Origin of the sequence: Streptomyces millisiae (assembly GCF_031845425.1) — a bacterium.
Classification (GTDB): Bacteria; Actinomycetota; Actinomycetes; order Streptomycetales; family Streptomycetaceae; genus Streptomyces; species Streptomyces millisiae.
This window is the reverse complement of the sequence record NZ_JAVREM010000003.1, coordinates 171,679-227,537: the sequence shown is the minus strand read 5'-3', so window position 1 is coordinate 227,537 and position 55,859 is coordinate 171,679. Positions and strand designations below refer to the sequence as shown.

At 73.3% G+C, this 55,859-nt stretch carries 51 protein-coding genes (2 of these 51 only partly in view); 32 read left to right on the top strand and 19 right to left on the bottom strand.

Annotation, left to right across the window (positions count from 1 at the left end; genetic code table 11):
• On the bottom strand, positions 1–662 hold the 5' portion of the coding sequence (locus tag RNC47_RS05100) for an AraC family transcriptional regulator (protein ID WP_311595866.1). It extends 253 nt beyond the left edge of the window; only the first 662 of its 915 coding nucleotides appear in the window; the start codon lies at positions 660–662; its stop codon lies off the left edge, out of view.
• Positions 663–786: 124 nt separating this feature from the next.
• On the opposite strand from RNC47_RS05100, the gene RNC47_RS05095 reads away from it, so the two are divergent.
• Positions 787–1,752: an MBL fold metallo-hydrolase gene (locus RNC47_RS05095; protein WP_311596099.1), complete on the top strand. Its 966-nt coding sequence runs from the start codon at positions 787–789 to the stop codon at positions 1,750–1,752.
• On the opposite strand, the gene RNC47_RS05090 is transcribed toward RNC47_RS05095, so the two are convergent.
• From RNC47_RS05090 to manD, 4 genes are read right to left on the bottom strand one after another with little or no spacing between them, the layout of a single operon-like run.
• A complete protein-coding gene (locus RNC47_RS05090) occupies positions 1,685–2,716 on the bottom strand; it encodes an L-idonate 5-dehydrogenase (protein ID WP_311595865.1) in 1,032 nt (343 codons plus the stop codon). The genes RNC47_RS05095 and RNC47_RS05090 overlap by 68 nt on opposite strands.
• Positions 2,713–4,098 carry an MFS transporter gene (locus RNC47_RS05085; protein ID WP_311595863.1) on the bottom strand — a complete coding sequence of 462 codons (1,386 nt, stop codon included), beginning with the start codon at positions 4,096–4,098 and terminating at the stop codon, positions 2,713–2,715. Before RNC47_RS05085 ends, RNC47_RS05090 begins: the two co-directional genes overlap by 4 nt.
• A gap of 57 nt (positions 4,099–4,155) precedes the next feature.
• A complete protein-coding gene (locus RNC47_RS05080) occupies positions 4,156–5,616 on the bottom strand; it encodes a mannitol dehydrogenase family protein (RefSeq protein ID WP_311595861.1) in 1,461 nt (486 codons plus the stop codon).
• Entirely contained in the window at positions 5,613–6,821 is a 1,209-nt protein-coding gene (gene manD / locus RNC47_RS05075) for a D-mannonate dehydratase ManD (protein WP_311595859.1), read from the bottom strand. Before manD ends, RNC47_RS05080 begins: the two co-directional genes overlap by 4 nt.
• Positions 6,822–6,914: 93 nt before the next feature.
• Between manD and RNC47_RS05070 the strand changes: the two genes are divergently transcribed.
• A complete protein-coding gene (locus RNC47_RS05070; protein WP_311595857.1) occupies positions 6,915–7,625 on the top strand; it encodes a GntR family transcriptional regulator in 711 nt (236 codons plus the stop codon).
• 69 nt (positions 7,626–7,694) lie between these two features.
• On the opposite strand, the gene RNC47_RS05065 is transcribed toward RNC47_RS05070, so the two are convergent.
• Positions 7,695–9,410: an ABC transporter substrate-binding protein gene (locus RNC47_RS05065; RefSeq protein ID WP_311595855.1), complete on the bottom strand. Its 1,716-nt coding sequence runs from the start codon at positions 9,408–9,410 to the stop codon at positions 7,695–7,697.
• Positions 9,411–9,541: 131 nt separating this feature from the next.
• Here RNC47_RS05065 and RNC47_RS05060 point away from each other — a divergent pair, with 131 nt between their 5' ends.
• Complete coding sequence (locus RNC47_RS05060) at positions 9,542–11,086, top strand: glycoside hydrolase family 43 protein (RefSeq protein ID WP_311595853.1); 1,545 nt, start codon at positions 9,542–9,544, stop codon at positions 11,084–11,086.
• 67 nt (positions 11,087–11,153) lie between these two features.
• On the opposite strand, the gene RNC47_RS05055 is transcribed toward RNC47_RS05060, so the two are convergent.
• Complete coding sequence (locus RNC47_RS05055) at positions 11,154–12,359, bottom strand: right-handed parallel beta-helix repeat-containing protein (RefSeq protein ID WP_311595851.1); 1,206 nt, start codon at positions 12,357–12,359, stop codon at positions 11,154–11,156.
• 197 nt (positions 12,360–12,556) lie between these two features.
• Here RNC47_RS05055 and RNC47_RS05050 point away from each other — a divergent pair, with 197 nt between their 5' ends.
• The 9 genes from RNC47_RS05050 to RNC47_RS05010 all read left to right on the top strand — a co-directional run bounded on the left by RNC47_RS05050 (position 12,557) and on the right by RNC47_RS05010 (position 22,722).
• Positions 12,557–13,228 carry a GntR family transcriptional regulator gene (locus tag RNC47_RS05050; RefSeq protein ID WP_311595849.1) on the top strand — a complete coding sequence of 224 codons (672 nt, stop codon included), beginning with the start codon at positions 12,557–12,559 and terminating at the stop codon, positions 13,226–13,228.
• A gap of 51 nt (positions 13,229–13,279) precedes the next feature.
• On the top strand, positions 13,280–14,086 hold the full coding sequence (locus RNC47_RS05045; RefSeq protein WP_311595847.1) for a DeoR/GlpR family DNA-binding transcription regulator: 807 nt from the start codon (positions 13,280–13,282) through the stop codon (positions 14,084–14,086).
• Between the two features lie 191 nt (positions 14,087–14,277).
• Complete coding sequence (locus tag RNC47_RS05040; RefSeq protein ID WP_311595845.1) at positions 14,278–15,801, top strand: FGGY-family carbohydrate kinase; 1,524 nt, start codon at positions 14,278–14,280, stop codon at positions 15,799–15,801.
• Entirely contained in the window at positions 15,794–17,260 is a 1,467-nt protein-coding gene (locus RNC47_RS05035; protein WP_311595843.1) for an FGGY-family carbohydrate kinase, read from the top strand. Before RNC47_RS05040 ends, RNC47_RS05035 begins: the two co-directional genes overlap by 8 nt.
• Before the next feature lie 47 nt (positions 17,261–17,307).
• Positions 17,308–18,378, top strand: a complete 1,071-nt coding sequence (locus RNC47_RS05030) for an NAD(P)-dependent oxidoreductase (RefSeq protein WP_311595841.1) — start codon at positions 17,308–17,310, stop codon at positions 18,376–18,378.
• Positions 18,379–18,937: 559 nt separating this feature from the next.
• On the top strand, positions 18,938–19,555 hold the full coding sequence (locus tag RNC47_RS05025) for a histidine phosphatase family protein (RefSeq protein WP_311595840.1): 618 nt from the start codon (positions 18,938–18,940) through the stop codon (positions 19,553–19,555).
• 49 nt (positions 19,556–19,604) lie between these two features.
• Entirely contained in the window at positions 19,605–20,675 is a 1,071-nt protein-coding gene (locus RNC47_RS05020; RefSeq protein ID WP_311595839.1) for an ABC transporter substrate-binding protein, read from the top strand.
• A 12-nt stretch (positions 20,676–20,687) separates the two neighbouring features.
• Positions 20,688–21,476, top strand: coding sequence for an ATP-binding cassette domain-containing protein (locus RNC47_RS05015; RefSeq protein WP_311595838.1), 789 nt, complete (start codon positions 20,688–20,690; stop codon positions 21,474–21,476).
• Complete coding sequence (locus RNC47_RS05010; RefSeq protein ID WP_311595836.1) at positions 21,469–22,722, top strand: sugar ABC transporter permease; 1,254 nt, start codon at positions 21,469–21,471, stop codon at positions 22,720–22,722. The genes RNC47_RS05015 and RNC47_RS05010 overlap by 8 nt, the downstream gene beginning before the upstream one ends.
• A 22-nt stretch (positions 22,723–22,744) precedes the next feature.
• Here RNC47_RS05010 and RNC47_RS05005 read toward each other — a convergent pair whose 3' ends face one another.
• Both RNC47_RS05005 and RNC47_RS05000 read right to left on the bottom strand, forming a co-directional pair.
• Entirely contained in the window at positions 22,745–23,521 is a 777-nt protein-coding gene (locus tag RNC47_RS05005) for an RICIN domain-containing protein (RefSeq protein ID WP_311595835.1), read from the bottom strand.
• 205 nt (positions 23,522–23,726) lie between these two features.
• On the bottom strand, positions 23,727–24,317 hold the full coding sequence (locus tag RNC47_RS05000; RefSeq protein ID WP_311596097.1) for a TerD family protein: 591 nt from the start codon (positions 24,315–24,317) through the stop codon (positions 23,727–23,729).
• A 284-nt stretch (positions 24,318–24,601) separates the two neighbouring features.
• Between RNC47_RS05000 and hppD the strand changes: the two genes are divergently transcribed.
• The 7 genes from hppD (at position 24,602) to RNC47_RS04965 (ending at position 33,807) form a co-directional block, all read left to right on the top strand.
• Positions 24,602–25,747: a 4-hydroxyphenylpyruvate dioxygenase gene (hppD, locus tag RNC47_RS04995; protein WP_311596095.1), complete on the top strand. Its 1,146-nt coding sequence runs from the start codon at positions 24,602–24,604 to the stop codon at positions 25,745–25,747.
• 50 nt (positions 25,748–25,797) lie between these two features.
• Positions 25,798–27,000, top strand: a complete 1,203-nt coding sequence (gene fahA / locus RNC47_RS04990; RefSeq protein ID WP_311595832.1) for a fumarylacetoacetase — start codon at positions 25,798–25,800, stop codon at positions 26,998–27,000.
• Between the two features lie 64 nt (positions 27,001–27,064).
• A complete protein-coding gene (locus RNC47_RS04985) occupies positions 27,065–28,342 on the top strand; it encodes an APC family permease (RefSeq protein ID WP_311595830.1) in 1,278 nt (425 codons plus the stop codon).
• Positions 28,343–28,563: 221 nt separating this feature from the next.
• Positions 28,564–29,904 carry an ABC transporter substrate-binding protein gene (locus tag RNC47_RS04980; RefSeq protein ID WP_311595828.1) on the top strand — a complete coding sequence of 447 codons (1,341 nt, stop codon included), beginning with the start codon at positions 28,564–28,566 and terminating at the stop codon, positions 29,902–29,904.
• Positions 29,901–30,848 (top strand): carbohydrate ABC transporter permease, encoded by a 948-nt coding sequence (locus tag RNC47_RS04975; protein WP_311595826.1) that lies wholly within the window; start codon positions 29,901–29,903, stop codon positions 30,846–30,848. The genes RNC47_RS04980 and RNC47_RS04975 overlap by 4 nt, the downstream gene beginning before the upstream one ends.
• Positions 30,845–31,711 (top strand): carbohydrate ABC transporter permease, encoded by an 867-nt coding sequence (locus RNC47_RS04970; protein WP_311595825.1) that lies wholly within the window; start codon positions 30,845–30,847, stop codon positions 31,709–31,711. Before RNC47_RS04975 ends, RNC47_RS04970 begins: the two co-directional genes overlap by 4 nt.
• Before the next feature lie 35 nt (positions 31,712–31,746).
• On the top strand, positions 31,747–33,807 hold the full coding sequence (locus RNC47_RS04965; RefSeq protein WP_311595823.1) for a beta-galactosidase: 2,061 nt from the start codon (positions 31,747–31,749) through the stop codon (positions 33,805–33,807).
• A 17-nt stretch (positions 33,808–33,824) separates the two neighbouring features.
• On the opposite strand, the gene RNC47_RS04960 is transcribed toward RNC47_RS04965, so the two are convergent.
• Positions 33,825–34,610, bottom strand: coding sequence for a glucosamine-6-phosphate deaminase (locus tag RNC47_RS04960; protein WP_311595821.1), 786 nt, complete (start codon positions 34,608–34,610; stop codon positions 33,825–33,827).
• A 28-nt stretch (positions 34,611–34,638) separates the two neighbouring features.
• Positions 34,639–35,538, bottom strand: coding sequence for a MurR/RpiR family transcriptional regulator (locus RNC47_RS04955; protein WP_311595819.1), 900 nt, complete (start codon positions 35,536–35,538; stop codon positions 34,639–34,641).
• 218 nt (positions 35,539–35,756) lie between these two features.
• On the opposite strand from RNC47_RS04955, the gene RNC47_RS04950 reads away from it, so the two are divergent.
• From RNC47_RS04950 to RNC47_RS04915, 8 genes are all read left to right on the top strand, one after another.
• Complete coding sequence (locus RNC47_RS04950; RefSeq protein WP_311595818.1) at positions 35,757–37,307, top strand: ABC transporter substrate-binding protein; 1,551 nt, start codon at positions 35,757–35,759, stop codon at positions 37,305–37,307.
• Positions 37,308–37,341: 34 nt separating this feature from the next.
• Positions 37,342–38,313 (top strand): ABC transporter permease, encoded by a 972-nt coding sequence (locus RNC47_RS04945; RefSeq protein ID WP_311595817.1) that lies wholly within the window; start codon positions 37,342–37,344, stop codon positions 38,311–38,313.
• A complete protein-coding gene (locus tag RNC47_RS04940; protein ID WP_311595815.1) occupies positions 38,310–39,203 on the top strand; it encodes an ABC transporter permease in 894 nt (297 codons plus the stop codon). Before RNC47_RS04945 ends, RNC47_RS04940 begins: the two co-directional genes overlap by 4 nt.
• Positions 39,200–40,369: an anhydro-N-acetylmuramic acid kinase gene (locus RNC47_RS04935; protein ID WP_311595814.1), complete on the top strand. Its 1,170-nt coding sequence runs from the start codon at positions 39,200–39,202 to the stop codon at positions 40,367–40,369. Before RNC47_RS04940 ends, RNC47_RS04935 begins: the two co-directional genes overlap by 4 nt.
• Positions 40,366–40,869, top strand: coding sequence for a GNAT family N-acetyltransferase (locus RNC47_RS04930; RefSeq protein WP_311595813.1), 504 nt, complete (start codon positions 40,366–40,368; stop codon positions 40,867–40,869). Before RNC47_RS04935 ends, RNC47_RS04930 begins: the two co-directional genes overlap by 4 nt.
• Positions 40,866–42,029 carry a serine hydrolase domain-containing protein gene (locus tag RNC47_RS04925; protein ID WP_311595812.1) on the top strand — a complete coding sequence of 388 codons (1,164 nt, stop codon included), beginning with the start codon at positions 40,866–40,868 and terminating at the stop codon, positions 42,027–42,029. Before RNC47_RS04930 ends, RNC47_RS04925 begins: the two co-directional genes overlap by 4 nt.
• 2 nt (positions 42,030–42,031) lie before the next feature.
• Entirely contained in the window at positions 42,032–43,660 is a 1,629-nt protein-coding gene (locus tag RNC47_RS04920; RefSeq protein WP_311595810.1) for an ABC transporter ATP-binding protein, read from the top strand.
• A gap of 95 nt (positions 43,661–43,755) precedes the next feature.
• Positions 43,756–44,043, top strand: a complete 288-nt coding sequence (locus RNC47_RS04915) for a DUF2087 domain-containing protein (protein WP_311595809.1) — start codon at positions 43,756–43,758, stop codon at positions 44,041–44,043.
• An 18-nt stretch (positions 44,044–44,061) separates the two neighbouring features.
• Here the strand turns inward: RNC47_RS04915 and RNC47_RS04910 are convergent, their stop codons facing one another.
• The 5 genes from RNC47_RS04910 to RNC47_RS04890 form a co-directional block, all read right to left on the bottom strand.
• Complete coding sequence (locus RNC47_RS04910) at positions 44,062–44,916, bottom strand: carbohydrate ABC transporter permease (protein ID WP_311595807.1); 855 nt, start codon at positions 44,914–44,916, stop codon at positions 44,062–44,064.
• Complete coding sequence (locus RNC47_RS04905) at positions 44,913–45,866, bottom strand: carbohydrate ABC transporter permease (RefSeq protein ID WP_311595806.1); 954 nt, start codon at positions 45,864–45,866, stop codon at positions 44,913–44,915. The genes RNC47_RS04910 and RNC47_RS04905 overlap by 4 nt, the downstream gene beginning before the upstream one ends.
• Positions 45,866–47,176, bottom strand: a complete 1,311-nt coding sequence (locus RNC47_RS04900) for an ABC transporter substrate-binding protein (protein ID WP_311595804.1) — start codon at positions 47,174–47,176, stop codon at positions 45,866–45,868. Before RNC47_RS04900 ends, RNC47_RS04905 begins: the two co-directional genes overlap by 1 nt.
• Positions 47,177–47,324: 148 nt before the next feature.
• Positions 47,325–48,617: an FxsB family cyclophane-forming radical SAM/SPASM peptide maturase gene (locus RNC47_RS04895; RefSeq protein ID WP_311595803.1), complete on the bottom strand. Its 1,293-nt coding sequence runs from the start codon at positions 48,615–48,617 to the stop codon at positions 47,325–47,327.
• An 83-nt stretch (positions 48,618–48,700) separates the two neighbouring features.
• Positions 48,701–48,937 (bottom strand): hypothetical protein, encoded by a 237-nt coding sequence (locus RNC47_RS04890; RefSeq protein WP_311595801.1) that lies wholly within the window; start codon positions 48,935–48,937, stop codon positions 48,701–48,703.
• A gap of 314 nt (positions 48,938–49,251) precedes the next feature.
• Between RNC47_RS04890 and RNC47_RS04885 the strand changes: the two genes are divergently transcribed.
• The 3 genes from RNC47_RS04885 (at position 49,252) to RNC47_RS04875 (ending at position 52,419) form a co-directional block, all read left to right on the top strand.
• Positions 49,252–50,457: a glycoside hydrolase family 6 protein gene (locus RNC47_RS04885; RefSeq protein WP_311595799.1), complete on the top strand. Its 1,206-nt coding sequence runs from the start codon at positions 49,252–49,254 to the stop codon at positions 50,455–50,457.
• A gap of 296 nt (positions 50,458–50,753) precedes the next feature.
• Complete coding sequence (locus tag RNC47_RS04880) at positions 50,754–51,662, top strand: lysozyme (RefSeq protein WP_311595797.1); 909 nt, start codon at positions 50,754–50,756, stop codon at positions 51,660–51,662.
• Positions 51,663–51,732: 70 nt separating this feature from the next.
• On the top strand, positions 51,733–52,419 hold the full coding sequence (locus RNC47_RS04875; protein WP_311596094.1) for a peptidoglycan recognition protein family protein: 687 nt from the start codon (positions 51,733–51,735) through the stop codon (positions 52,417–52,419).
• A gap of 40 nt (positions 52,420–52,459) precedes the next feature.
• Here RNC47_RS04875 and RNC47_RS04870 read toward each other — a convergent pair whose 3' ends face one another.
• Together RNC47_RS04870 and RNC47_RS04865 are read right to left on the bottom strand one after the other, a co-directional pair.
• A complete protein-coding gene (locus tag RNC47_RS04870) occupies positions 52,460–52,717 on the bottom strand; it encodes a DUF397 domain-containing protein (RefSeq protein WP_311595796.1) in 258 nt (85 codons plus the stop codon).
• The gene (locus RNC47_RS04865; protein WP_311595795.1) at positions 52,714–53,556 is read right to left on the bottom strand and encodes a helix-turn-helix domain-containing protein; all 843 of its coding nucleotides are present in this window, start codon (positions 53,554–53,556) and stop codon (positions 52,714–52,716) included. The genes RNC47_RS04870 and RNC47_RS04865 overlap by 4 nt, the downstream gene beginning before the upstream one ends.
• A 166-nt stretch (positions 53,557–53,722) precedes the next feature.
• Between RNC47_RS04865 and RNC47_RS04860 the strand changes: the two genes are divergently transcribed.
• Complete coding sequence (locus RNC47_RS04860; RefSeq protein WP_311595794.1) at positions 53,723–54,124, top strand: ATP-binding protein; 402 nt, start codon at positions 53,723–53,725, stop codon at positions 54,122–54,124.
• Here RNC47_RS04860 and RNC47_RS04855 read toward each other — a convergent pair.
• Positions 54,114–54,320: a hypothetical protein gene (locus RNC47_RS04855; protein WP_311595793.1), complete on the bottom strand. Its 207-nt coding sequence runs from the start codon at positions 54,318–54,320 to the stop codon at positions 54,114–54,116. The genes RNC47_RS04860 and RNC47_RS04855 overlap by 11 nt on opposite strands.
• Before the next feature lie 274 nt (positions 54,321–54,594).
• Here RNC47_RS04855 and RNC47_RS04850 point away from each other — a divergent pair, with 274 nt between their 5' ends.
• A protein-coding gene (locus tag RNC47_RS04850; RefSeq protein WP_311595791.1) for a DUF6531 domain-containing protein crosses the window boundary here: on the top strand, positions 54,595–55,859 show its beginning. 3,223 nt of this gene lie beyond the right edge of the window; 1,265 of the gene's 4,488 nt are visible here — the first part of the coding sequence; it begins with the start codon at positions 54,595–54,597; its stop codon lies beyond the right edge, outside the window.

Sequence of the window (55,859 nt, the reverse complement as noted above, 5' to 3'; positions counted from 1 at the left end):
CGGGAGACGCCGGCCTCCGCCGCCAGGCGGTCGGTGCTCCAGGGGGCACCCGGGTTGGTGTGCAGGGCTCGCAGGGCGGCGGCCGTGACCGGGTCGCCGAGGGCGCCGGGCCAGGCTCCGCCGGTGGTCTCGGCCATCCAGGAGCGGATCATGTAGACGAGGAGCAGGTCGAGCAGGTTCGGGAGGGCGACGCAGGAGCCGGGCCGCCGCTCGTCCAGTTCGCCGGCGAGCAGGTCGATCGCGGCGCGGAGTTCGCGGTGGCCGCCCACTCGGTTGGGCAGGTGGACGACCTCGGGCAGTTCCGTCATGAGCGGGTGCATGCGGCTGCAGTCGAGCCAGTACCTGCCGCAGAGCAGCTCCGTCTCGCCGCGGGCACTCGGCTCCGCGATCCAGTGCTCGAACGGCACCGCCCGCTCCGCGTCGGCCGGGGAGTCGGCGAGTACGTGGCCGGTGCCGTGTGGCAGCAGCACCGCGTCCCCCACGCCGAGCGGCACCGGGGTGCCGCCGTCGGGGAGCAGCCAGCAGTGGCCCTTCAGGACGACGTGGAAGCCCGCGCCGTCGTACGGGTCGAGGCGCACGCCCCAGCTCCCGCTCGTCCGCACCCGGTGGGACCAGGGGTGCCCCAGATGCGCGACGGAGATCGCGTCGCTCACCACGTCCATCGGGACAGGATATCGCCCGTCTATCGGATGAGGCGGATTCGTATCTTGTTGAGCCGGACACGCATTGAGACGCTCGTGGGGCCTTCCTAGGGTCGGGCGGGTGACGAACGAGAGTGTGCGGCGCATGGTGTTGGGGGATGTCGAGGTCATCCGGGTGGTCGAGTGGCACCGGCCGTTCGCGCCGACCTCCGGCATGTTCCCGGGAGCCACCGCCGGCGTCTGGAAGGACAACGAGGACTGGCTGGCGCCCGACCACTGGGAGCCGGACGGCGATGTGGCGGTGCTGGCCCTGCAGACATGGGTGCTGCGCAGTGGTGGGCGGACCGTCCTGGTCGACACGGGAGCGGGAAACGGGCGCGAGCGCCCTGGCATGCCGCCGTTCCACCGGTGTGAGGGCGACTTCCTCGGCCTGCTGGCGAGGGCCGGCGTGCTCCCGGAGGATGTCGACGTGGTGGTCAACACCCACCTCCACGTCGACCACGTCGGCTGGAACACCAGGGCGGCGGACGGGGAGTGGGTGCCGACGTTCCCCAACGCCCGGTACCTGATTCCGGCCGCCGATGACTTCCACTACGGTCCGGGGAACGCCTACGGCGACAACCCACGGGGGGTCGAGCGCCTGGTCTACGAGGACAGCGTGGCGCCCGTCCACCGGGCCGGGCAGGCCGTGCTGTGGGACGGTCGCCACCGCGTCGACGAGAACCTCGTCCTGGAGTCCGCGCCCGGCCACACGCCCGGCTCGGCCGTGCTGCGGCTCGCGTCCGGGAGCGACCGGGCGGTCTTCGTCGGGGATCTGCTGCACAGCCCGGTGCAGATCATCGAGCCCTGCTGCAACAGCAACGCCTGCCTGGCCCCGGAGCAGGCCGTGGCCAGTCGGCGTCGGATTCTCGCGCGGGCCGCCGACGAGCGGGAGTTGCTCGTCCCCGCGCACTTCGGTGGCGCGGGTGCCGTGGAGGTCCGGCGGGCGGGCGACGGGTTCTCCCTCGGACCGTGGGCGGCGGCCGGCCGGGCGGCGGGGCCGGTCACCGACGGCCGTCCAGGCGCAGCAGCACCTTCCCGAAGCCGGCCGCCGGGTCCGCGGCGACGGTGAGGGCCGTGGCCGCGTCCGCCATGGCGAAGCGGTGGCTGACGACCGGGGAGACGTCGAGTCCGTCCCGCATGGCGCGCAGCGCGTCGTCGATCTCCTCGACGAAGCGGTAGGAGCCGATCCAGGTGATCTCCCTGGTGACCAGCTCGCCGAGGGCGGCCGGCGCCGGGGTGCCCGGCAGGTTGCCGACCTGGACCAGGGTGCCGCCGCGCGCGGTGGCGCGCAGGACGGCGCCGAGCGCGGCGGGCGCGCCCGACGCCTCGAACACCACCTCGACGTCCTCGGGGAGGGGTTCGCGCGAGACGTCACGGGTCTCGTCGGCGCCCATGGCGCGGGCGACGGCGAGCCGGGGGGCGGCGAGGTCGGCGGCGACGACGGTGCCGGCGCCGTGGTGGCGGGCGGCGGCGACGACCAGGGCGCCGATCGGTCCGGCGCCGTTGACCAGGACGGTCCTGCCGCACAGCTCGCCGGCCCGCCGCACGGCGTGGATGGCCACGGCCAACGGCTCGGCGAGCGCGCCCTGTTCGGTGCGGACGCCGTCGGGCAGCGGCCGGGCCTGGTGGGCGCGGACCACCCGGTACTCGCTGAACCCGCCGTCGGTGTGCGGTTCGAAGGCGGCCGAGCCGAAGTACCGGACCCTGGCGTGCAGGTTGGTGCGGCCGGCGATCCGGTCGGGCAGCGGCTGGTCGCCGACGGGCTCGGCCGGGTGCACGGTGACCGGCCGGCCGGGGGCGAGCCCGGTGACGCCGGGGCCGAGGGCGGCGATCCGGCCGGCGACCTCGTGGCCGAGCACCATGGGGTGGCTGAGCCGGGCGGTGCCGGAGGCGCCGTGCCTGAAGTACGACACGTCGGAGCCGCAGATCCCACCCCACTCCATGGCGACCAGTACCTCGCCGGGTCCCGGTACCGGGTCCGGTCGTTCGTCGATCCGCAGGTCCCCGGGACCGTGCACGACCACGGCTCTCATACGGCGTCCTCCAGTCGGACGAGGTCACGGCCCCGGGTCTCCGGCGCCAGGAGGGCGGAGACCAGGGTGATGAGCGAGTAGACGACGAGCATTCCGGCGATGGGCCACCAGCTGTCGGTGACGGCGGTGAGCGTGGCGGCGAGCACCGGGCCGATGGCGGTGGCGAGCACGCCGCCGATCTCCTTGGCGACGGCGAGCTGGGTGAACCGGGTGCGGGAGCCGAAGAGTTCGGCCATGGTGACGCTCTCCAGCGAGAACAGGCCGAGCACGCCGAGGTTGAGGGCGACGATCATGCCGAGCATCACCGCGGCGGCGCCGCCGTGGGCGATGAGCAGCAGCAGGGGGAAGGCCAGCGCGGTGGTGAGCAGGGTCAGCGCGATGTACAGGGGGCGGCGGCCGAAGCGGTCGCCGAGCACGCCGATCACCGGCACGGTGAGGAAGCCGAGCAGCGATCCGTAGAGGATGGCGTCGGTGGGCACGGAGCGCTCGAAGTCGAGGTTGGTGGCGATGTAGCCGACCAGGAAGGTCTGGACGAGTCCCGAGTTGCCCGCCTGGCCGAAGCGCAGGCCGAGGGCGAGGAAGAACGCCTTGCCCTTGCGCTGCCGCAGGCCGGCCTCCAGGGTGCCGGTCTCCTCGCGGCGGGCCGTGTCCTCCAGTTCGCCGCGGGTCATGGCGACGCCGTCCACGACGTCGGGGCGCTCCTCGAAGACCGGGCTCTCCTTGAGGCTGCGGCGCAGCCAGACGGCGAAGACCAGCAGCAGGAAGCTGAGCAGGAACGGCAGGCGCCAGCCCCAGGAGAGCAGTTGCTCCTCGCTGAGGACGGCCAGCAGGATGGCCCAGAGCCCGGACGCGGCCAGGGTGCCGGAGTTGGTGCCGAGCGAGACGAGCGAGGCGATGAGGCCGCGGCGGCGGGTCGGCGCGTACTCGGCGAGCATCACGGTGGCGCCGGCGATCTCGGCGCCGGCGCCGAAGCCCTGGACGAGGCGGAGCGCGACCAGCAGCACGGGCGCGAGGATGCCGATGGAGGCGTAGGTGGGCAGGGCGCCGATGAGCGTGGTGGAGACGCCCATCATGACGATGGTGATGACGAGGACCTTCTTGCGGCCTATCCGGTCGCCCATGCGGCCGAAGTAGACGGCGCCGGCGAGGCGGGCGACGTAGCCGACGCCGTAGGTGGCCATGGCGGCGATGAGGCCGATGGCGGGGCTGACGTCGGGGAAGAAGATCTTGTTGAAGACGATGGCCGCCGCCAGCGAGTAGAGCTGGAAGTCCATGAACTCCATGGCGGTGCCGAGCCAGCCGGAGACGGCGGCTCTGGTGAGGTCCTTGGTGGTCCGCCGCACGGGCCCGGTGGGCTCCGTGGTGGTGGTGCTGGTGGTCATCGGGAACTCCGTTGTTCTGTGGCGCTTGCGGGGAGGGGGACGGGGGCGGTCGGGGCGTCAGAGCTCGACGCGTCCGGCGGCGAGCGCGGGCAGCCGGGCCGCGACGGCCGTGGTGAGCGCGGTGTCCTCGGCGAGGTCGGGCGCGCCGATGGTCCGCAGCAGCGCGGCCACGGTGTCGGCGGCCGGCGCGGCGGGGCGCCAGCAGTCGGCGAGGGCGGTGGCGGCCGGGTCGGCGGCCGGCTCGGGCGGGCGGGTGGCGTGCGCCCAGCCGGCGAGTGCCAGTTCGAGGACGGGGGTCGGGGTGCCGGTGGCACGCAGTCGGCGCAGCACGGGCAGCCAGCGCTCCGGCAGCTTGAGTGAGCCGTCGGAGCCGATCTGGCCGAGCCGGTGGCCGACCGCCGGGTTGCGGAAGCGGGTCACCAGGTCGGCGGCGTAGGCCGCGGGGTCCGGGCCTTCGGGGGGCAGGGTGGGGGCCACCTCGGCGCACAGGGCGAGGACCAGGGGTTCTCCCCAGTCGGTGGCCATGGCCTCGTCGATGGTGGTGTGGCCCGCGGCGAGGCCGAGGTAGGCGAGCGCGGAGTGCGAGCCGTTGAGCAGCCGCAGCTTGGTGAGCTGGTGGGGCGCGGGGTCGGGGACGAGGAGGGCGCCGCCGGCCTCCCAGCGGGGGCGGGCGGCGGCGAAGGTGTCCTGGAGGACCCAGGCCAGGTAGGGCTCGCCGGCCACGGCCGCCTCGTCGCGCACGCCGAGCGCGGCGGCCGCGGCGGCGCGGTCGGCGGCGGTGGTGGCGGGCACGATGCGGTCCACGACGGTGGCGGGGAAGGTGACGGCCTCGGCGAGCCGGTCCAGCACGGTCGTGCGGTCGGGCCAGCGGGAGGCGGCGACGAAGTCCCTGACGACGGCGGCGAGCACGGCGCCGTTGTCGGCCATGTTGTCGCAGGAGACGACGGTGATCGGGGCGGCTCCGGCGCGCATCCGGGCGGCGAGTCCGGCGGCGAGCCGGCCGACGACGGTGGTGAGCCGGCCGGTGTCCGGGGCGGCGAGGTCGGCGGCGACGGCGGGGTCCGTGGTGTCGAGCGCGGGGGGCCGGGCGGGGTCGGTGGCGCGGTGGTATCCCCCCTCGGTGACGGTGAGGGTGACGACGGTGACCTCGGGGTCGGCGAGCAGCGCGTCGAGGCGCGCGGCGTCGGGCCGCATGGCGAGCGCCTCGGTGAGCGCGCCGACGACCCGGGGGCCGGCCCCTTCGGGGTGCAGTTCGGTCACCGAGTAGAGGTGGTCCTGGGCGCGCAGGGCGCGCACGGTGTCGAGGGAGCGTGGGGCGACGGCGGCGATGCCCCAGGGCTCGCCGGTGTCCGCGGCGGCCCGCTCGGTGTAGAGGGCCTGGTGGGCGCGGTGGAAGGCGCCGAGCCCGAGGTGGACGACGCGGGTGCGCAGGGCGGCCGGGTCGACGAGGGGGCGGCGTTCCGGCGGGAGCCGGCGCAGGGCGGCGCGGCCGAGCCGGGGCGGTGCGGTGCCGGTCACCAGTCGTGCACCGAGCCGTCGAGGCGCCGCGCGACGGGCAGGTACCGGGCCTGGTAGGGGAAGCGCTCGGCGGCCCTCTCGTCGTACTCGACGCCGAGCCCCGGCTCCTCGGCCGGGTGCAGCATGCCGTCGGCGAAGGTGACGCCGCCGTGGAAGACCTCGGCGGTCTCGGGGGCGTGGCCCATGTACTCCTGGATGCCGAAGTTGGGCACGGCCAGGTCGAGGTGGACGTTGGCGGCGAGGCTGACCGGGGAGAGGTCTGTGGCGCCGTGTGAGCCGGTGCGCACCTGGTAGAGCGCGGCGAGGTCGAAGATGCGGCGCAGGTGGGTGATGCCGCCGGCGTGCACGACGGTGGTGCGCACGTAGTCGACGAGCTGTTCGGTGATGAGGTGCTGGACGTCCCAGACGGAGGTCAGCGCCTCGCCCACGGCGATGGGCGTGGTGGTGTGCTGCCGGATGAGTCGGAACGCCTCCTGGTTCTCGGCGGGGGTCGGGTCCTCCATCCAGAACAGCCGGCAGTCCTCGACGCGCTTGCCGAACTGGGCGGCCTCCAGCGGGGTCAGCCGGTGGTGGACGTCGTGCAGCAGGTGGAAGCCGAAGCCGAACCGGTCGCGGACCGCCTCCAGGTAGGTGGGGGCGAAGCTGAGGTAGGACGGGGTGTCCCAGGGCTGCTCCTCGGGCAGCGCGGTGGCGGCCGGCTCGTAGATGGCGCCCTTGCGGACGCCGTAGGTGCCGCCGACGTCGGGCACGGCGGCCTGGGCGCGCACCGCGCGGTAGCCGAGGTCGAGGTAGCGCTGGACGTCGTCGAGGAGGGCGGGCACGTCGGTGCCGCTGGCGTGCGAGTAGGCCAGGACGCCGTCCCGTGACCGGCCGCCGAGCAGCTGGTAGACGGGCAGTCCGGCGGTCTTGCCCTTGATGTCCCACAGGGCGGTGTCCACGGCGGAGATGGCGGTCATGGTGACGGGGCCGCGCCGCCAGTAGGCGCCCCGGTAGAGGTACTGCCAGATGTCCTCGACGCGGGCCGGGTCGCGGCCGACGAGCAGCGGGACGAGGTGGTCGCGCAGGTAGCTGGCGACGGCGAGTTCGCGCCCGTTGAGGGTGGCGTCGCCGAGTCCGGTGACCCCGTCCGAGGTGGTGATGCGCAGGGTCACGAAGGTGCGCCCCGGGGAGGCGACGAAGACCTCGGCGCGTTCGATCGTACTCACGGCGGCCCTTCTCCTTGCCGGTCGGACAGTGCATGTATACAAGCACCTGTCGCGAAGTGTGGCAATGGTTGTCCTGCCGATACGATGGGGCCCATGGCTCAGACGAACGGGCGGCGGACCTCGCGACGCACCATCTACACCAGGCTGCGCCAGATGGTCCTGACCCTGGAGCTGCCGCCGGGCGCCGCCCTCTCGGAGAACGAGCTGGCGGCCGCGCTCGGGGTGAGCAGGACCCCGGTCCGCGAGAGCCTGATCCTGCTCGCGCAGGAGGGCCTGGTGCAGGTCTTCCCGAAGATCGGGTCCTTCGTCTCCCGCGTCGACCCGACGCAGGTCGCCGACGCGCAGTTCCTGCGGGAGGCGGTCGAGCTGGCCTCGCTCGACGACCTGCCGGAGCCGCTGGACCAGGCGCTGGTCGAGGAGCTGCGCGAGAACGTGGCGCGGCAGCGTCAACCGGGTCTCGGCATCGAGGAGTTCTTCGAGCTGGACGAGGCCTTCCACCAGGGGCTGCTGCGGCTGAGCGGGCACGGCAGCGCCTGGACCACGGTCGCGGCCGCCAAGGGCCACCTGGACCGGGCCAGGCGGTTGGGGCTGCAGGCGACGGCGCCGGCCGTCTTCACCGAGCAGCACGGCGAGATCCTGCGGGCGGTGCTGGCCGGCGACACGGCGCTGGCCCGCACCGCGATGCGTACCCACCTGCGCGCCGTGTTCAGCGACATCGAGAGCATCCGGGCGCACTCCCCGGAGCTGTTCGCCACCGACCCCGCCTCGGTGCCGGTGCGCCGCAACGTCGTCGTCTGGGAGTAGCCGCCGCGTGACACGCCACGGCCCGGCGCCCCGCCGGGATCGGGCGGGGGCCGGGCCGGGCGGCGGGGGTCACTCCCCGGTGGGCGTCAGGTTCATGTACATCTGCGACTGGTCGGGACGGCTCCAGACCGCCGGGAAGGCGTAGAGGTCCTCCTGGCTCGGCCAGCCGTCGAACTTCGCCGCGTGGAACTCGGTGGTGGTGCCGCCGGTGAGGATCGGGATGTACGGCATGTCCTGCTCGATGCGCTGCTGGATCGCGTCGTAGTGCGGCATTCGCGCCGCCGTGTCCTCCGGGTTCAGCTGGGTCAGCGCCGCCACGGCCGCGTCGACCTCGGCGTTGGAGTAGCGCGAGTAGTTGGTGTCGGCACGCTCCCCCACCTCGGCGGTGTTCTCCGTGCCGAAGAAGTAGCTGTAGATGTAGAACGGGTCGGGCGCGGGCCCCGGGTAGAGCGAGTCGATCACCAGCTCGAAGTCGCCGCGGGACCGGGCGTCGGACATCTCGTTCCAGGAGACCTGGGCGACCGTCAGCTCGATGCCGGCCGGCAGCAGCTGCTCCCGCAGCGTCTCGAGCGCGGTGATGTAGTCGGTCCAGCCGGTGACCACGGTCACGGTCAGGGCGAGCGGCTCGCCGTCCCTGGCGTAGACCCCGTCACCCTCGCGCGCGTAGCCGGCGTCGGTGAGGATCTCGTCGACCCGCGCCAGATCGGGCTCCATCGGCACGGTCTCGTTCTCCAGCGCGTCCGAGACATAGGCCGCGTCGCGCTCGGGCAGCGCGAAGCCGGGCGACATCGCGCTCGCCGTGTTCTGGAAGGCCAACTGGTTGAGCTGGGTGCGGTCCATCGCGTAGTAGAGCGCCTGGCGGACGGCCGGGTCGGTCTGCGGCCCGGTGCAGCCGAGGTCCGCGTTGGCGCAGGTGTCGAGGACCATCTGGTTCATGGGCACGGTGATGGCCGAGTAGCCCGGGTAGTCCTGCTCGACATTGGCGATGTCGGGGACCGGGCCGCTGTAGACGTCGATCTGGCCGGCCGCCAGCGCGTCCGTGGTGGCCTGGTTGCCGGCCAGCGCGCGGTACTGGACGTGGGCCAGCTCCGGTTCGCCGCCCCAGTAGTCGGGGTTGGCGTCCAGCGTGAACGCCTGCCCCTTGAAGTCGCCGAGCGTGTAGGGCCCGGTGCCGACCGGCTCCGCGATGGTGTCCGTGTTGGGGTCCTCGATGCCGCTCCAGATGTGCTCGGGCACGATCCAGGTCTTGCCCAGCAGCTGCGGTCCCTCCATGTAGGAGGGTCCCTCGAAGGTGACGACGACGTGGGTCGGGTCGACGACCTCGGTGGTGCCGTGGAAGCCCACCGTGTTGGGCACGGCGTCGGAGGCGATCATGTCGAAGGTGAACTTGACGTCCTCGGCGTCGAACGCCTCGCCGTCCGACCAGGTGGCGCCCTCGCGCAGGGTGATGGACAGCTCGGTGCCGTCCTCGTTCCAAGCGTACTCGGTGCCCAACACGGGCACCGGCTCGGCCCCACTGGCGACGTTGAAGTAGAAGAGCGACTCGAAGATGGTGCCGGGGCCCTCGATCAGGGTCGGCGAGTACGGGTTGAAGTTCCGGATGTAGTCGCCGGTCTGCCCGGCCACCACCAGGGTGTCGGCGGGCGTCGCGCCCCCTCCCCCGCCGCCGTTCCCGCCACCACCGCAACCGGCCACGAGCAGCGCCAGCGCCGTGACGCCGACGGCCAGGGCCGGGACCCGGCGCCGGGGGGCGCGTCGTGACTCGTTCGTTCTGTTCTCTTCCATCGCCTGCCTCATCCTCGGGGCACGGGCTGTCGCCCTGGGAAGGCGAGTGTTAGGCCGGTGAATTAACGAAGTCAATCCCTCGGAAGCGATCAACTCTTGCGCGGGCGATCACCGTTGACGATCGTGGTGCGGTGAGCAGCTTCCAGAACCCGGTCATCGGCGGGTTCCATCCCGACCCGAGCCTGTGCCGCGTGGGCGAGGACTACTACCTCGTCTGTTCGAGCTTCGAGTACTTCCCCGGGGTCCCCCTCTTCCACAGCCGCGACCTGGTGCACTGGCGCCAGCTCGGCAACGTCCTGGACCGCCCGTCGCAGCTGCGGCTGCCGCCCGAGACCGCCGCGTCCGGCGGGATCTACGCGCCCACGCTCCGCCACCACGACGGGCGGTTCTGGATGATCACCACGCTGGTGGCCGGCGGGGGCACCTTCCTGGTCACCGCCGAGCGGCCCGAGGGCCCGTGGTCGGAGCCGGTCTGGGTCGACGTGCCCGGCATCGACCCCGACATCGTCTGGGACGAGGACGGCTCCTGCTGGTGCGCCTACTCGGACGGCGGGATCAGGCTGGCACGGATCGCCCCGGACACCGGCGCGGTGCTCGACGGGCCCTTCGCACTCTGGTCGGGCACCGGGCTGCAGTACCCCGAGGCGCCACACCTGTACCGGATCGGCGACTGGTGGTACCTGCTGATCGCCGAGGGCGGCACCGAGCGCGGGCACGCCGTCTCCGTCGCCCGCGCCCGCTCGCCCCGCGGCCCGTTCGAGCCCGCCCCGGCCAACCCGATCCTGTCGCACTCCGCCACCGACCGGCCGATCCAGTCCACCGGCCACGCCGACCTGGTCACGACGCCAGACGGCGCCTGGTGGATGGCGTTGCTGGCCACCCGGCCACGGGGCCACACCCCCAACTTCCACGTGCTGGGCCGGGAGACCTTCCTGACGCCGGTGCGCTGGGTGGACGGCTGGCCGGTCGTCGGCCCGGTCGAGGAGCGGCACCCGGCCCCCTCCGCACTGCGTCCGCCGGAGCCCGAGCCCGTCAGGGACGACTTCGACGCGCCCGGACTCGCGCCGGTCTGGGTCTCGCCGCGTGAGCGCCGCGCCGGCTCCTGGTCGACGACCGACCGCCCCGGCTGGCTCCGGCTCACCGCCACCGGGGAGACGCTCGACCGCCCCGGGTACACCTTCGTCGGCCGGCGCCAGCAGCACCCGGAGTGCCGGATCAGCGCCCACCTCGACCCCGGCGCGGCCCGGGCCGGCCTCTCCGTGCGGCTCGACGAGGCCCACCACTACGACCTGGAGGTCGCCGACGGCGAGGCGCGGGTCGTCGCCCGCATCGGCCCGCTCAGCCAGTGCGTGGCCCGCCACCCGGTGCCACCCGGGCCGCTCACCCTCGTCGTGGACGTCCGCACCCACGACGTGCTGCCGCCCACCGTCACCGCAGCCGAGCAGCTGACCGGCGAACCGCTCGGGGTGCGGGCCACGGGCCCCGACACCCTCGGCTTCTCGATGCTGCCCGGCGGGGCCACCGAGCCGGTGCGGCTCGCCGAGCTCGACGGGCGCTATCTCTCCACCGAGGTCGCCACCGGCTTCACCGGGCGGGTCGTCGGCATGTACGCCACCCGGGGCAGCGCGGACTTCGACTGGTTCGACTACGAGCCGGCGCCGGGCCGCGCGGAGTGAAGGACCGCCCCGGCCGGCACCCTCGGGTACCGGCCGGGGCGGTGCGGTGTGGTGTCGTGCGGTGCGGTCAGAACCGGGCGCCGACGCTCGCGCCGTTGGACGGGCGCAGGAAGGTGGACGACGGGATCGCGCCGTTCGACTGGCGCGGCCCGGTGATGGTGGCCGGGTCGGTGCTGACGAAGGACCAGCTGCCGCCGAGGTTCCAGGAATTGCCGCTGCCCCCCGAGTTGGAGCCGAGCGACACGTTGGTGCCGTTGGACACCGCGAGGTTGGCGGTCAGGGTGCTGCTCGACCGGCTGAAGTTGAAACCGGTGCCGCCGTTGCGCCAGGCCGTGGAGCGCTCGATCACCAGCCGGCCCGGGTTGCCGTTGTCGATGAAGCCGCCGACCGCGTTGTCCCAGGCGATGCTGTTGCGGGTGACGTGCGCCGCCGGCAGGTCCTCGTCGCCGCCGCCGAGCTTGAAGCCGTTGCCGTCCCCCGTGTAGTCGGGCAGGTTCCAGCGGTTGAAGCCGTTGCCCCAGGCCAGGCTGGACTCGATGGTGATCGGGGAGAGGAACTCCCAGGCGTCGAAACCGTCGTCCGAGTTGTTCCACAGCCGGGCGCCGCGCACCACGTTGCCGCTGCCCGAGCCCTCCTTGATGGCCAGGCCGTCCGCGCTCTCGCCGTTGTTGCGCGGGTCGCGGTTGCCGTAGCTGTCCAGGTTGACGATCTGGTTGTTGCTGGACGCGCCCTGGATGTGCAGCCCGCTCTCGTAGTTGTTCCGGGTGACGAGGCGCTCGAAGAGGTTGTTGTTGGTGTCGAGACCGAATATGCCGTAGGGGCCGTTGATGATCTCCAGGCCGATCAGCCGCCAGTAGTCGCCCTCGATGTGGACGGCGCCGCGCTCCGGGCGCGGGATGCTGCCGTCGACGGGGGCGGGGGTGTGCGGCATGTTCTCGCCGTCGATGACGGCCCGTTCGCCGTTGTACGTGGTGAGGGTGAAGGGCTGGCTCGCGGTGCCGTTCTTGTTCAGCTGGATGTTGGTGCTCGGCGCGTAGGTGCCGGCCCTGAGGTAGATGGTGTCGCCGGCCACGGCCAGGTCGACCGCGCGCTGCACCGTCCGCAGGGGCGCGGCGAGCGTGCCGGCGTTGCTGTCGTTGCCGCTCGGCGACACGTAGAGGGCGGTGGCCTGGACGCCGGGGTCGTCGCCGGCGGCGGCCGCGGCGGTGCCGGGCAGGGCCGCCGCGGCACCCGCCAGCAGGGCGACGGACGCGATCAGGGCTCTCAGTCTCATGCTTCATCTCCGTGGTCGACATGGGCCGTGCTGAAAGCGCTTTCCACGAGCGAGGCGGATGCTAACGGCGGGCCATGCACACGTCAACGCCCTTCGTGCCGCCGGAAGTTGGAGAGCGGTTGCCGACGCCGGGGGTCACGGCGCCGGTTCGGCACGGGATACTGGCTGGTCGGGGAACGCGAATTCGAGGGGCAGTGATGGAGTCACCCGGGTCGGCCGAGGGCCACCGCCAACCGATGAGCAAGGCCGACTACGTCTACGAGGTACTACGCGACGAGATCCGCAACGCCCGCGTCCCCGGCGGCACCCAACTCAAAGCCGCCCACCTCGCCGAACGCCTCGGCGTCTCCATCACACCCGTCCGCGAAGCCCTCCGCCGCCTCGAAAAAGACCGCCTCGTCAGCTACCAAAGCCACCGCGGCGCCACCGTCATCGACCTCACCGACGAAGCACTCATCGAGTTCTACCAAGTCCGCGCCGTCATCGAAGGCCTCGGCGCCCGCCTCGCCGCCACCCGCATCACACCCCAACAACTGGCCCAACTCCGCGCGCTGCACGAACGCATGGTCACCGACGCCGCCAACGGCCGACTGACCGGACTCGGCGAACAGAGCCGCCGACTCCACCTCACCATCGCCGACATCGGCGGCCCCGCCTTCCTCGGCCGCCACGCCCACGCCATCCGCGACAGCTACCCCGTCCCCGCCACCGCCTCCCTCTGGCTCGACCCCCAACAGGCCAACACCCACCTCGCCGAACACCAACGACTCCTCGACGCACTCGAAGCCCACGACCCCGACACCGCAGAACGCGTCATGATCGACCACGTCCGCGCCAGCGGCACCTACCGCGCCCAGGGCTCGGGCTGAACCGCCGCCCATGGCATTCCCGGACGGTGCGGGGCGTGCCAAGCTGTGGGCGTGGCGACCGATCCCATCGCCGGCGAAGGAGCCAGGCGTAATCCGGAGTTGCGGCGGGTGGCCATGCGCCGGCAGGTGTCGGAGGCCGGGTTCGTGCGGGTGGCCGAGTTGGCCAGCCGGTACGGCGTGAGCATCATGACGGTGCACCGGGACCTGGACGAGCTGGCGCGGCGCGGCTTCCTGCACAAGGTGCGCGGCGGCGCCACCTGCGCGCCGACCACCACCTTCCACGGCGACCTGGAGCACCGGATGCGGGCCCAGGTGGAGGCCAAGGAGGCGATCGCCAGGGAGGTGCTGGCGAGCGAGGTGCGGCCGGGCCAGGTGATCGCCCTGGACGACAGCACGACGTCCCTGATGCTGGCCAGGCTGCTGCCGGAGCGGGCGCCGTTGACCGTGGTGACGCACTTCCTGCCGGTGTTGCGGGCGCTGGCCGCGCGGCCCGGCATCGAGTTGGTGGGTCTCGGCGGGCGTTACGACGCGGCGTACGACTCGTTCCTCGGCCAGGCCACGGCCCGGGCGGCCGCCGGGCACTGTCCCGACGTGCTGTTCCTCTCCACGACCGCGGTGGCCCAGGGGGTCTGCCGGATCCAGTCGCGGAACACCATGGTCACCAGGCGGGCGTTGATCGCCTCGGCGGCCCGCAGCGTGGCGCTGATCGACCACAGCAAGTTCGACCGCAGGGCGCCCTACCGGCTGGCGGCGGTGGGCGAGTTGGACCGGGTGGTGGTGGACGCCGGCACCCCCGAGGCGACGGTGCGCGAGCTGCGCGCCAGGGGCGGCCGGATCGACGTGGTGGACGTCGACTGAGGGGCGGGGGCGGGTGTGAAGTTCACCGCTCCAAACCTCCGCCCGGGTCCGGGTTTCCCCGCGCTGAGCTGGGCCTTCGCCCGAACCACCCGGTCTCGTCGGCACGCTGGATGTTAAGAGTTGCGAACTCCCGCGAGCGGCGCGTGTAATACGCCTCACTTCTGGCACGGCCGGAAAGAGGTGGTGCGGCAATGGCGCTGGACGATGCTCCTTTCGACGGTCCCTTCGACGGTCCTTTCGCGGTCTGCGTGGACGCGGGCACGACGGTCATCAAGGCCGTGGTGTTCGACGCGGCCGGGCGCGAGGTGGCGGTGTGCCGCCGGGAGACGGTGGTCGACCATCCGCGGCGCGACCGCGCCGAGCAGGACATGGACGCGGTGTGGCGGGCGGTCGCCGGCGCCGTCCACGAGGCCGTGGCCGCCGCGCCGGGTCGGGTGCGGCTGGTGGCGCTCACCGCGCAGGGCGACGGCGCCTGGCTCGTGGACCGCCACGGGCGGCCGGTGCGGCCCGCGGTGCTGTGGAACGACGCCCGCGCCGCCGACGTGGTGCGGGAGTGGCGCGCGGCCGGGGTGCTGGCCCGCGCCTACCGGAGGAACGGCTCGCTGACCAACGCCGGGCTGCCCAACGCCATCCTGCGGCAGCTCGCCGTGGCGGAGCCGGACGCGCTGGTGACCGCGCACGCGGTGCTCACCTGCGGCGGCTGGCTGTTCCTGCGGCTGACCGGGGTGCTGGGCATCGAGGTGTCCGAGGCGTCGGCGCCCTGGCTGGACATCAAGGCCCGGGCCTACTCGGACGAGCTGCTCGCCACCTACGCGCTGGCCGAACACCGCCGGCTGCTGCCGCCGTTGCTCTCCGGCGCCGAGCAGGTCGGCGAGCTGACCGGCGAGGCGGCGGCCGAACTCGGCCTGCCCGCCGGCACGCCGGTGGTGCTGGCCCCCTACGACGTGGTGGCCACGGCGCTCGGCACCGGCACCACCGCCGCCGGGCAGGCCACCTGCGTGCTGGGCACCACGCTCTGCACCGAGGTGCTGGTCGACGCCCCCGACACGGCGGGCGAACCGTCGGGGCTGACCCTCGCGTTCGGGCCGCGGCGGCCGGTGCTGCGGGCGTTCCCCACGCTGGCCGGCACCGGCGTGCTGGACTGGACCGCCGACCTGCTGGGCCTGCGCGACCTCGGCGAACTGTCCGCGCTGGCCGCCAGGTCGGCGCCCGGCGCCGACGGACTCCGGCTGCTGCCGTACCTGTCGCCCGCCGGGGAGCGGGCGCCGTTCCTCGACCCGGCGGCCAGCGGTCTGGTCACCGGGCTGCTGTTCGCGCACCGCCGCGAGCACCTGGCCCGCGCGGTGTTCGAGGGTCTCGCGCACGTCATCAGGGACTGTCTTGAGGCGGCGCCGCACCGGCCGGTGGAGCTGGCGCTGTGCGGCGGCGGCGCGGCCAGCGAACTGTGGTGCCAGCTGATAGCGGACGTGACCGGCGTGCCGGTGGTCACCACCGAGGACAGCCAGGTGGGTGCCAAGGGCGCGCTGCTGTTCGCGCTCACCGCGCTCGGCGACCACCAGGACCTCGGCGCCGCCGCGGCCGCGCTGGTCAGGCGCGGCCGGCGGCTGGTGCCCGCGGCGGGCACGCGGGAGTTCCACGACCGGGAGCACGCCGAGTTCCTGGCCACCAGGGCGCTGGTCGCCGCCCGCTGGAAGGGGTGGCGGGCCGATGTCTGAGCCGGTGTGGATCGGGGTCGACCTCGGCACGCAGAGCGTCCGGGCGCTGGCCGTCGACGACGCGGGCCACACCGTGGCCGGCGCGGCCCGACCGCTGCGCGGCCACCGCGTGGGGTCACGCCACGAGCAGGACCCGGATGCCTGGTGGACGCTGGCCGCCGACGCGCTGGCCGAGCTGACGGCGGGCCTGGGCGGCCGGCCGGTGGGGGCCGTCGCGGTCTGCGCCACCTCGGGCACCGTGCTGCTGACCGGTCGGGACGGCGTGCCGTTCACTCCGGGGTTGATGTACGACGACGCGCGCGCCGGCACGCTGGCCGCGGCGGCCCAGGAGGCGGGGGCCGAGCTGTGGGCGCGGCTCGGGTACCGGATGCAGCCGTCCTGGGCGTTGCCCAAGCTGCTGTGGTGGCGGGACCGGGGGCTGCTGGCCGACGGGGTGCGGCTCGCCCACCAGCCGGACGTGGTGACGGCGGCGCTGGTCGGCCACCCGGTGGCGAGCGACTCCAGCCATGCGCTGAAGACCGGCTACGACCTGCTCGGGGAGCGCTGGCCGGCCGAGGTGCTCGGGGCGCTCGACGTCGACCCGGCGGTGCTGCCCGAGGTGGTGCGCCCGGGCACGGTGCTCGGCGAGGTCGGCCAGGTGGCGGCGGCGCGCACCGGGCTCCCGGCCGGCACCCCGGTGGTGGCGGGCATGACGGACGGCTGCGCCGCGCAGCTGGCCGCCGGCGCGCTGGGCGTCGGCGAGTGGAACTCGGTGCTCGGCACCACCCTGACGCTCAAGGGGGTGAGCACCGCGCCGCCGCGCGATCCGGGCGGCGCGGTGTACTCGCACCGGGCGCCGCACGGCGACCTGTGGCTGCCGGGCGGCGCGTCGAGCACCGGGGCCGGGGCGGTGCGGGCGCTCTTCCCCGGCGCGGACCTGGACGCGTTGACGGCCCGGGCGGCGCGGGTGCGCTCGGTGCCGACGTGCTATCCGCTGGTCGGTCCCGGCGAGCGGTTCCCCTTCGTGGCACCGGACGCGCGCGGTTTCCTGGGCGACGGGCCGCTCGCGGTCTCCGACGACCAGGACACGGCCTTCGCGGCGGTGTGCCTGGGGGTCGCGCATCTGGAGCGGCTGGCGTTCGAGGTGCTGGCCGGCGCGGGGGCCGACGTGGGCGGGCCGGTGTCGTTCACCGGCGGCGCCACCCGCAACGCGTGGTGGAACCAGCTGCGGTGCGACGTGCTGGGCGTCCCGGTGCGGCTGCCGGCCAACCCCGAGCCGGCGCTCGGCATGGCGGTGCTGGCGGCCGGCGCGCTGGGCGGCGACGTGCCGGGCGCGGCCCGGCGCCTGGTCAGGGTGCGGCACACCCTGGAGCCCGACCCGGCGCGGACCGCGACGCTCACCCCCGGCTACCACGCGCTGGTCGCGGAGTTCGCACGGCGCGGCTGGATCGATGCGCGGTTCGCCCCCGGTGGCGGGTAACCCACAGGACGAGTCAGGCACCGCAGACGAGTCAGGGAGGCAGCGACGTGTCGGAACCCATCCCGGTCCTGGTCGCCGGGGACCACTTCGTGCTCAACCGGCTGCTGGTCGAGGCGTTGCACGACGCCGGCGGCCCGGCGGCGTGGCGGGTGCGGGAGCTGGAACTGCCGTGGCCGCACGTGCCGTTCGGGCCGGTGGCCGAGGTGCGGGAGGCGTCGGGGTCCGAGGAGCAGCTGATCGAGGCGCTGGCCGGGGTCCGGGTGTGCCTGACCCAGATGGCGCCGCTGACCCGGCGGGTGCTGGAGGCCTGCCCCGACCTGGAGCTGTTCGCGGTCTGCCGGGGCGGCCCGGTGAACGCCAACCTGGCGGCGGCCGCCGAGCACGGCGTCACGGTCACCTTCGCGCCGGGCCGCAACGCGGCGTCGACCGCCGAGCACACGGTGGCGCTGATGCTGGCGGCGATGCGCCGGATCCCGCCGGCGCACGAGTCCATGCTGGCCGGCCGGTGGGAGGGCGGCGGCTACGCGTACGAGGCGGCCGGCCTCGAACTCGCCGGCAGCACGGTGGGGTTGGTCGGCGCCGGCGCGGTCGGCGGCCGGGTGGCCGCGGTACTGGTGGCGCTCGGGGCGCGGGTCCTGGTGGCCGACCCCTACGCCGATCCGGCGGCGCTGCCGGCCGGGGTGCGGCTGGTCGGACTCCCGGAGCTGCTCGCCTCGTCCACGGTGGTCTCGCTGCACGCCAGGCTCACCCCGGAGACGGCCGGACTGATCGGCGCCGCCGAACTGGCCGCGATGCCGCGCGGCTCGGTGCTGGTCAACTGCGCGCGCGGCGGGCTGCTCGACTACGCGGCGTTGGCGGCGGCGCTGCGCGAGGGACACCTGTTCGCCGCGGGCCTGGACGTCTACGACGCGGAGCCGCTGCCGCCCGACCACCCGCTGCACGGCGCGCCCGGTCTTGTCATGACCCCGCACCTGGCGGGCGCCAGCCGGGCGGTGGCCGAACGCGCCGCGCGGATGGTCGCCGCGGAGGCGCTGCGCTGGCTCAACGGCGAACCGCCGCTGCACGCGGCGGCGCTGCCGCGTTCGTCCGACCCGGGCCGCGCGGGAGCCGACCGATGAGCGCCGCCGGCCGCCGGCCGGCGGTGAAGCCGCTGACGGGGCGCGCCGTGCCGCACGCGGCGTACCGCCGCGCTCGACCGGCACTGCTCGGCACACGCCGGTGGGCCGACGGATGCGCGCCGCCGGACCGCGCGGTCACCCCGCGGGGCCACATGCCACCCACGCGCCGAACGCGGAGCGGCGCGGCGACCGCGCGGCGTGCGGCGAACGCCGGCGGGCCACCGCCCCGGCTCCGAGCGATACGCGGCGAAGTCGCGAACGCGTGCCCGGCGCCGCTCGGCCCAGGAGGGTGGGCGGGCACCGCCCCGCCACGGCCGGCGGGGCGCGGCGCGGACGACGGCGGACAGCCGCCGCTCGGGGGACGCACCACCCGGCTCACGGTCGACGCCCGCCGGCCCGGCCACCGCGCGGCCCCGCGCCCGGCGGGCAACGCGGCCGCGAGCGGCCCGCCGCCGCTGGCGTGGCGCCCCGCGGTAGGCAGCGGCCGGCGGTTGTTCGTGGTTCGGCCGCGCGGCAAGCGTGTGGTTCGGCCGCGCGGCAAGCGGCAGGCGGTGGTCCCGTGAGCGCGCGGTTGTTGTTGATGCGGCACGCGGAGACCGTCTGGCACCGGGACAACCGGTACGCCGGCGCGCGCAGCGATCCGGATCTGAGCGAGGCGGGGTGGCGGCAGGTGGCGGCGTTGGCGAACGCGGCGCCGGCCGAGGGCGTCACCGCGGTGGTCAGTTCGCCACTGCGGCGCGCGCTGCGCACCGCCCGCCCCGCGGCCGACGCGCTCGGTCTTCCGGTGCGGGTGATGTCCGGGCTGCGCGAGGTCGACTTCGGCGCCCTGGAGGGCCGCACCAGGGCCGAGGCCGACCCGGCGCTGGTGCGCGCGTTCGTCGCCGATCCGGTGGCGCACCCGTTCCCCGGCGCCGAGCCGCCGGAGCTCGCCGCGCGCCGGGCCACGGCCGCGCTGCGCGAGATCGGCGCGCGGCACCCGGAGGACACGGTCCTCGTGGTCGCGCACAGCACGGTGCTGCGGCTCGCGCTGTGCGCGCTGCTCGGTCTGGAACTCGGCTCGTACCGCCGGGTCTTCCCCCGGTTCGAGAACGTCGCGGTCACCGAGGTCCGGCTGCCGGCCGAGCCCGGTCTGCCGGCCGCGTTGCTGTCGCTCAACCGTCCCGTCCTCGGGCGGTGAGCCCGACCTTCCCCCACTCCCCCATGCCTCCCGCTCGGAAAGGACCGTCGTGCGCAGACTCGTTTCCCTCACCGCCGCCGCCCTGCTGGCCCTGACAGTCGCGACCGCCTGCACGACCGAGGAGGGTGGCGGTGGCGGCGGCGGGAACGGCGACGGCGGCGGCGCCAAGATCGCCTTTCTCATGCCGGACATCGCCTCGACCCGCTACGAGCTGTACGACAGCCCGCTGTTCGAGGCCCGGATGGCCGAGCTGTGCGCCGACTGCGAGGTGATCTACAACAACGCCAACGCGGACGCCTCCCGCCAGCAGCAGCAGGCCAACTCGGCGCTCGCGCAGGGCGTGGACGTGATCGTGATCGACCCGGTGGACTCGACGGCGGCGGCCAGCATCGTGAACGCGGCCCGCTCCCAGGGGGTTCCGGTGATCGCCTACGACCGGCCGATCCTGGAGACGCCGCCGGACTACTACATCTCGTTCGACAACGAGGCGATCGGCGAACGGATCGGCCAGTCGCTGGTCGACCATCTGCGGGAGACCGGCGCCGAGGGCGGCCTGCTGCAGGTCAACGGCTCGCCCACGGACGCCGCCGCGGGCCTGATCAAGCAGGGCATCCACAACGCGATCGACGACAGCGGCTTCGAGCTGCTCGCCGAGTACGACACGCCCGACTGGCAGCCGTCCGACGCCCAGGAGTGGGTGAGCGGCCAGATCACCAGGTTCGGCGAGGAGATCGCCGGCGTGGTGGCGGCCAACGACGGCACGGGCGGCGGCGCGATCGCCGCGTTCCGGGCGGCCGGCGTCGAGGTGCCGCCGGTGACCGGCAACGACTTCGAGGTGGCGGCGGCCCAACGGATCGTGGCCGGCGACCAGTTCAACACGATCTCCAAGCCGATCGCGATCGTCGCGGAGGCGGCGGCCGAGGTGGCCCACCAGTTCGCGTCGGGCGAGGAACCCGAGGGCGAGACCACCCTGTTCGACACGCCGGCGCAGCTCTTCGAGCCGACCGTGGTGACGTTGGACAACCTGGCCGAGGTGCTCGCGGAGTCGGAGCAGATCGAGGTGTCCGAGGTGTGCACGGCCGAGTACGCGGACGCCTGCGCCGCGGCCGGCCTGGGCTGAGCGGGGTCGACGATGGCAGCCAACGCTTCCCCTCCCGCGCTGTCGCTGCGCGGCATCAGCAAGAACTTCGGCGCGGTCGCCGCGCTCACCAAGGTGGACCTGGACGTGGCGCCCGGCGAGGTGGTGGCCGTGGTCGGGGACAACGGCGCCGGCAAGTCGACGCTGGTGAAGGTGTTGGCCGGGGTGCACCGGGCGGACTCGGGGCGGATCGCGTTCGGCGACGCGGAGGTGACGATCGCGAGCCCGGCCGACGCGCACGCGCTGGGCGTGGCCACCGTCTTCCAGGACCTGGCGCTCTGCGAGAACCTGGACGTCGTCGAGAACCTGTTCCTGGGCCGGGAGTTGCGGCGCGGTCGGCTCGACGAGGTCACCATGGAGCTCAGGTCGTGGGAGCTGCTGCGCCAGCTGTCGGCGCGCATCCCCTCGGTGCGGGTGCCGGTGGCGGCGCTGTCCGGCGGGCAGCGGCAGACGGTGGCCATCGCCCGCTCGCTGCTCGGCGACCCCCGGATCATCGTGCTCGACGAGCCGACGGCGGCGCTGGGCGTGGCGCAGACCGCCGAGGTGCTCAACCTCATCGAGCGGCTCAGGGACCGCGGCCTCGGGGTGGTCATGATCAGTCACAACCTGGCGGACGTGCGCGCGGTGGCCGACCGGGTGGCGGTGCTGCGTCTCGGCCGCAACAACGGGTTCTTCGGGGTGGCCGAGGTGTCCGACGAGGAGATCGTCGCGGCGATCATCGGCGCGTCCGACAACGTGGTGACGCGCCGAGCGGGGCGTGGGAAGGGCGTGGGTGATGAGTGACCTGAAGGCCGCCAGGGACGCGGCGCCGCTCGACCTCCTCGACGAGCGGCTGCGCCGGGGCGAGGGCCCGCGGGCGGCGCTGGCGGTGATCGTCGAGCGGATCCGCGGCGGCGATCTGGGGGCGCTGCCCATCGTGCTCGGTCTCGTGGTGATCTGGACGGTGTTCCAGTCGCTCAACTCGGCCTTCCTCTCCAGCGCCAACCTGGTGAACCTGCTGATGGAGAGCGTGCCGGTGGGCGTGATCGCGCTGGGCGTGGTGTGCGTGCTGCTGGTGGGGCAGATCGACCTGTCGGTCGGCTCGGTCAGCGGCCTGTCCGCGGCGCTGACGGCCGTGACCTTCGTCGAGGCCGGCTGGCCGATGCCGCTGGCCATGGCGACGGCGATCGGCACCGGGGCGGCGATCGGCTGGGTGTACGCGACGATGGTGACCCGGCTCGGGGTGCCGAGCTTCGTCGCCACGCTGGCGGGGCTGCTCAGCTTCCTCGGGGTGCAGCTCTACCTGCTGGGCGACACCGGGGCGATCAACCTGCCGTACGACTCGGGTCTGGTGCGGTTCGCCCAACTGACGTTCGTGCCGGCCTGGTTCTCGTACGTGCTGGTGGTGGTCGCGGCGGCCTGGCTGTTCGTCACCGGCCACGCGCTGGCGCGGGCGCGGCGGCGGGCCGGGCTCTCGGCGCGGTCGACGCCGCTGCTGGTGGTGCGCAGCGCCGCGGTGCTGGCCGGTCTCGGCTTCGCCGCCTGGTACCTGAACGAGGCCAGGGGCGTGGGGTGGATGTTCGTCTGCTTCGTGGGTCTGGTGCTGGCGGCGCACTACGCGCTCACCAGGACGAGTTGGGGGCGCTCGCTGTTCGCGGTCGGCGGCAACGCGGAGGCGGCGCGGCGGGCCGGGATCAACGTCCGGCGCGCCTACACCACGGCGTTCGTGCTGTGCTCGTCGCTGGCCGCGCTCGGCGGGCTGCTCGCCGCGTCCCGGCTGGCGGCGGCCAACCAGGCGAGCGGGGCCGGCGACGTGAACCTCAACGCGATCGCGGCGGCGGTGATCGGCGGCACCAGCCTGTTCGGCGGCCGGGGCGGCGCGTTCTCGGCGCTGCTCGGCATCCTGGTGATCCAGTCGATCTCCAACGGCCTGACCCTGCTGGACCTGGACTCGTCGTTCCGCTTCATCGTGACCGGTCTGGTGCTGGCGCTGGCCGTGACCCTCGACTCGGCGGCCCGCCGCTCGCGGGCCGCCCACGGCATGGCCTAGCGGGCCTGGCGGTCGGGCCGGGTCAGGGCGCGGTCCACTTCTGGGCGGGGTTGCCCGAGCAGTTGGCGATCTGGAGCGGGGTGCCGTTGGAGGTGTTGGCGTTGGCGACGTCCAGGCAGCGGTCGGCGACGACGTTGACGATGTCGCCGGCGGCGCGTTCGATGCGCCACCGCTGGATGGCCTGGGTGGGGTCGCAGGTGGCCAGCACCACGCGGGTGCCGTCGGCGGTGGCGCCGCCGGCGAGGCTGAGGCAGTGGCCCTGGACGCGCAGGGTGCCGTCGGAGGCGACGGTCCACTGCTGGCGCTCGGTGCCGTTGCAGTCCCAGAGGTGCAGTTCGGTGCCGGGTGCCGGGTCGTAGGTGTTGGACTCGGCGCACTTCTCGGCGAGGCCGCGGATCAGGCCGGTGGGCCCGGTGACCCGGACGGGCTGGTTCTGCTCTGCCGGCTCGTCGTCCTGCTGGGCCGGCGGCTCGGCGGGCTCCTCGTCGGCCGGCGGCTCGGCGGGCTCCTCCTCGGGCTCCTCGGCCGGGGGCTCCTCGTCGGCCGGCGGGGGCGGCGCCTGCTCCTCGGTCTCCTCCGCCGGTTCCTCTTCCTCCTCCTCTTCGGGCTCCGGCTCCTCGGTCTCCTCGGCCGGCTCGTCGACCAGCGGTTCGGCCGGCTGCTCGCTCTCGGGCGCCGGCGCGGCGACGGGCTCCTGCTCGCCGTTGTCGAGCCGGGCGGCGACGGTGGTGGCGCCCGCGATGACGGCGACCGCGGCGGCCGTGCCACCCAGGGTGGTCCAGACCCGGCGACCGGGCACGAGCCCCCGGCTGGCGCGCGCCGGTTTGCTCGCGAACGTGTGGGAAAAGCGGGGAGATGGCACCGGTTCCTCCGTTGGCGGGGCACGGGGCACGATCGGGGAAGGGTCAACAGCCTAGCCAGCGCCGGCCGTTGACCGCAGCCTGGGTGCCGTGCAAACGGTGAAGATGCCGGGTGGATCGAAACGGTTCCCGCCGGGCGCCGGGTCAGACGTTGACGCCGTGGTCGGCGGCGATGCCGCGCAGCCCGGAGGCGTAGCCCTGTCCGACGGCGCGGAACCGCCATTCGGCGGCGTGCCGGTAGAGCTCGCCGAAGACCATGGCCGTCTCGCCCGACGCGTCCTCGGTCAGGTCGTAGCGGGCCAGCTCGCCGCCGTCCGCCTGGTCGACCACGCGGATGAAGGCGCGGGTGACCTGCCCGAAGCTCTGCCGCCTGGCGTCGGCGTCGTAGATGGAGACGGCGAAGACCACCCGGTGGACCTCGGGCGGGAGCGCCGCGAGGTCCACCATGATCTCCTCCTGGTCGCCGCCGGCTCCCCCGCCGCCGCTGCCGCCGACGAGTTCGTCTCCCATGTGGGTGACGGATCCCTCGGGGCTCTTGAGGTTGTTGAAGAAGACGAAGTGTCGGTCGCTGGGGACCCGGCCGCGCGCGTCGACCAGCAGCGCGCTGGCGTCCAGGTCGAAGTCCGCGCCGGTGGTCGTGCGCGCCTGCCAGCCCAGGCCGACGGTCACGGCCGTCAGGTTCGGGGCCTGCTCGGTCAGCGAGACGTTGCCGCCCTTGGACAGCGACACACCCACGTCGATCAACTCCTGAGGCTCGGGGACGGACCGCATCGAAATCTACATCACTGTAGAAATCTACCGAGCGATACCGGACGCACTGGTCAACATGCACAGCGACACGCGCCGGACGCCCGACACTCTGATCAGCCTTACCAGCGATCGATGACGGCTCTTGCCCGACTCGGGCGTGCCGCGGTGTCATTCTGTACAGCGATCCCTCTGGTGGAGGAGGCCCGACCGTGAGCATCGATGTGACCCTCACCAGCCAGGAGCGGCTGGCCCGGCTCGACGCCGACCAGCTGCGGCAGCTGGTCGGCCTGGTGGAGTACGACGCGGCGCGCGACCCGTTCCCCCTCACCGGGTGGGACGCGGTGGTCTGGTCCGTGGGCAACGCCACCCAGGCGGCCCTCTTCCACCAGCTGGTGTTCGGCATGGAGCTGGTGGCCTACTCGGGCCCGGAGACCGGCAACCGCGACCACCACGCCTATGTGCTGCGCTCCGGCGCGGTCCGCTTCGTGCTCAAGGGCGGCGTCGACCCGGCCAGCCCGCTGCTCGACCACCACCGCGCGCACGGCGACGGGGTGGTCGACATCGCGCTCGAGGTGCCGGACGTCGACCGCTGCGTGGCCCACGCCAGGGCGCAGGGCGCCACCGTCCTGGAGGAGCCGCACGACCTGACCGACGAGCACGGCACCGTCCGCCTCGCGGCCATCGCCGCCTACGGCGAGACCCGGCACAGCCTGGTGGACCGCTCCCGGTACTCCGGCCCCTACCTGCCCGGCTACGTCAGCCGCGCCTCGACCCGCGTCCGTGCGGCCGACGAGCCCCGGCGGATCTTCCAGGCGCTCGACCACGTCGTGGGCAACGTGGAGCTCGGCCGGATGGACGAGTGGGTGGACTTCTACCGCCGCGTCATGGGCTTCACCAACATGGCCGAGTTCGTCGGCGAGGACATCGCCACCGAGTACTCGGCCCTGATGAGCAAGGTGGTGGCGAGCGGCAACCACCGGGTCAAGTTCCCGCTCAACGAGCCGGCGGTCGGCCGGAAACGCTCGCAGATCGACGAGTACCTGGACTTCTACACCAGCCCGGGCGTGCAGCACCTGGCGCTGGCCACCTCGGACATCATCGCCACCGTGGACACCCTGCGGCAGCGCGGCATCGAGTTCCTCGCCACCCCCGACTCCTACTACTCCGACCCCGAACTGCGGGCCCGCATCGGGGAGGTGCGGGTGCCCATCGAGGAGCTGCGCTCGCGGGGCATCCTGGTCGACCGGGACGAGGACGGCTACCTGCTGCAGATCTTCACCAAGCCGCTCGGCGACCGGCCCACGGTGTTCTTCGAGTTCATCGAGCGGCACGGCTCACTCGGCTTCGGCATCGGCAACTTCAAGGCGCTCTTCGAGGCCATCGAGCGCGAGCAGGCGAAGCGGGGCAACTTCTGAGCGCGCGGCCGGGGCCGGCGACCCCGGACCGCGCGCGGGCCTGGCCCGAGGTGGACCCCGGGCACCCCTTCGGGCTGGGCACGCTGCCCTACGGCAGCTTCACCGCGCCCGGCTCGCCCGACCCGCGCGTCGGGGTGGCGGTCGGCGACCTGGTGCTCGACCTGACGGCGGCGGCGCGGGCCCTGCTGCCGGCGGACGCCGCCCTGTTCGCCGCCGGCACCCTGGACGGGCTGCTGGCCGCCGGGCCGGCCACCTGGGCCAGGGTCCGCGCCGCGATCACCGGGTGGCTGACCGACGAGCGGCACCGGCCGGTCCTCGAACCGCTGCTGGTGCCGACCGAGTTCACCACGCCGCGGCTGCCGTTCACCGTCGCCGACTACACCGACTTCTACGCCAGCGAGGAGCACGCCACCAACCTGGGCCGGTTGTTCCGTCCGGACGGCGCGCCGCTCACCCCCAACTGGAAGCACCTGCCCGTCGGTTACCACGGCCGCGCGGGCACCGTGGTGGTCTCCGGCACGCCCGTGGTCCGCCCCAGCGGCGCGCGCCGCGCCCCGGACGGCGAGATCGTCTTCGGCCCCACCGCCCGACTGGACTTCGAGGCCGAGGTCGGCTTCGTGGTCGGCGCCCCGTCGACGCCAGGACGGCCGGTGCCGCTCGCCGAGGCCGACCGGCACCTCTTCGGCGTCTGCCTCGTCAACGACTGGTCGGCCAGGGACATCCAGTCCTTCGAGTACGTGCCGCTCGGCCCCTTCCTCGGCAAGTCCTTCGCCACCTCCGTCTCGCCCTGGGTGGTGCCGCTCGCGGCGCTGCGCCACGCCCGCGTCGCGCCGCCGCCGCGCGACCCGCGGCCGCTGCCCTATCTCGACGACGCCGGGGCCGAGCCGTGGGGGCTCGACCTGGAGCTGACCGTGACGCTCAACGGCCACCAGATCTCCCGGCCGCCGTTCGCCGGCGTGTACTGGACGGCGGCCCAGCAGCTGGCCCACCTCACCGTCAACGGCGCGCCGCTGCGCACCGGCGACCTGTTCGCCTCGGGCACCGTCAGCGGCCCCCGGCGGGAGCAGCGCGGCTCGCTGATCGAGCTCACCTGGAACGGCGCGGAGCCGCTGGTGCTGCCCGACGGCGGCGAGCGCGCCTTCCTCCTGGACGGCGACGAGGTGACGATCGGCGGCACGGCCCCCGGCCCTGACGGCGGCCGGATCTGGCTCGGCGAGGTGCGCGGCCGGGTGCGGGCGGCGGCCCCCGGCTGACCGCCGCCGCCGGGTTCCGGGATCATGGCCCGGACACGACAGGCGACCCCGAGAGGGCACCCCCATGAACGGACCCGGCGGCACCGACCAGCGGCTGCGGCGGCGACTCGGTCTCCTCGACGCGGTGGTGATCGGGCTCGGTTCGATGATCGGGGCCGGCGTCTTCACCGCGCTGGCCCCGGCCGCCGGGGCCGCCGGCGGCGCGCTGCCGCTCGCCCTCGCCCTGGCCGCGCTGGTCGCCTACTGCAACGCCACCTCCTCGGCCCGGCTGGCCACGCGCTACCCGGCCTCGGGCGGCACCTACGTCTACGGCAGGGAGCGGCTCGGCGACTTCTGGGGCTACCTCGCCGGCTGGGGCTTCGTGGTGGGCAAGACCGCGTCCTGCGCGGCGATGGCGCTCACGGTCGGCGCCTACGCGTGGCCGGGACAGGCGCACGCGGTGGCGGTCGCGGCCGTGGTGGCGCTCACCGCGGTGAACTACGGCGGGGTGCGCAAGTCGGCCTGGCTCACCCGGCTGATCGTGGCCGTGGTGCTCGCGGTGCTGGCCGCCGTGGTGGTGGCCGCCCTCACCTCGGACCGGGCGGACCTGGGCCGGATCGACCTGGCGGCCGGCTGGACGGACGCCGGGCCCGAAGGACTGCTGCGGGCCGCCGGGCTGCTGTTCTTCGCCTTCGCCGGCTACGCGCGGATCGCCACCCTGGGCGAGGAGGTGCGCGAGCCGGCGCGCACCATCCCGCGGGCCATCTCGCTGGCGCTGGGCATCGCGCTCGTGGTGTACGCGGCGGTGGCGCTGGCCGCCCTGGCGGTGCTGGGGGCCGGCGGCCTGGCCGGCGCCGCCGCCCCGCTGGCCGACACGGTGCGGGCCGCCGGGGTGCCGGAGATGGCGCCCGTGGTCCGGGTGGGCGCCGTGGTGGCCGCCCTGGGTTCGCTGCTGGCGCTGATCCTCGGCGTCTCCCGCACCACGCTGGCGATGGCCCGCGACCGGCACCTGCCGCACCCGCTCGCCGCGGTGCATCCGCGGTTCGGGGTGCCGCACCGGGCGGAGCTCGCGGTCGGCGCGGTGGCGGCGGTGGTCGCGGCGACGGTGGACGTGCGGGGCGCGATCGGCTTCTCCTCCTTCGCGGTGCTGGTCTACTACGCGATCGCCAACGCCAGCGCCTGGACGCTCCCCTCGCCCGAGGGCCGGCGGCGCCGGGTGGTCCCGGCCGTCGGCCTGCTCGGCTGCCTCGCCCTGGCCCTGGCGCTGCCGCTCACCTCGGTGCTCGCCGGGGCCCTGGTGCTGGCGGTCGGCGCGGCCGCCTATGCCGTCCGCCGCCGGGGCGCGGCGCCAACCGGCCGCTGACCAGGAAACAGTTCACGTCGGGTTCCGGAAACTCACCCTGCCCGATGGCCCGTTGGCGGCCCGACTCTGCAACGAATCGCGCCCGAAGGCTTGACGAAGACCAAGGCCAGGGCGACGCTGATCAGCGCGACACCCCCAGAAACCATTTCCGGAAACGTTTCGAAGGGCCGGAAGATTCTCGGGGTCACAGGCTCAAGTCGGTCCGCTGACCGGAGGACGCCGTGCCCAGCAGCCGCTTCCCCACGCACCCCCACCAACCGTCCAGACGACGCACCCTCGGGCTGCTGCTCGCGCTGGCCGCGGCCGGCCCGGCGGCGACCACCGCCTGCTCCCGGTCGGGCTCCGAGCGGTCAGGATCCGGGTCCGTCACGCTCCGGTTCTGGGCCTGGGCCGACATCGGCCAGGCCGTGGACCTGTGGAACCGCACCCACCCGGACGTGCACGTCGAACTCTCCACGCCCGCGGGACAGGTGAGCATCTTCCAACGGCTCTCCTCGGCCATGGTGGCCGGCACCGGCGCGCCCGACCTGGTCCAGGTCGACTACAACAACCTGACCACGCTGGCCGTCGCCGGCTACCTGGAGGACATCACCGACCGGGCGGCCGGGTTCGAACCCGAGTTCCTGCCGGCCGCCTGGCAGCAGGTGCTGATCGACGACCGGCTCTGGGCCGTCCCCCAGGACATCGGCCCGATGGCCATGTACTACCGCCAGGACGTCTTCGACGCGCACGGGCTCGCCGTCCCCCGCACCTGGGACGAGTTCCGCGACACCGCGGCCCGGCTGCGCGCCGCCGACCGCACCCGCTACCTGACCGCCTACCCGGCCGGCGACGCCTTCTGGTTCGCCTCGCTCGCCGCGGCCCGCGGCGCCCGGTGGTTCAGCACCGAGAACGACAGCTGGCACGTCGGCATCGACGACGCGCCGACCGTCGAGACCGCCGACTTCTGGACCGAGTTGCTCGCCGAGGACCTGGTGACGACGAGCCAGCACTGGAACCCGGCCTGGCACAGCGCGCTCCAGGACGGCACCCTGGCCGCCTGGCTCGGCCCGGCCTGGGGCGTCGGGACCCTCGCCGCCTACCCGCCCACCGACCCCGAGGGCTCCTGGGGAGTGGCGCCGCTCCCGAGCGTCGACGCGGACCGGCCGACCTCCGGGTTCTGGGGCGGCTCGTCCACCGCCGTCGTCGCCGGCAGCCCGCACGCCGCGGCCGCCGTCGAGTTCGCCGCCTGGCTCAACACCGACCCCGACGCCGCCGACCTGCTCGTCGACCCCGAGCACGCCGCGCTCTTCCCCGCCTCCCTGGCGGGCCAGGCCCGCCCCGCGGTCTCCCGGCCCCAGGAGGCGGTCGGCGGGCGCCCGATCGACGGCGTCTTCCGCGCGGCGGCCGCCACCACCCGCACCATGACCTGGGGCCCGACCATGGACCAGGTCCGCGACGACTTCATCGACGCGGCGGCCGCCGCGCTCAGCGAGGGACGGCCGTTGCGCGACGCGCTGCACAGCACCCAGCGCGGCACCGTGGCCGCCCTGGAGCAGAAGGGGTTGAGCGTGACCGCATGAGCATCGCCACCCGTCCCACGCGTCCGGCCGGGGCCGCGCGGCGCCGCGCTCGGGCCGGCCGGCTCGGCCGGCAGACCCGCCACGGCTGGGCCTTCCTCGCCCCGTTCCTGGCCCTCTTCCTGCTCTTCGAGGCCATCCCGATCGGCTACGCGCTGGTGCAGAGCCTGCGCGAGAAGCAGTGGTCGGGGCTCGGCCTCGGCGGCCCCGTCGAGCGCTTCGCCGGCCTCGCCAACTACCGCCGGGTCCTGGAGGACTCCGAGGTCGTCGGCGGCGTGCTGCGGATGTTCCTCTACGGCGTCGTGCAGGTGCCGGTGATGCTGCTGCTGGCCCTCGCCATGGCGCTGCTCTTCGACGCCGGGGTCACCCGTGGCCGGCGCTTCTTCCAGTTCTCCGCCTTCCTGCCGCACGCCGTCCCCGGCGTGGTGGCGGCCGTGCTCTGGGCCTACCTGTACGTGCCGGGCATCAGCCCGGTCGTCGGCCTGCTCCAGGACGTGAACATCGAGGTGGACTTCCTCGGCCCGGACACGGTGCTGTGGTCCATCGCCAACATCGCCACCTGGCAGTGGACCGGCTACAACATGCTGATCATCTTCGCCGCGCTCCAGGCGCTGCCCAGGGAGCTGTTCGAGGCGGCCCGGGTGGACGGCGCGAGCGGCTGGGGCATCGCCTGGCGGATCAAGATCCCGCTGGTGCGCCCCTCGCTGGTGCTGACCGCGCTGTTCTCCGTGATCGGCACCCTCCAGTTGTTCGCCGAGCCGATGGTGGTGCGCTCGATGACCGCCCACGTCACCGCCACCTACACGCCCAACATGGCCGGCTACGCGCAGGCCTTCGGGCTCAACGACCCCAACTACGCCGCCGCCATCGCCGTCAGCCTGGCCGTCGTCGCGTTCGGGCTCAGCTACGGCCTGATGCGGGCCGCCCAGCGGGGGGTGGACTCGTGAGGACCTCCGCCCCGCGCCGGCTGTTCCCGGCCGGTCTCGGTCTGCTCTTCCTGCTCGCGCTGACCGCCTACTTCCTGTTCCCGCTCAGCTGGTTGGTGGTCTCCGCCACCAAGGACACCGCCGAGCTCGGCTCCACCAACGGCTTCTGGTTCGCGGACGCCGGCTTCGTCGGCGGCTTCGTCGACAACCTCCGCACCCTCTTCGCGGAGGAGGACGGCCGGTTCTCCCGCTGGCTGTTCAACTCGGCGGTCTACGCCGGCTTCGGGGCGCTCGGCTCCACCGTGATCGCGGCCTTCGCCGGCTACGCGCTGGCGATCTTCCGGTTCCGCGGCCGGGACGCGGTCTTCGCCGGGATACTCGGCGGGGTGCTGATCCCGGGCACGGTGCTGGCCCTGCCGCTGTTCCTGCTGGTGAGCACGATGAACCTGGTCGACACCTACTGGGCCGTCCTGCTGCCGGTGCTGGCCAACCCCTTCGGGGTCTACCTCTGCCGCGTCTACAGCGCGGCGGCCGTGCCGGACGAGGTGATCGAGGCGGCCCGCATCGACGGCGCGGGCGAGCTGCGGATCTTCCTCACCATCGCCTCCCGGATGCTCAGCCCGGCGCTGGTGACGGTCTACCTGTTCTCGTTCGTCTCCATCTGGAACAACTTCTTCCTCCCGCTGGTGATGCTCACCGACCGCGACCTGTGGCCGGTCACGCTCGGCCTCTACGGCTGGCAGCAACAGGCCATGTCCACACCCGAGTTCACCACGCTGGTGATCGCCGGCTCGCTCGTCTCCACGCTGCCGCTGCTGGTGGTGTTCTTCGCCATGCAGCGCTACTGGCGGGCCGGACTGACCGTCGGCGCGCTCAAGGCCTGAGCCCGCCGCAACCCGAGACCCGCGGAAGGACCTCCATGACATCCCCCGACCCGGCCGACTCCCGCGACCGGATGCGGCGGCTGCGCGCCCGCCTCGGCACCCTCGCCTTCGGCGGCGACTACAACCCGGAGCAGTGGCCTGAGGAGACCTGGCAGGAGGACGTGCGGCTGATGCGCGAAGCCGGGGTCAACCTGGTCAGCGTCGGCGTCTTCTCCTGGGGCCGGCTCGAACCGCGGCCCGGCGTCCACCGCTTCGACTGGCTGGACCGGCTGCTCGACCTGCTGGCGGAGCACGGGGTGGCCGTGAACCTGGCGACACCCACCGCCGCCCCGCCGGCCTGGCTGGCCCACGAGCACCCCGAGACGCTGCCGGTGGACGCCGACGGGCAGCGGGTGGCGTTCGGCGCCCGCCAGCACTACTGCCCCTCCTCGCCGGTGTTCCGGCACCACGCGGCGGACATCACGCGGCGCCTCGCCGAGCGTTACGCGGGGCATCCGGCGCTCGCCATGTGGCACATCGGCAACGAGTACCCGGGGCTCGCCTACTGCCACTGCGAGGTGTCGGCCGCCCACTTCCGGCGCTGGCTGGCCGAGCGCTACGGCACCGTGGACGCGCTCAACGAGGCCTGGGGCACCGCCTTCTGGGGCCAGCACTACGACAGCTTCGACTGGATCGGCACCCCGCGGAACCGGCTGCTCGGCGGCCCCAACCCGGCGCACCGCCTGGACTTCGTCCGGTTCTCCGGGGACGCGTCGCTGGCCTGCTTCGCCGCCGAGCGCGACATCGTGCGCGGGTACACCCCGGACCTGCCGGTGGGCACCAACTTCATGGGCGGCTTCAAGAACCTGGACTACTGGCGGTGGGCCGCCGAGGAGGACGTGGTGGCCATCGACGTCTACCCCAACTCCTGGGACCCGGAGGGTCAGATCCACTCCGCCTACAACTTCGACCTGATGCGGTCGCTGCGCGGCGGCGAGCCCTGGCTGCTGATGGAGTCGGCGACCGGGCCCAACGTCCAGCGGCGCCGTAACTCGGCGCGCCCGGCGGGCCAGTTGCGGCCCCGCTCGCTCCAGGCGGTGGCGCGCGGGGCCGACTCGGTGATGTTCTTCCAGTGGCGGGAGTCCCGGGTGGGCGCCGAACGCTTCCACTCGGCGATGCTGCCGCACGGCGGCACCCGCACCCGGGTGTGGCGCGAGGTGCGCGAGCTCGGCAACGAACTGCCGCGCCTGGCCGGCCTGGCCGGCGGGCGGGCGGCGGCGGCCGAGACGGCGGTGGTGTGGGACTGGGAGAGCTGGTGGGCCGTCGAACTGCCCGGGCACCCCTCGGTCGACCTCGACTTCAGGGAGCGGGTGTTGGCGCACTACCGGCCGCTGTGGCACGCCAACGTCCCCGTCGACTTCGTCCCGCCGCGCGCCGACCTGAGCGGCTACCGCCTGCTGGTGGTGCCCAGCCTCTACCTGGTGGACGACGCGGGCGCGCGGAACCTGACGGACTTCGTGCGGGACGGCGGCCACCTGGTGATGTCGTACTTCAGCGGCATCGTCGACGAACACGACCGGGTCAGGGCGGGCGGCCACCCGGGCGCCTTCCGCGAGCTGCTCGGCCTGCTGGTCGAGGAGTTCAGCCCGCTGCAACCCGGGGAGACGCGCGGCCTGAGCCACGCCGGCCGGCCGGGCGTCGCCGGCGAGTGGCAGGACGTGATCCTGCTGGACGGCGCGGAGTCGCTGGCCGAGTACACCGAGGGCGAGTACCGGGGCCGCCCCGCCGTCACCCGACACCGCTTCGGCACCGGCTCCGCCACCTACCTGGGCACCTCGCCCGATCCCGCCACGATGAGCGCCCTGCTGCTGGACGCGGCCCGACGCGCGGGCGTCACCCCGGTGCTGGACACCCCGGAGGGCGTGGAGGCGGTCCGGCGCCGGGCCGGGGACGGCGGGGACCACCTGTTCCTGCTCAACCACACGGACCGCCCCCAGGAGGTGACACTGCCGGCCGGCACCGGCCCCGACCTGCTGGGCGGCCCCCCGCCCGAGGGCGACCGCCTGCGGCTCACCCCCTACCAGGTCGCGGTGCTCCCGGAGGCCGCCGACCGGTAGCCGACCGGCCGGCGGTGTCAGATGCCCTGCCAGGCCGGCTTGTTGGCCCAGGCGTGCCGGTAGTAGTCCAGGTTGGCGAGCCGGCTCGCCGCCGGCTCGTCGACGATGACGGTGGCGTGGGGGTGGAGTTGGACGGCCGAGGCGGGGTGGCTGGCGGTGAGCGGGCCCTCGACGGCGGCGGCGATGGCCGGTGCCTTGGACGCGCCGAAGGCGAGCAGCAGCAGGTGGCGGGCGCGCAGGATGGTGCCCAGGCCCTGGGTGACGCAGTGCAGCGGCACCTCGTCGGGCGTGGTGAAGAACCGGGCGTTGTCGCGGCGGGTGCGCTCGGTGAGGGTCTTGACGCGGGTGCGGGAGGCGAACGAGGAGCCGGGCTCGTTGAAGCCGAGGTGCCCGTCGGTGCCGATGCCGAGCAGTTGGACGTCGACGCCGCCGGCGGCCTCGATGGCCCGCTCGTACTCCTCGCCCGCGGTCCTGGCCCGTTCCGGGTCGCCGTCCGGCACGTGGACCAGGCGCGGGTCGAGCCCGAGCGGTCCGGTGACCTCACGGGCGACGTAGGAGCGGTAGCTCTGGGGATGGTCGGCGGGCAGGCCGACGTACTCGTCGAGGGCGAAGGCCCCGACCCGGCTGACGTCCCGCCGCTCGCGGCCGATCAGCTCGGCGAGCGCCCGGTAGACGGGCAGCGGGGTGGAGCCGGTGGCGAGGCCGAGCACGGCGTCGGGTCGCGTGTCGAGGGCCGCGAGCACGGCGCGGGCCGCGAGTTCGCCGCCGGCGGCCGCGTCGGACACGATGACGACCTCTGTCATGGGATTTCCGTTCTGCGTCTCTCGTTGTTCAGGTCTCGTCCACGGTGCGGTAGTGGACTGCGGCGTAGGTGTTGCGCAACGCCGCCATGGAGGCGTCGTACGAGGTTTGCGCCACTCCCGTGAAAAGACAGTCGACGACCATGAGTTGAGCGATCCTGCTGCCCAGCGCCCCGGAGCGGAACCGGGTCTCCCGGGCGGCGGTCGTGAGCACCACGTCGGCCACCTCGCCCAGCGGGGAGCGCCCGTGGTTGGTGATGGCGACGGTCGACGCGCCCGCCTGGCGGGCGATGGTGACGAACTCGACGGTGTCGATGGTGGTTCCGGAGTGCGAGATGGCGATGGCGACGCATGTGTCGTCCAGGGTGGCCGCGGCCGTCCTGGCGGCGTGCGGATCGCGCCAGTTGAGCGCGGTGCGGCCGATGCGTACCAGCTTGTGCTGGAGGTCGAGGCTGACGAACGAGCTGGCGCCGACGCCGAACCCGTCGACCCGGCGGGCGCCGGCGACCAGGCGCACGGCCCGGGCGAGCGCCGTCCGGTCGAGGGCGTTCATGGTGTCGGATATCGAGAGCGTCTCGTTGAGCGCCACCTTGGAGACGATCTCGTCCAGGGTGTCGTCGCGGTCGATGTCGCCGGAGACGGCCGGGAGTTCGGCGTGGGCGAGCTTCTCGCGGGTGGCCTCGCGGGCGACGTCGATCCGCAGGTCCCGGTAGTGTGCGTAGCCGATGCGGCGGCAGAAGCGGACCACGGAGGTCGGCGAGGTGCCGCAGCGCTCGGCGAGGTCGGCCATGGAGAGCAGCGCCGAGTCGGCCGGGCTGTCGAGGATCGCCTGGGCGACGCGCCGCTCGGAGGGCCGCAGGGACGGGAGCGCGGCGCGCATCCGCACCAACACCGTTCGGGAATCGGGTCGTTCAGTGGCCTCGTCGCGCACGCTCGCTCCTTCCGTTCCGACGCCCGTAACCGTGCGTCGGCTCACGGTAGCGGCCGGAGCCCAACTCCGGTTGCCCAGCGGGGAACATATTTACACCATGGAACCGATGAAGGTAAGTTTCTGCCAGCCCCGCTTCGCAGGCGCCTTGGTGTCACGCTCCGAACGTCGTCTCCACCCCACGCGCGGCTGAGTACCACCCCACAGCTTTGAGGAAGCTCATGTCACACAGAAAGCGGATAGGCCGCGGCACGCTGGCGACGCTGAGCGGGGCCACGGCGCTCTCGCTCGTGCTCGTCGGATGCTCGGACTCCGGCTCGTCCGACGGCGCCGCGCCCACCGGGGGCGGCGACCTGGTCATCGGCGTGACCTCGGACCCCGACACGCTTTTCCCCTGGAAGGCCACCCAGTTCCAGGCGGTGAACGTGCTGCAGAACATCTACGGCACGCTGACGGAGCTGGACTCCGACATGTCGGTGGTGCCCGGTCTCGCCGAGGAGTGGGAGACCTCGGAAGACGGCCTCAGCCTCACCTTCCACCTGCGTTCCGGCGTCACGTTCCAGGACGGCAGCGCCATGGACTCCGAGGACGTGGTGTTCTCGCTGGAGAGCATCATGGCCGAGGAGACGGCGGCCGTGGCCGCCGCCTCGCTGGCGGCGGTGGAGTCGGTCGAGGCGCCGGACGAGACGACGGTGGTGCTCGAACTCGCCAGCCCGGACGCCTCGCTGCCGGCCAACCTCGCCTCGGTCAACATGGCGATCCTCTCCTCGGACGACACCGAGGAGGAGCTGAACAGCCAGCCCAACGGCACCGGCCCCTTCACCTTCGACAACCGGGTGTCGAGCCAGTCCGTCACGCTGGTCAGGAACGAGGAGTTCTGGGGCTACCCGGCGGCGCTGGCCAGCGTCGAGTTCCGGGTGATCCCCGACGAGTCGGCCATCGTCTCCGCGCTCCAGTCGGGCAACGTGCAGATGTCCGTCTTCGACGACCCGCTGGTCGCGCAGACCGCCGAGACCGGCGAGGTCACGGTGGAGGCCACCGCGCAGCTCAGCTACCACGCCCTGATGCTGAACGCGAGCCGCGGCGACCTGGCCGACCGCAACGTGCGGCTCGCCATCCAGTGCGCCATCGACCGGCAGGAGGTGCTGGACACGGCCGCCCTCGGCGAGGGTGAGGTCACCGGACCGATCACCTCCCCGGCCTACCGCTCCGACCCGCAGGCGCGTCCCTGCCCCGAGCGCGACCTGGGCCAGGCGGAGCAGTACCTGGCCGACGCGGGCCTCTCGGAGGTCACGATCAACGCCATCGTCTCGCAGGGCGAGTACGCCACCTCCGTCAACGAGGCGCAGAACCTCCAGGCCCAGCTCGCCGAGGCCGGGATCACCCTGGAGCTGGAGGTGCTGGAGTCCGGCGCCTACGTGGACCGCTGGGTGGCCGGCGACTTCGACGCCGCGGTCGCGCTCAACGGCGGCAACCCCGACCCGCACGGCATGTACGGCCGGTACTTCACCAGCGACGGCAACCTGAACCCGGTGGCCGGCTACAGCTCCCCCGAGCTCGACGACCTGTTCGCCCGGGGCCGGGCCGTCGAGGACCCGGACGAGCGCCGCGAGATCTACCGCCAGATCTCGGAGCACCTGGAGGAGAACGCCGCCTGGATCTGGCTGTTCACCAGCTACAGCTACACGGCGACGACCTCGTCGGTGCAGGGCTTCACACCGATGCCCAACGGCTCGCTGCGGTTCCTCCGCACGACGGCCCTCACCTCCTAGTCCGCGCCCACGCGGCGGGAAAGTCTGCGCAACCATGCTCCGCACCCTGATCCACCATCCGGTCATCCGGCGCGCCGTCGCCTCCCTGGCGACCCTGCTGGGCGTCGCCGTGTTCGTCTTCGTCCTGCTGCGCGCCATCCCCGGCGACCAGATCACCGCGGCCCTCGGCACCGAGGCCGCCGCGCTCACGCCCCAGCAGCGAAGCGAGCTGGAGGCCTACTACGGCATCGACCAGCCGCTCGTGCTGCAGTTCTTCTCCTGGCTCGGCAACCTGCTGACCGGCAACCTCGGTTACTCCACCCGCTCCCAGGAGAGCGTGCTCGACCTCACCCTGGCGGCGCTGCCGATCACCTTCGAGCTGGCGGTCCTCGCCATCCTGCTGGCGCTGCTCATCGGCGTGCCGCTGGGCATGCTCTCGGCGTCCAGGCCGGACTCGCCGCGCGACGCCGCCGGGCAGCTGGTCGGCCTCGCCGGCCTGTCCATCCCGGCCTTCCTGCTGGCCACCACCCTGCTCTCGGTGCTGGCCTCCTCCTTCGGCTTCAACCCCAACGGCAAGGCGTTCGTGCCGCTCTTCGAGGATCCGGCGCTCAACCTCCAGCAGATGCTGCTGCCCTCGCTCGTGTTGGGCTTCGGCATCGCCGCGCCGATCATGCGCACCACCCGCACCGCGGTGCTGGAGGTGCGGTCGCACGACTTCGTCCGCACCGCGCGGGCCAAGGGCGTCGGGGCGCGGCGGCTCCAGGTCCGGCACGTGCTGGGCAACGCGCTGGTGCCGATCGTCACCATGGTCGGGCTCCAGTTCGGCTACCTGCTGGGCGGGGCCGTGGTGGTGGAGCAGGTGTTCTCGGTGCCCGGAATCGGGCGGCAGGTGCTGCTCGGCATCCAGCAGAAGGACTACGCGCTGGTGCAGTCCACGGTGCTGGTGATCGCCGCGGCGTTCGTCCTCGTCAACCTGCTGACCGACCTGGCCTACCGGCTGATCGACCCGAGGGTGCGTGCCGCATGACCGACCTCGCGCGAACCGCGCCCCTCGCGGTGCCGACCACCCGCCGGGCGGGCCGGCTGCGGGCCGTGCTGCGCAGCCCGAGCGGCGTGATCGGCCTGGTGCTCGTCGTGCTGCTCGCCGTCGCCGGGCTGCTGTCGTTCACCGGGCTGCTGCCGCACGACCCGGTGGCCCAGGACCCGCCGAACCGGCTGCTCTCGCCCTCCGGCGACCACCTCTTCGGCACCGACCAGTTCGGCCGCGACGTGTTCTCGCGGGTCGCCGCGGGGGTCGGCAACTCGGTGCTGATCTCGGTCGTCGCGGTGGCGCTGGCCACGGTGGTGGGCACCGTCGGCGGCCTGGTCTCCGGCTTCTTCCGGGGCTTCGCCGACACGGCGATCGGCGGCCTGACCAACGTGCTGTTCGCCTTCCCGCCGCTGCTGCTCGCGCTGGCGCTGGCCTCCGTCTTCGACCGCAACTGGTTCACCATCGCGGTCGCCATCGCCGTCGTCTACGCGCCGATCTTCGTCCGCGTCACCCGCGGCCCGGTGCTGTCGCTGCGCGAGATCGAGTACGTCAAGGCCGCCACCAGCACGGGGCAGGGCCGGATCGCGATCCTGCTGCGGCACGTGCTGCCCAACATCGGGTCCATCGTGATCGTGCAGGTCACGCTCTCGCTCTCCTGGGCGGTGCTCACCGAGGCGTCCCTGAGCTTCCTCGGCCTCGGCGCACCGCCGCCCGCCCCGTCGCTCGGCTCGATGATCTTCGAGGCGCGCACGCTGGTGGAGATCGCCCCCTGGACGATGATCGCCCCGGGTGTCACCGTCGTGCTGCTGGTCGTCGGCCTCAACCTGTTGGGCGACGGCCTGCGCGACGCGCTCGACCCCCGCAACCGAGGAGGACGCGCCCGATGAGGGTTCTTGGCATGATCTCCGGCACCTCGCACGACGGGATCGACGTGGCGCTGGTGGACTTCACCCTGACCGGCGACACGCTGCGCGGCGCCGTCGCGCACACCGCGAGCACCCCCTACCCGGCGGAGCTGCGCAAGCGGCTGGCGGCCGCGCTGCCGCCGGCCGCCACCAGCCTGGCCGAGGTGTGCGAGCTCGACACCCTGATCGGGCAGGAGTTCGCGGCCGCGGCGGCGGCCAGCGTCGAGGCGGCCGGGCCGGTCGACCTGGTCGTGTCGCACGGCCAGACGGTCTACCACTGGGTGTCGGGTGGGGAGGCCCTCGGCACCCTGCAGATCGGGCAGCCCGCCTGGATCGCCGAGCGCACCGGCGTGCCGGTCCTGTCCGACGTGCGGATCCGCGACATCACGGCCGGCGGCCACGGCGCGCCGCTCGTCTCCTACCTGGACGGGCTGCTGCTCGCCGGGCTGGGCGGCACCCCGGCCGCGCTCAACCTCGGCGGCATCGCCAACATGACGGTGCTGCGCGGCCCTTCCGACCTGTACGCCTACGACATCGGCCCGGCCAACGCGCTGATCGACGCGGTGGTCGCCGCGCGCGGCCTGCACCCGGCCGGCTACGACGAGGACGGCCGGATCGCCGCCTCGGGCACGGTGGACCAGCGGCTGCTCGCCGTCCTGCTCGAGGACCCCTACTACCGGCTCGCGCCGCCGAAGAGCACCGGCAAGGAGCACTTCCACGGCGACTACCCGGCGCGCGCCGTGGCCTCGGCCGGCGTCGAGGTGTCCTCGGCCGACCTGGTCGCCACCCTCACCGAGCTGACGGTCCGCACGGTCGCCCGCGACGTGCTGGCCGCCGGCGTCGACACCCTGGTGGCCTCCGGCGGCGGCTGCCGCAACCCGGTGCTGATGGACGGCCTGCGGGCCGCGCTGCCGGGGGTTCGGGTGCTGCCCTCCGACGAGTTCGGCGCCCCGGCCGACGACAAGGAGGCCATCGCCTTCGCCCTGATCGGCTGGTGCACCGCGCACGGCCTGCCGGGCTCGGCCCCCGCCGGCACCGGCGCGCGGGCGCCGCGCGTGCTCGGCAGCCTCACCCCGGGCGCCGGACCGCTGTCCCTGCCGACGCCGCTGGCCGCGCCACCGAAGGCGCTGACGCTGAGCACGCCATGACCCCGGCGATCCGCGAGACCGGCGAGATCCGGCCCGCCACAGCCGCCGACCTGGACGGCGTCGTCTCGGTCTTCCTCGGCTGCTGGCGGGAGAGCTATCCGGCGGTGCTACCGCCGGAGGTGGTGGCCGCGATGACCGAGGAGCGAGCCACCGCGCTGTGGCGCTCCGCGCCCGGCGAGCTGCGGGTCGCCACGGCGGACTCCGGCGAGATCCTCGGCGTCACGCGGTGGGCGACAGACGGTCAGATCCACTCGCTCTACGTCGCCCCGAGCGCGCAGGGCCTCGGGCTCGGCGCCGCCCTGCTGCGGGCCGCCACCGAGGCGATGCGCTCGGCCGGCGCCCGCGATGCCCACCTGTGGGCGTTCCGCGCCAACGAGCCGGCGCTCGCCTTCTACCGGCGCCAGGGCTGGCACGAGGACGGCACCACGCGCGTCCAGGCCGAGTTCGGCGAACCGGAGGTTCGCCTGACGCGGGCGCTGGCCGCGCGGGAGGCCCGGTGAATGCGCTGCTGCTCGCCGCGGAGCGGCTCGTCGGTCGGGCGCCGCAGGCGAACACCGCCCCGCCGACCGGGGTGGTGCTCGCGTTGCGCGCTCCCGGGCTCGTGCTCGACGCCGTGGCCGGCACGCGCTCGCCCGACGGCGCGCCGATGACGGCAGCGACCCACCACGACCTGGCGTCGGTGACCAAGATCGTGGCCACCACCACGGCGCTGATCCGGCTCGTCTCGGACCGGCTCGTCGGGCTCGACGAGCCGGTGCGCCGGTTCGTGCCGGCGTTCGCCGGCGGCGGCAAGGACGCGGTCACCGTGCGGGACCTGCTGCTGCACCGTGGCGGGCTCTGGGAGTGGTGGCCGCTGTACGTGGCCGCGCGGGGCGACCGGGACGCGGCGCTGCGGCACGCCGCCGGGCTGCCGTTGCGCTACCCGCCGGGGCGTGAACGCCACTACTCGGACCTCGGGTTCATGCTGCTCGGCCAGGTGGTCGAGGCGGCGGCCGGGCAACGGCTCGACGCCGCCGTGCGGGCGCTGGTGACGGAGCCGCTCGGCCTGGCGGCCACCCGTTACGGCCGCCCCGCCGGCGACGAGGTCGCCACCAGCGCCCGGGGCGACGACGTCGAGATGGCCATGCTGGACACCGGCCACCCCTATCCGGTGCCGCACCGCGCCGCCGACTTCGGCCGCTGGCGGCGGGGCCCGATCAGCGGCGAGCCGAACGACGGCAACGCGCACCACGCGCTCGGCGGCGTCTCGGGCCACGCCGGCCTGTTCGCGCCGCCGGCCGACCTGGTCGGGTTCGCGACCGCGCTGGCCGACCACGCCGAGCACGACCGGCTGTGGCGTCCCGAGGTGGTCGAGGAGTTCTTCGCGCCGGGCCCCGACCCGGGCCAGTCGCTCGGCTTCCGACGCTATGAGCTGGCCGTCGGCGCCGAGACGGTCACGCTGCTCGGCCACCCGGGGTTCACCGGCTGCGCGGTCGGCTTCGTGCCCGGCCGCGGCATCGCGCTGGCGCTGGCCGGCTGCCGGCTGCTGGCCGCCGGGCCGCCGGTGCCGACCGACGCCCTGTGGGCGGCGGCCCGCGCCGCCGCCGGCGAAGTCCTGACGTCCGCTTCGAACCACCCCGCACCACCGCGCGACCCGCGCACCAGCACGCGAAACAGGTGACCATGCATACCGCACCCCCCGTCCTGTCCATCCGCGACCTCTCCGTCTCCTTCCGCACGGGCGGCGTCGAGGTGCCGGCGGTCAGGGGCGTCTCGCTCGACGTCGCGGCCGGCCAGACCGTCGCCGTGGTCGGCGAGTCCGGGTCGGGCAAGTCGACGACCGCGGCGGCCGTCAACCGGCTGCTGCCGCCCGGTGGCCGCGTCACGGGCGGCCGGGTCCTCTTCGAGGGCCGGGACCTGGCGGAGCTGAGCGAACGCGAGATGGTCGGCGTGCGTGGCGCGGGCATCGGCCTGGTGCCGCAGGACCCGATGACCAACCTGAACCCGCTGATGCGGATCGGCGACCAGATAGCCGAGGCCCTGGTGGTGCACGGCCGTGCCACGGGGAAGGCGGCGCGGGCCCGGGTCGTCGAGCTGCTGGAGCTGGTCGGCATCCCGGAGCCGGCCCGCAGGGCCGACCAGTACCCGCACGAGTTCTCCGGCGGCATGCGGCAGCGCGCCCTGATCGCCATGGGCCTGGCCTGCCGGCCGAGGCTGCTGATCGCCGACGAGCCGACCTCGGCGCTCGACGTCACCGTGCAGCGCCGGATCCTGGACCAACTGGACGCGCTCACCGAGGAGATGGGCACCAGCGTGGTGCTCATCACGCACGATCTCGGTCTTGCCGCCGAGCGGGCCGACACCGTCGCGGTGATGTACCGGGGCGAGATCGTGGAGTACGGGGAGGCGGCGCGGATCCTGGCCGCCCCGGGCCACGAGTACACCCGGCGGCTGCTCGACGCGGCGCCCAGCCTCTCCTCCACCTCGCTGGTCAAGGCCGCGGGGCCCACGGCCGAGCCGCGCGACCTGGTGGAGGTGCGGGAGTTGACCAAGGAGTTCCCGGTGCGCGGCGGGCGCGGTGCGGCGGATCGTTTCACCGCCGTCGACCGGGTCGGCTTCACCATCCCGCGCGGCCAGACGGTGTCGATCGTCGGCGAGTCGGGCTCGGGCAAGTCGACCACGGCCAACCTGCTGCTGGGTCTGGAACGACCGACCTCGGGCCAGGTGCTCTTCGAGGGCACCGACGTGGCGGGGCTCGGCCGCCGGGAGCTGTTCGCCTTCCGGCGCCGGGTGCAGCCGGTCTTCCAGAACCCGTACGCCTCGCTCGACCCGCGCTACACCGTGGCCCGGTCCGTCGCCGAGCCGCTGCGGGTGCACCGGATCGGCACCGCGAGGGAGCGGGAGCGGCGGGTGGCCGAGTTGCTGGACCAGGTGGCGCTGCCGGCCGACATGGCCGACCGGCTGCCGCACGAGCTGTCGGGCGGCCAGCGGCAGCGGGTGGCGATCGCCCGTGCCCTGGCGCTCTCCCCCGACCTGGTGGTGCTCGACGAGGCGGTCTCGGCGCTCGACGTGCTGGTGCAGGCGCAGATCCTGGAGCTGCTCGCGGAGCTCCAGCGCGAGCTGGGGCTCAGCTACCTGTTCATCAGCCACGACCTGGCCGTGGTGCGGATGATCTCGCACCAGGTGCACGTGATGCGGGAGGGGCGGATCGTGGAGAGCGGCACCCCGGACCGGCTCTTCGCGGCGCCGGAGTCCCCGTACACCCGCGAGCTGCTGGCCGCGATCCCCGGGGCCGGACTGGCCGCCGCCTAGCCGCCGCCCGGCCGTCGCCCGCCGGAAAACGGGGTGCGGCGGGCCGGCGTCGCTGGCATTCTTGGCCCTCGCGTCCGTCGTGGGAAGGGGAGCCGATGAGCACCGGGCAGAGCGGGTCACACGGGGTCGAGGCGCTGTTCGCGAGCGGACGGCTGATCGCGATCCCGCGCCGCGCGGCGCGGCGTCAGCAGCTCCTGGAGCATCTGGCGGACACCCTGTTCGAGCCGGACCGCTCCTACGACGAGCGCGAGGTCAACGACGCGCTGCGCCGCGTGCACGACGACTGTGCGGCCCTGCGCCGCTACCTGGTCGACGACGGCTGGCTGACCCGCAGCCCCGACGGTCGCCACTACCTGCTGACGCCGGTGCCGCAGAGCGCCTGACGGGCCCCGGCAGGCCCGTCAGCTCTTGGTCGCGCCGGCCGTGAGGCCGGCCACCAGGTAGCGCTGGCCGAGCACCGCGGCCAGCACCACCGGCACCGACATCAGGGTGGCGGCGGCCATCAGGCCGCCCCAGTCGGTGCCGGCGTAGGAGATGAAGTTGAACATCGTGACGGGCACGGTCTGGGTGCTCTCGTCGGCGAAGACCAGCGCGAACATGAAGTTGTTCCAGCTGAAGACGAAGGCCAGCAGCGAGGCCGTGGCGGTGCCGGGGGCGGCCAGGGGCAGCGCGATGCGCCAGAAGGCCCCGAACGCGCTGAGGCCGTCGGTCCTGGCGGCCTCCTCCAGCTCCACCGGCAGCCGCTCGAAGAAGCTGATCATGATCCAGAGGATCAGCGGCACCGAGACGAACATGTGGCTGAGGACCAGGACCGTGTAGCTGCCCACCAGGCCGGCCTGGGCGAAAAGGTAGTACCAGGGCACCAGCAGCGAGATGGCCGGCACGATGCGGGCGACGAGGATCAGCGAGCCGGTGCGGTACATCCGGAAGCGGCCCACGGCCCAGGCGGCCGGCACCGCGATGACGGCGGAGAGGGCCGTGGAGATCGCGCCGACGATCAGCGAGTTCATCATGGCGCGCGGGATCTCGCTGTCGCCGAGCACCGCGCGGAAGTTGTCCAGGGTGGGCGAGAAGAACAGGCCCACGCTCGGGTCGGTGACCTGCACGTTGGTCTTGAAGGCGGCGGCGAACATCCAGACCACGGGCAGCGCGAAGACCAGGCAGACGGCGGCGATGGCGACGCCCCGCAGCCAGGCGAGGTTCCGTCGCCGGCGTCGGTGCGCGACGGCGGCGGGGCTGGCGGTGGCGGTCGTCATGCGGACTCCCTCGTGACCCGGCGGCGGAGCAGGACCACGACGCCGATGATGAAGAGCGTGAAGAGTGCGAGGACGGCGGAGGCCAGCCCGTACTCCAGGTAGTCGAAGGTGAGGCCGTAGGCGTAGACGTTGAGGGTCTCGGCCTCGAAGTCGGAGCCGCCGCCGGGGCCCTTGGTGGCGTAGAGCAGGTCGAAGGTCTTCAGCGCGTCGACGGAGCGCAGCACCAGCGCGGTGGCCAGCGTGGTGGAGAGCATCGGCAGCACCACGTGCCGGAAGCGCTGCCAGGGGCCCGCGCCGTCGACCTGGGCGGCCTCCTCGGGCTCCTCGGGCAGCGTGGCGAGGCCGGCGAGCAGCAGCAGGGTCATCATGGGGGTCCACTGCCACACGTCGATCAGCATCAGGGTGGGCAGCGACTGGCTGACCGAGCCGAGGAACTCCTGGGGCGGCAGGCCGACGGACTCCAGCAGGTGGTTGGCGATGCCGTTGGTCGGGTCCAGGATCAGCAGCCACAGGATGCCGATGGCGACCGGCGTGGTGAGCAGCGGGATCAGCAGGATCGTGCGCACCCACCGCATGCCGGTGAACGCCCGGCGCATCAGCATGGCCAGCGCCAGGCCGAGCACGGTCTCCAGCAGCACCGCGCCGATCGTGAAGACGACGGTGCGCTGCACGGCCGGCCAGAAGCGGCGGGTGTCGCCGAGCGCGTCCGTGAAGTTCTGGAAACCGACATAGCCGCGGTCGGCGTTGACGGCGCCGAAGGCGTCGCTGAAGGCCAGGTTGATGGTGAACAGCAGCGGAAAGACGATCATGGCGCCGACGAAGAGCAGGGCGGGCGCCAGCATGGTCCACTTCAGCCGGCGGTTGGCCTGCTCGAAGGTGCGCGGCGGGCGCCGGGCGGCCGGTCCCGGCGGCGTGGCCGGGGCGGCCCGGGTCAGCTCGGTGGTGGCCATCAGATCCCCCGGTGGCGGTTGTCGCGGACGAGGAAGTCGGCGAACTCGGCGTGGGCGTCCCTGGCGGCGGCCGGCACGTCGTCGCCGAGCACGGCGGCGACCAGCGGCTGGCCGACGATGTCGCGGGCGCGGCCGACCTGGAGCACCTCGGGCCGGTCGTGGTCGACGCCGCGCTCCCCGCCGAGCCGCATGGACTCGGCGAGGTCCGGCGGGAAGGCGGCGAGGGTGGCGTCGTCGGCCCAGGCGGACTCGCGGGCGCCGGGGATGCCGGCGGCCTGGATCCTGGCGACCATCTCGGGGCTGGTGGCCCACCGGACGAACTCCCAGGCGTCGTCGCGCAGCAGCGAGAAGGCGTTGATGGACAGGGACCAGGAGGGGATGTTGTAGCCGAGGGCGCCGGCCGGGCCGGCCGGGAAGGGGGCGAAGCCGATGGTGTCCTGGACGGTGGAGATCGTGGGGTCGAGGAAGTTGGTGTAGATCGCGTCGGCGTCGGCGTAGAAGGCGGCCTTGCCCTGGGCGAAGACGGGCATCGCCTGCTCCAGGGTCATGTTGGTGACGCCGGGCGGCCCGGTGCGGCGCAGCAGCGTGCCGTAGTACTCGTAGGCGGCGATGGCCTCGCGGGTGGCGATGGTGGAGCCGCCGTCGCGGGTGAAGTCGCCGCCGAAGGAGTAGAGGAAGCTCGACCACTGGCTGACGGCGCCGTTGCGCTGGCCGCGGCCGACGTACCCGTAGAAGTCGTTGCCCCGGTCGGCCAGCTCCAGCGACATGGCCATCAGCTCGTCCAGGGTGGCGGGCGGCCCGCCGAGGTCGGCGACGAGGTCCCTGCGGTAGTAGAGCGCGGGCCGCTCGGTGACCACGGGCACGCTCACCACCCGGTCGTCGACGGTGCAGCGCTGCCGCGGTGCCGCCTGGAAGTCGGCCCAGTCGAAGTCCGGGTCGCCGGTGACCAGGTCGGTGAGGTCGGCGACCCACTCGTTGTGCGCGAAGAGCAGCAGGTCCTGGAGCGGCCGCAGCATCATCACGTCGATGTCGGTGGCCGACGCGTTGAGCTTGACGTTGTAGCTGTTGCCGAGCTGGTCCGCGGTGAGGATCGACATCACGACCCGGCGGCCGATGCGCTCCTCGATCTCGCCGAAGTGCTCCCTGATCGCCTCGGCCCAGACGTGGTTGTTCGCGGTGATCCGCAGCGGCGCGTCCGGGGACGCGGCGTCGGGGCGCCCGGCGCAGGCGCCGAGCGTCAGCCCGCCGGCGGCCGCCACGGCCAGCCTGCCGAGGGCACGCCGGCTCAGGTGCCGGCTGCTGGTGGACATCGTCGTCCTCGACCTCTCTGCCGTCCGCCGCCCGGGTGACGCCATGTGTCCGGTGCCAGCCGGCGCGGCGGGGATTCCGGCCGGCCCGCGCGGAGACGACTGCCCAGCTCAGGCCGCACCATGCGGACATCTTGTCATGTCACGGAGGTCAGGCTGTATGATTACTTTCCGCGACGGTACGGTGGTCCCGCAGCCGGGCCACGTCGGCCAGCACCCGGTCCCGGATGTGGCAGACGAGCCTGGCGAGGTCCGCGCAGTAGACCGACGGGTTGAGGAAGCCGGCGCCGGCCCGGTAGCGGGTGCTGTACTCGCCCGCCCCGCAGATGTCCCGGACGGCGCAGCCGGCGCAGGTCGGCGAGAGGCCGGCCACGCCGCGCTGCCGGGCGACCACGCCGGGCAGCAGCCGCGCCTCGTCGAAGGAGTTGCGGAACACGTCGAGGCCGGTGTGCGGGGCGCCCTCGTAGGCGGACTTGAGCGCGTCGCCGAGCTCGATGCTCCCGTCGCTCTCGATCACCAGCAGCTGGAACGGCAGCAGCCCGACCGCCTCGCTGCGGCTCCGGCCGCCGAGGCTCATGGCCATGATGTTCTCGAAGAGCCGGACCCCGGCCGGCACCGGGACGGTGCCGTACCAGCGGTCGAAGATCGGGATCAGCCAGTCCGCGTAGGCGGTGCCGCCCTCCCCCGCCGTCCAACCGGGCGGCGGGGAGGACCAGTTGCCGAGCGGCAGCAGGAAGTCGACGGCCGGCGCGCCGGTGGCGAGCAGCGCCTCGTAGGTGGTGAGCGGGTCGTTGTCCAGGTCGACGGTGCACAGCACCATCTCGAAGAGGTGCCGGTAGGCGGGTCGGTTCAACGCCTCGACGCCGCGCATCACCAGGTCGTGGCTGCCGCGCCCGTTCGCGTACCTGCGGTGGCGGTCCTGGGCCTCCCGGTCGCCGTCGAGGCTGACGGTGACGCCGATCTCGTGCTCGCGCAGCGTCTCCAGCGTCCGGTCGTCGTCGAGGAGGATGCCGTTGGTGGTGGTGACCAGCTTCAGCGGGAGACCGGGTGGCATGGCGGCCCGGAAGGCGCGGGCGGCGTAGGCGAACTGGTCGGCGCCGGCCAGCAGGGCCTCGCCGCCGTGCATCCGGACGGAGGCGCCGCCGACCTCGGTGGCGTGGGCGCGCAGGTGCTCCCCGATCCGGTGGGCGACCTGGTCGATGGTCCGCCGGGACATGGCGACCGGCTTGTCGCGCCAGCTCTGGTCGGCCATCTCGTACATGTAGCAGTAGTCGCAGGCCAGGTTGCACCGGCCGTGGAACTTGAGGGCGAACTCCACGAAGGGCAGAGGGTGCCAGGAGGGATCCGCGAGCGCCTGCTCCGTCACGTCCGGGGTGGGCCACTCGCCGGCCCGTTCGTTCACCCGAACGACCGGCAGCGGGGTCCTCGCTCGTGTCTCCTCCATGCCTGCCACCTCTGCCCCTCGTGTCGTCGTGCCCGCCTCAGCGGTTCGTCATCCGTCGATCAGCGGTCGGTCGGCGGTATCGGTCAACGGTTGAAGGTGCCGAGCGTGCCGGCGGTGTCGTCCTCGGTGGCCACCCGGCCGAGGACGGCGCCGAGCGCGCTGTCCTGCTGGGCGACCGTGGCGGCCTCGGCCACCTCGGCGGTGGTCGGCTCGGCGGCGCTGGCGGCGCCGGCCGTGCCGACGGTGACGGCCGAGGCCGCGGCGACCGCGGCGGCCGCCAGGGCGACCTTGCGCACGAGGTCCGCTTCGCGTTCGGGCATGGGGGTTCCTTCCACTCGATGGTGCGCGGACGGGCCCGGCGGGCCCCCGTACCGGCCGTCGCACGGGGTTCGCTTCGCCGAACTGCCGCGCAGCGTACAGAAGTTCGATCAAAGGTGACAGGGCGATGTCGTAACCGGCGGGTGTCGGGGGCGGGGCGCCGAGTGGGGCGAGTACGCGCCATCGCCGGCGATTCCCATTGACGCCGGGTCAGGGCGGGGGTCATGATCGGCGCCAGCGATCGGTACGCGGGGGCGGGGAACCATCGTCTATTCGGGCCCGGTCGCCCGTGGGCCCTGTGAGAGGATCCCGGCTCGTGCGTCTTCCCAAGGCACCGGACTTCCGTCGCCCGCCCGTCCCGCGCTCCCGGATCCTGCTCGGTGCCTCGCTGGCCGGGGTGCTCACCCTCGGCACCGGGGCGATCGTGGTGACCATCGGCGCCGTCGGCCCCGGCGAACAGGACGCTCCCGGGGCCTCGCCGCTGGCCGACTCCTCCCCGCTGGCCCCCGCCCCCGACGAGTCGATGAACGCGCCGGCCCCCGACGAGGACATGGTGCCGCCCTCCCCCGATCCCTCGGACGCGGGCGAATCGGAGGACGGCGAGGATCAGCGGGACGAGGCCGACCCGGACTCCGGCTCGGGCGGCGGCGACGAGCGTCGGGGACCGGTCTCCGGCGAGTTCTTCGCCGACCCGAACGCCCAGGTCAGGCAGTGGATCGCCGACAACGAGGACGACGGCAGACGGCAACTGATCGCCGAGCGGATCGCGAGCCGGCCGCAGGGCGTCTGGGTCACGGACGCCGAGTCGGCCACCACCAAGGTCCGCGACACCACGGCCGCCGCCGAGGCCGCGGGCGAGGTGCCCGTCCTGGTCAGCTACCTCCTGCCGGGCCGGGACTGCGGCGGCGCCTCCTCGGGCGGCGCCCCCGACCTCGAAAGCTACGACGCCTGGATGGCGGACTTCGCCGCGGGCCTCGGCGGCGGCCCGGTGGTCGTCATCCTCGAACCCGACTCCATCGCGCTCTCCGACTGCCTCTCCGAGGCCCAGCGCGACGCCCGCTTCGCGGCGCTCGACCGCGCCGCCGAAACGATCCACCAGGCCAATCCGCAGGCCAGGGTCTACTTCGACGGCGGCCACTCCAACTGGCACTCCCCCGCCGACATGGCCTCCTGGCTCGCCGCCGCCGGGGTGCTGGAGAACGGCGACGGCATAGCCACGAACATAGCCAACTTCCGTACCACCGGCCTCGAGGTCGACTACGCGAAGGCGGTGCTCGCCGAGCTCGGCGACCCGGGCCTCGGCGCGGTCATCGACACCAGCCGCAACGGCAACGGTCCGCTCGGCGACGAGTGGTGCGACCCGGGCGGCCGGCGCGTCGGACAGGCCCCGACCACGGAAACGGGCGACTCGGCCATAGACGCGTATCTGTGGATCAAGCCCCCCGGTGAGGCGGACGGCTGCGCCGCGACGGCCGGCACCTTCTCACCCGATCTCGCCTTCGAACTGGCCGGCGGCAGCTGACGGTCCCTCTTTCCAAGCCCGAAAGTTCCCGGAGTCTACGCCCGTTGACCCAGGTCAGAACGGTGACCACCGGTATGGACCACAGAGAGATATCGAACCCCCTTTACCTGTCCGGGGTTTGTGTGCGTCACTGATGACGCGCTCACGCCAACACAGGGAGTGCACACCCCCCACGAACCCCCACACAGAACGCTCAACGGCGCCGCCGACCAGCCCTTGTCCACCGGGCGGACCGTTTCTCCACGCTGTGGCACATGCCCCCACACATCTCATGACGTGCCAGGAGGTAGGCAACAATGAAGTCCCGCAGTTCCCGGTCCCGCAGACCCCGTCTGGGGCGGCTGACCCTCGGCGGTGTGCTCGCCGCCACCCTCGCCCTGCTGATCGCGCCGACCGGCACCGCCGCCGCGGCCGACGAGCCGGTCGGCGAGCCCAGCACCCTGGAGGTCGGCGAACTCCGCCCCGGCCAGGCGTTCATGGGCGCCGGCGAGCTCGCACACGAGGGCGGCGCCATCGCCGAGGACTCGCAGATCATCACCCCGCTCGCCCCCACCGACGGCGTCCAGGGCATCGACGTCTCCCGGTGGCAGGGCTCCATCAACTGGACCTCGGTGCGCAACGCCGGCATCCAGTTCGCCTGGATGAAGGCCACCGAGGGCACCACCTACCGGGACCCGAACTTCAACACCAACTACCCCAACGCCTACTACGCGGGGGTGATCCGCGGCGCCTACCACTTCGCGCTGCCGAACTCCTCCAGCGGGGCCACCCAGGCGAACTTCTTCGCCTCCAACGGCGGCGCCTGGTCCGCCGACAACCTGACCCTGCCGGGCGTCCTGGACATCGAGTCCAACCCCTACGGCTCCCAGTGCTACGGCCTGTCCACCTCCCAGATGCGGAGCTGGATCCAGGACTTCTACAACACCTACAAGTCGCGCACCGGCCGTGACATCGTGATCTACACCTCCCCCAGCTGGTGGAACACCTGCACCGGCAGCTGGAGCGGCATGGCCAGCCAGAGCCCCCTGTGGGTCGCCCACTGGACCACGGCCAACAGCCCGACCCTGCCGGGCGGCTTCTCCGTCCACACCGTCTGGCAGTACACCAGCACCGGCTCCGTGAGCGGCATCTCGGGCAACGTCGACCGCAACCAGTTCAACGGTTCGCGTGACCGGCTGCTCGCCCTGGCGAACAACACCGCGTAACCCTCACCGAAGAGGGGCCGGCCACCACCGGCCCCTCTTCCGTTTCCCCACGTCCCCGCTCGAAGGAGTCATCGTGTCCGGTGCCGCCCACCCCACCCGGCGTCGCGTCCTCCTCGCCGGCACGGCCGGCCTCGTCGCCGGCGCCGCGACCGCCTCCATGGCCGGCGCGGCCCACGCCGCCACCCCCACCGCCGCCCGCGCGGCGGCCGTCGAACCCGACATCGACAGCTGCGCCACCTGGGGCGCGCGCCCGGCCCGCGGCAGCATCACCGTGCTGACCAACCGGCCGACCAGGATCATCGTGCACCACACGGTCAGCGACAACACGAACGACTTCTCCCGCGCCCAGGCCCACGAGCACGCCCACTGGGTGCAGGACCTCCACATGGACGACAACGGCTGGGTCGACACCGGCTACCACTTCCTGGTCAGCCGCGGCGGCTGGATCACCGAGGGCCGCCACGAGAGCCTGCGCACCCTCACGGCCGGCAGCGGCCTGGTCCTCGGCGCCCACACCTCGGGCCAGAACTACAACGCCATCGGCATCGCCAACGAGGGCGCCTACCACGACGGCGCGACACCGCCGGCGGCCCAGTGGGAGGTCCTGGTGACGCTGTGCGCCTACGTCTGCCAGCAGTACGGCATCGCGCCGACGCAGCTCTACGGCCACATGGACTTCAACTCGACCCAGTGCCCGGGGATCTTCCACGACATGCTGCCGCAGCTGCGCAGCGAGGTCGCCGACGCGCTGAGCTAACGAAGCGGAGGCGCTCCGCTAACGAAGCGGACGCGCTCCGCTAACGAAGCCGCTCCAGGAAAGCGGCCCACTGCCGGCACTCGAACCGCAACCGAGGCCCTGCGGGCCGCTTGGAGTCACGTACGTGCACGCGGGTGGGAACGGAGGCCACCTCGACACAGTCACCGCCGTCGGATCCGCTGTAGCTGCTCTTGAACCAGTGATGCGCCGATGGGGGCGCAGCAGCCACCTCGACACAGTCGCCGCCGTCCGGCCCGCTGTAGCTGCTCTTGAACCAGTGAAGGCGTTCAGTGGTCATAGCTCTCCTGCCACGCGCTCGATCAGGCTGGCGGACTCCTCGGAATTGAGGGCCTGTGTGCGCAGCATTCCATACTGGAGCCAGAGTGCACTGACCTCATCGGGCGCGGACCTCACGTTCATCACGCCGTGCGCTCCAATCGCCGCGAACTTCCGGCGGTCCTTGGTCTCAAGGAGCATGAACTGCCCACTCAGCCCGCTGTGAGCGGCCCGCCGCGAGGGCATCACCTGGATCTCGACGTTCCTCAATCTCCCCTGTTCCAGGAGTTTTTCAAGCTGCGCCCGCATCACCTCGGGGCCGCCTACCTGCCGGTACAGAGCGGCCTCCTCCAGAATGAACACGAACACCATGAGTGGGTTCTTCCGCGTCAGCAAGGACTGTCGGGCGAGGCGACCGGTGACCCGGTCATCCACGACTTCGTCGTCGAGCGGCGGAAAGTAGGCGTTGAGCAGGGTCCTGGCGTAGTCCTCGGTCTGGAGCAGGCCCGGCACCAGCAGCGGGTCGTACGAGAAGCGGCTCAACGCGTCCGCTTCCATCGCCGCGAAGTTCTGGAAGAACCTGGGGAGTCGGGCCAGGTCCACGTCGTCCTGGAGTGCCTTCAGGACTCCGCCGGCCTTCAGTACCCGTTCCGCCGCGTCCGTGAAGGACTCCTTCGCCGGCCGGCGGCCCTGCTCGATGGATGCCACCTGCTCCAGCGAGTACCCGACCTTCTCCGCCAGTTGCTGCTGGTTCAGCCTCGCCCGCTCGCGGAAGAGCTTCGTCAGCTTTCCGTACCCGACCCAGATGGCCGGGCGCTCGTCGTCGGCGTTCCGTGTCTTCGGGCGGTGGTTGTTCGCCATGCACATCAGTCCCCGGTGTCTCGACGTACGCTGGCATATCAACGCCACCCGCACGAACGCGGTCACGGGCGCCAACCCGTACAGAACCACCCGCAACCCGTACACGCGGAACCGCGCCCGACCAGCGACCTGGCGGGGCCTTCCCGCGCGACAGAACGATCGCGCCATGAGTTCAGCGTTCAGGGTCCAGCTCAGTTCCTCCCGTCGCGGCGCGCACCTCGCACGGCAGTTGGCCGTCGGGCGGCTCGCCCGCCACGGCATCGCGCGCACGACGCCGACGTCGTTCGCCATCGGTGCGATCACCGCCGAGCTCGCCGCGAACGCGGTCACGCACGGCCGGCTGCCCGGGCGGGACTTCGTGCTCACGCTGGCGCTCTCCTCCACGACGGTCCGGGTCGAGGTGCTGGACGGCAGACCTGACCTGCTGCCGCCGACGACCGCCAACGCCCCGTCCTCCGACGCGCTCGGCGGACGCGGGCTGCTGGTCGTCGACGCGTTCGCGGACCGCTGGGGGTGCGTGGTGCGGGGCACCGACGCCAAGTACGTCTGGGCTGAGGTCAACTTGTGACGTGACCCAGTCCCACACTGCGCTCGCCCGCGAGATTCTCGCGCCGCTCGGCGGCATCATCGAACTCGACCGTCTGCTGGGCCTGGTCCAGGAGATCGGCGGCGTCGGCGACGACCCGACCCCATTCGGACCTCGCCCATCCCACCGAGGGGATCACCGAGGCGCTGCGTGTGGGCTGCGCGCTGCTCGACGACATCGCGACACGGGTGGTCGTGTTCCGCACCTGGCGCGTGGCCCGCCTGGCCGGCGTCCTTCGACCGGGCTCGGAGGTGCTGGACTGCGTCAGGGCGCTGTGGCGCGAGTACGCGCACCGGTTGGAGGCACTGTTTCTGAGCTCACGTCGTTTGTGACAGACCTGCCATGGAATCGCAGCGTGTCACTGCCTAACGTGGCCTGATCGCAAGTGTGATCAGCGCAGTGCACGGGGGTGTTTGGGGATGGGGCGGTCCTCTGACTGGAGTCCGGTCGACATGGACTCGGACCCGACGCCGGGGAATCCGGACGAGGTCCGCACGCTGGCCGACCAGTTGCAGACCTTCGCGGACGATGTCGGCGAGGCGCTGGGCCGGATCCGTGGGATGGCGGAGGACCGGGCGGTGATGGACTGGGCCGGTCTGTCGGCGGAGGCGTTCCGCGCCGAGTTCGACGGCGTGCCGGGGAACCTGCAGAAGCTCCAAACCTCGTACGACATGGCGGCGCAGGCGTTGCAGACGTACTGGCCGAAGCTGGAGACCGCGCAGGGCATGGCGGACCGGGCGTTGGACCGGGCGATCGCCGCTCAGGCCGATCTCTCCTCGGCGCAGGCGGCGTTGTCGGACGCGCAGGACTGGGTGTCGCGGGCCGGTGACGAGGCCGAGCGACTGGAGCGCGAGGGCGAACGCGAGAACGTCGAGCCGCCCTCCGAGGCGGAGGTGCGGGCGGCCACCCGCGACGCGAACGCCGCCCAGAGCGCGGCCACCTCCGCCCAGTCCCGTGTCGACTCCGCCGAAGAGGCCCTGTCCGCTGCGCGTCAACTCGCCCTGGACGCCAAGGAGATGCGGGAGGACGCCGCCCGTACCTGCGCCGACGGGATCGACGCGGCCTCCGACGCCGGTATCCAGAACCGGCGTTGGTGGGAGGACGCCATCCACTGGGTGTCCGAGAACTGGGACACCATCGTCGAGATCTGCAAGGTCGTCGTCGCCGTCCTCGGCATCGTCGTCATGATCATCGGCGGACCGCTGGCCTGGGTCGTCCTTGCCGCCGCCCTGGTGGTGTTGGCCGACACCCTCTACGACTACGCCAACGGCCGTGCCTCGTTGTGGGACGTGGCGTTCGCGGCGCTTGACTGCATCCCCGGCATGAAGGGGTTGACCACCCTCGGCGGCCTCGCCGCGGGCGCCCGCGCCCTGGCGCGTGGCGGGCTGCGCGGCATGGCCGCTGGCGTCCGCGGTCTGGCAACGCGTGGCCGCACGATGATCGCGGACGGCATGCAGTCCGCGTACTCGCGCGCCCGCAGTGTGATCCGCAGCGGCGGAACCGACCCGGTCGACCTGGCCACCGGCCACATGTTCCTGCCCCAGACCGACGTCACCCTGCCCGGCACGCTGCCGTTCGCCTTCACCCGCCGCGTCCAGTCCGGCTACTACGCCGGCCGCTGGTTCGGCCCGTCCTGGTCCTCCACCCTCGACCAGCGCCTCGAAGTCGACGAACACGGTGTGGTGTTCCTCGCCGAGGACGGCATGATCCTCGCCTA

What these genes read in the sequence shown, in the direction of transcription:
- RNC47_RS05095 (WP_311596099.1), top strand. Translation starts at nt 787, where the DNA reads ATGGTGTTGGGGGATGTCGAGGTCATCCGGGTGGTCGAGTGGCACCGG.
- RNC47_RS05090 (WP_311595865.1), bottom strand. Translation starts at nt 2,716, where the DNA reads ATGAGAGCCGTGGTCGTGCACGGTCCCGGGGACCTGCGGATCGACGAA.
- RNC47_RS05085 (WP_311595863.1), bottom strand. Translation starts at nt 4,098, where the DNA reads ATGACCACCAGCACCACCACCACGGAGCCCACCGGGCCCGTGCGGCGG.
- RNC47_RS05070 (WP_311595857.1), top strand. Translation starts at nt 6,915, where the DNA reads ATGGCTCAGACGAACGGGCGGCGGACCTCGCGACGCACCATCTACACC.
- RNC47_RS05065 (WP_311595855.1), bottom strand. Translation starts at nt 9,410, where the DNA reads ATGGAAGAGAACAGAACGAACGAGTCACGACGCGCCCCCCGGCGCCGG.
- RNC47_RS05055 (WP_311595851.1), bottom strand. Translation starts at nt 12,359, where the DNA reads ATGAGACTGAGAGCCCTGATCGCGTCCGTCGCCCTGCTGGCGGGTGCC.
- RNC47_RS05050 (WP_311595849.1), top strand. Translation starts at nt 12,557, where the DNA reads ATGGAGTCACCCGGGTCGGCCGAGGGCCACCGCCAACCGATGAGCAAG.
- RNC47_RS05040 (WP_311595845.1), top strand. Translation starts at nt 14,278, where the DNA reads ATGGCGCTGGACGATGCTCCTTTCGACGGTCCCTTCGACGGTCCTTTC.
- RNC47_RS05035 (WP_311595843.1), top strand. Translation starts at nt 15,794, where the DNA reads ATGTCTGAGCCGGTGTGGATCGGGGTCGACCTCGGCACGCAGAGCGTC.
- RNC47_RS05015 (WP_311595838.1), top strand. Translation starts at nt 20,688, where the DNA reads ATGGCAGCCAACGCTTCCCCTCCCGCGCTGTCGCTGCGCGGCATCAGC.
- RNC47_RS05010 (WP_311595836.1), top strand. Translation starts at nt 21,469, where the DNA reads ATGAGTGACCTGAAGGCCGCCAGGGACGCGGCGCCGCTCGACCTCCTC.
- RNC47_RS04985 (WP_311595830.1), top strand. Translation starts at nt 27,065, where the DNA reads ATGAACGGACCCGGCGGCACCGACCAGCGGCTGCGGCGGCGACTCGGT.
- RNC47_RS04975 (WP_311595826.1), top strand. Translation starts at nt 29,901, where the DNA reads ATGAGCATCGCCACCCGTCCCACGCGTCCGGCCGGGGCCGCGCGGCGC.
- RNC47_RS04965 (WP_311595823.1), top strand. Translation starts at nt 31,747, where the DNA reads ATGACATCCCCCGACCCGGCCGACTCCCGCGACCGGATGCGGCGGCTG.
- RNC47_RS04960 (WP_311595821.1), bottom strand. Translation starts at nt 34,610, where the DNA reads ATGACAGAGGTCGTCATCGTGTCCGACGCGGCCGCCGGCGGCGAACTC.
- RNC47_RS04950 (WP_311595818.1), top strand. Translation starts at nt 35,757, where the DNA reads ATGTCACACAGAAAGCGGATAGGCCGCGGCACGCTGGCGACGCTGAGC.
- RNC47_RS04945 (WP_311595817.1), top strand. Translation starts at nt 37,342, where the DNA reads ATGCTCCGCACCCTGATCCACCATCCGGTCATCCGGCGCGCCGTCGCC.
- RNC47_RS04940 (WP_311595815.1), top strand. Translation starts at nt 38,310, where the DNA reads ATGACCGACCTCGCGCGAACCGCGCCCCTCGCGGTGCCGACCACCCGC.
- RNC47_RS04935 (WP_311595814.1), top strand. Translation starts at nt 39,200, where the DNA reads ATGAGGGTTCTTGGCATGATCTCCGGCACCTCGCACGACGGGATCGAC.
- RNC47_RS04930 (WP_311595813.1), top strand. Translation starts at nt 40,366, where the DNA reads ATGACCCCGGCGATCCGCGAGACCGGCGAGATCCGGCCCGCCACAGCC.
- RNC47_RS04920 (WP_311595810.1), top strand. Translation starts at nt 42,032, where the DNA reads ATGCATACCGCACCCCCCGTCCTGTCCATCCGCGACCTCTCCGTCTCC.
- RNC47_RS04915 (WP_311595809.1), top strand. Translation starts at nt 43,756, where the DNA reads ATGAGCACCGGGCAGAGCGGGTCACACGGGGTCGAGGCGCTGTTCGCG.
- RNC47_RS04910 (WP_311595807.1), bottom strand. Translation starts at nt 44,916, where the DNA reads ATGACGACCGCCACCGCCAGCCCCGCCGCCGTCGCGCACCGACGCCGG.
- RNC47_RS04905 (WP_311595806.1), bottom strand. Translation starts at nt 45,866, where the DNA reads ATGGCCACCACCGAGCTGACCCGGGCCGCCCCGGCCACGCCGCCGGGA.
- RNC47_RS04900 (WP_311595804.1), bottom strand. Translation starts at nt 47,176, where the DNA reads ATGTCCACCAGCAGCCGGCACCTGAGCCGGCGTGCCCTCGGCAGGCTG.
- RNC47_RS04895 (WP_311595803.1), bottom strand. Translation starts at nt 48,617, where the DNA reads ATGGAGGAGACACGAGCGAGGACCCCGCTGCCGGTCGTTCGGGTGAAC.
- RNC47_RS04890 (WP_311595801.1), bottom strand. Translation starts at nt 48,937, where the DNA reads ATGCCCGAACGCGAAGCGGACCTCGTGCGCAAGGTCGCCCTGGCGGCC.
- RNC47_RS04880 (WP_311595797.1), top strand. Translation starts at nt 50,754, where the DNA reads ATGAAGTCCCGCAGTTCCCGGTCCCGCAGACCCCGTCTGGGGCGGCTG.
- RNC47_RS04870 (WP_311595796.1), bottom strand. Translation starts at nt 52,717, where the DNA reads ATGACCACTGAACGCCTTCACTGGTTCAAGAGCAGCTACAGCGGGCCG.
- RNC47_RS04865 (WP_311595795.1), bottom strand. Translation starts at nt 53,556, where the DNA reads ATGGCGAACAACCACCGCCCGAAGACACGGAACGCCGACGACGAGCGC.
- RNC47_RS04860 (WP_311595794.1), top strand. Translation starts at nt 53,723, where the DNA reads ATGAGTTCAGCGTTCAGGGTCCAGCTCAGTTCCTCCCGTCGCGGCGCG.
- RNC47_RS04855 (WP_311595793.1), bottom strand. Translation starts at nt 54,320, where the DNA reads ATGTCGTCGAGCAGCGCGCAGCCCACACGCAGCGCCTCGGTGATCCCC.